A 57,671-nucleotide genomic window follows, 5' to 3' on the forward strand; every position below is an offset into this window, starting at 1 on the left:
GTGGGAAACCGGCGGAGAAATCTCCATATTTCTCAAACCACAATACCAGGCTGTGACTCAAAAGGACCTATCCCTGTCTCCAAAGGGGTTCGATCTCCCCATGCCTATTATTGAAGATCGAAAAATCAATCAATCTCTATTACTGAAACTTGAAAAGGATGAACACTGGCTACATGATCAGCTAAAGACCTCTTACAATGTCACTGTGTATGAGGTATTACTGGCCACGGTCGATAAACAAGGGCATATTAAGATCTATTTGTATAAATAAAGCTCTCTCCGGATGTGGAGAGAGCTTTATTTTTCATTTCATCATCTGCCTGACCAGTTCTTTATTTCTCTTCTTGAATACTTCGTTATGGGAAGAGACCATGGCGACTTTATTTGCTTCAGGTTGAATGAATTGCTTCGCTTTATTGACTGCGTTGGCAGCGTCGTGGAATGCTCCTGCAATCAAGTTCACCTTTCCGTCGTGTTTCAAGATGTCACCCGCTGCGTAAAGACCTTCGATCGATGATTCGCTGGTTGTCGTACCGGCTATGTAATACTGGTCGATCATGTCGATATTCAATGAACTATTTTTAAGCAGAGAAGTATCTATTTCATACCCATGATTAATGATTACTTCATCAATGGGTAAATAGGAAACCTCTCCTGTCTGATGATTGGTCAGTTGCACCTTTTCAATGGATTCGTGATCGACGGCTGCAATCAGCTTGGTAATCGATGTGTTGAGCAGGCAGGAGGCCGAGCTATTCATGAGCTGGGCACATTGAGCTTCGTGACCGTTCAATGCTTCCTTTCGATAGGCAACATACACTTTCTTCGCTACGGGTTCTAATTCATTTGCCCAATCGATGGCTGAGTTACCCCCACCTGATATGATGACCGTCTTATCTTTAAATCTTTTTAATGATTTGACTGTGTAGTTTAAATTAGAAACTTCAAATCGTTCTGCCCCTTCGATATCAAGCTTTTGAGGGTTGATGATTCCGCTTCCCACTGCAGTGATGACGGTTTTCGAGTAGTGTTTTTCCCCTGATGAACCCTCTAATATAAAGATACCTTCTTCATTACGTGTAATGGATTCAACTTTTTCGTTCAACACGACAGTCGGATCGAACGTCAATCCTTGTTGAACAAGCTGCTCAATTAATTTCGCCCCGGGAATCGGAGTGAGTCCCCCTAAATCCCAAATCATTTTCTCAGGATACACATGTATCTTTCCACCTAATGATGGTTGAAACTCGATGATCTTTGTTTTCATTTCTCTAAGTCCACTATAGAAAGCTGAGTAAAGTCCCGCTGGACCTCCCCCAATGACTGTCACATCAAATAGTTCATGATTATCCATTTCCGTCCACTCCTTGAGTAACCAAGATATAATTGATTATCATTCTCAATTACATCCTACATCTTTATTAATGCTTTGACAATATAAATTTCTATTGACATTAGTAAAAAAGGATTATAGTATTTAAATTGCTCAAGATTGAGAATAATTATCATTATCACTTTACTAATCTATAAACGGAGGTCTTAAAATGGTCCGCCTCTATACAAACGAATTAAACATTGGCTACGGTGAACGCCTCATCGTAAAAAACTTAAGTGTGGACATCCCTGATAAAAAAATCACAACGATTATAGGTTCGAATGGTTGTGGAAAATCAACTTTACTGAAAGCGATTACCCGTATCATCCCCCATCACTCCGGTAACGTCCTGTTAGATGGTGAAAACATTTCGAAAGGAAACACAAAGGAATTAGCGAAGAAGATGGCGATTCTTCCTCAAACCCCCGAAAGTGCCAGTGGACTGACGGTTGGGGAATTGGTTTCATATGGTCGTTTCCCTCATCAAAAAGGAATGGGCCGTATGTCAAAGAAAGATTATGACGTCATCAATTGGGCTCTTGAGGTGACGGGGACCCTGGAGTTTAAGCACAGGGAAGTCGATGCCTTATCAGGCGGTCAAAGACAACGCGTCTGGATTGCCATGGCTCTCGCACAGGAAACAGATATCATCTTCCTCGATGAACCGACTACATATTTAGATATGGCTCACCAGCTGGAAGTACTGGAACTTCTACAGAAGCTGAATAGAGAACAGGAACGCACCATTGTGATGGTCCTCCATGATCTAAATCAAGCTGCTCGATTTGCCGACTACATCGTTGCTTTAAAAGAAGGAGAAATCGTGAAAGCCGGAAATTGTGAGGAAGTCATCACACATGAGGTCCTGAAAAAAGTATTTCAAATCGATGCTGAGATCGGTAGAGATCCTCGAACAAACAAGCCAATGTGTTACACATATAATCTACTAAAAGGAGAAGATCAACATGAAGAAATGGCTCATCCCGTTTACTCTGCTGTTAGTGCTGCTCGTTAGTGCCTGCGGTAACAGCTCTACGAAAGAAGAAGGCTCGGATTCAAAAGAAAAGGAAAGCAAATCTTCTGATACCATCACCTATCAATCAGAAAATGGACCGGTTGAAGTACCGGCAGATCCACAGCGTGTAGTCGTACTGTCCTCATTTGCCGGGAACGTCATGGCGTTGGATGTGAATGTTGTAGGTGTCGACTCATGGTCAAAAATGAATCCTCGTTGGGATAAGGAATTAAAAGATGTGGAAGAAGTAACCGACGAAAGCTTGGAGAAAATCATAGAGCTTGACCCTGATCTAATCATCGGCCTATCCAATATTAAAAATGTCGATAAGTTAAATGAGATTGCCCCTACTGTTACATACACTTATGGAAAAGTAGACTATTTAACGCAGCACATCGAAATTGGTAAACTACTAAATAAAGAAAAAGAAGCTACAGAATGGGTGGATGACTTCAAGAAGCGTGCCCAGACTGCAGGAGAAGACATCAAAGCGAAAATTGGGGAAGATACAACCGTTTCCGTTATTGAAAGCTTCAATAAGCAATTATACGTATATGGAAACAACTGGGGCCGCGGTACCGAGATCCTTTATCAGGAAATGGACCTGAAGATGCCTAAAAAAGTAAAAGAACAAGCGTTGGAACCTGGATATTTCGCTCTTTCAACAGAGGTAATGCCTGAGTATGCCGGAGATTATCTGATTATAAGCAAAGATCCGAAAGCAGATAACTCATTTATGGAAACAGAAACATACAAAAACATTCCTGCTGTTAAGAACAACCAAGTATATGAAGTGAACATGATGGAATTCTACTTTAATGATCCATTAACACTGGATTACCAGTTGGATTTCTTCAAAGAGAAATTTCTAGGCAACTAATTTGTAAAGGGGATTCTTATCACAAGAATTCCCTTTCTTTCTACTCCAATAAAGAAAAGATGATTGATTATGAAAACTCAAAATCAGCGAATTCCATTTTTTTATAAATTTTTCGGGGCCACCTTCTTATTTGTTGCTGCTTTTCTTATATCTGTGGTGTATGGGGCTGCAGAGACAACGGTGAAGGACGTATGGCTTGCACTGACTCCTGCCGGTGACGGGAATAAGGTAACCATCCTGCGGGAGATCCGCTTCCCTAGAGAAGTTGCCGCCATTGTTGTTGGAGCTTCTTTAGCCGTATCGGGAGCCATCATGCAGGGCATGACGCGAAATCCCCTTGCAGACCCGGGGTTACTTGGATTGACAGCAGGAGCAAACGCAGCATTAGCCGTTGCTCTTGCCTTTTCTTCTTCCATCAGCTACTACGGCATTATGATTGCTTGCTTCATCGGCTCTGCTGTAGGGGCATTGTTGGTATTCGGCATCAGCTCAATGAAACGGGGCGGCTTCTCTCCCTTTAGAATTGTATTGGCCGGTGCTGCCGTTTCCGCCTTTTTATTTGCCATTTCTGAAGGAATCGGTCTCTATTTTAAACTTTCCAAAGATGTGTCGATGTGGACGGCCGGTGGAATGATCGGGACAACGTGGAATCAGCTTCAAGTGATTGTTCCATTTATTTTAATCGGTATCGTGGTTTCAATCTTTTTATCCAGACAACTAACCATACTAAGTTTAAACGAGGAAGTTGCCGTCGGATTGGGTCAACGTACGGCTTTTGTGAAAACGATCCTGTTTATCGTGATCGTTCTACTTGCAGGCGCTGCCGTTGCCCTTGTCGGGAATATGGTATTCATCGGCTTGATGATCCCTCATATTGTACGGGCTGTGGTGGGGACAGATTACCGCTTGATCATCCCTATCTCCACCCTGTTTGGAGCAACATTCATGCTGCTCGCCGATACGCTCGGCCGAACAATCAACGCCCCTTACGAAACACCTGTGGCAGCGATCGTCGCGATGATGGGCTTACCTTTCTTCCTATTTATCGTGCATAAAGGAGGGAAAGGCTTCTGATGATACATCCGGATTTGATTAAAAAACAACGTTTACTTCTTATTGGACTACTAATCCTTATCGCAGCAACAACATTTATTAGTATTGGACTGGGCTATTCTTCTGTTTCATATGATCGTCTACTCCCTACTGTTTTAGGTGAAGGGTCATTTAAAGAAGAATTCATCCTATTTTCCATTCGTTTACCAAGAATCATCATTACGATTTTGGCGGGGATGGCCCTGGCGCTTTCCGGTTCCATTTTACAAAGTATCACACGTAATGACTTAGCTGATCCGGGTATCATTGGAATCAATTCCGGGGCAGGGGTTTCCATTGCCATCTTCTTTTTATTTTTCCCGATAGACGCCGGTTCATTTGCGTATCTGCTGCCAGTTGTGGCTTTCGCAGGTGCTCTTCTTACAGCCTGCTTCATCTATATGTTTTCGTATAGTAAGCGTAATGGGATTCAGCCTGTCAGATTAGTCTTAGTAGGGGTCGGATTCTCCATGGCACTGTCGGGGCTCATGATCATTCTCATCTCAAGTGCTGAACGGGCAAAAGTGGATTTCATTGCCATGTGGCTTGCAGGGAATATCTGGGGCTCAGACTGGCCGTTTATCTGGGCTATTCTCCCCTGGTTGGTGATTCTGATTCCGTTTGCAATCTATAAATCTCAGATGCTGAATCTTCTGGGATTAAGTGAACCTGTCTCTGTCGGCGTAGGAGTTTCCATCAATCGTGAACGTTTCATCATGCTGATGGTAGCTGTTGCCCTAGCCGCATCAGCTGTTTCCGTCACAGGTGGAATTGCCTTTATCGGATTAATGGCCCCCCATATCGCCAAAGCATTGGTCGGACCACGCAATCAAATGTTCATCCCGATTGCCATACTGCTTGGCGGATGGATACTATTACTCGCTGACACAGTCGGTCGTAATATCCTGGAACCCGATGGCATTCCAGCAGGGATCATGATCGCTTTGATCGGGGCTCCTTACTTTATGTATTTGTTGTTGAAAAAATAAGTGGGGAGAGACTTTGGGGACGGACCTTGGTGTATGATATTTTTTAGAGGAATGTGATAGGAACGGGCTTTTGTGTGTTGGAGGAGATGCGTATAGGTCCGTCCCTCTCTGCCATATAATTGATCATAATTTTCATTAAAAAGGACTGGTCCACACAAAGTGGATCAGTCCTTTTCCCCTACTGCCTCAATCTTATAAAAATGTGAATACCATTGTTCTTTCACTTCAACCATATCAAGTCTTCTCAATTCATAACCTTGCATTCGGACTAGCCGCACGAGGTACAAATTCCTCCTCTTTCTCTTCCTTCACAGGTTTCTTACTCCAGAACGTCGCAAGGATCGGCCCAGAAATATTATGCCACACGGCTGCTATCACACTTGGGAGTGCGGCAAGTGGTCCAAAGTGAGCAGTTGCAAGTGCGACTCCAAGTCCAGAGTTTTGCATCCCGACTTCAATCGAAATGGCTCTTCGCTTACTTTCATCTAATTTCATAAGAACTCCTGTGCCATACCCCAGTCCAAGTCCAAATAAATTATGCAGGATTACTGCCGTAAAAATGATCACTCCCGAGGTTGCGATATTTTCAACATTTGCTGAAACAACAGCCGATACGATGATTATGATTGCCAATACTGAAATCAACGGAATGACATTTAAACTTTTTTCCACTGTGCTCGGGAATAGCTTTCGAATGACTAACCCAAGTGTGATGGGTACGATGATCACTTGAACGATGGAAAGAAACATGGCGATTGGATCGACAGGAAGCCATTGACCTGCTAATGCTAATAAAATCAGTGGAGTCGCAATAGGTGCCAATAATGTTGACAGTGATGTCATGGCCACGGATAATGCCAGATTCCCTTTTGCCAAATACACCATGACATTGGACGCCGTCCCACCGGGAACCGACCCCAGTAATACCAATCCAGCCGCTAATTCATTAGGTAGATTCAGTATGTACGCTATCAATAGGGCACCTAGTGGCATGATGATAAATTGGGCCAGTACTCCTGTGATGACTGGCAACGGCTTCTTAAGAACAAGCTGAAAGTCGACGGGCTTTAATGTAAGTCCCATGCCGAACATCACGACACCTAATAGAATCGTTATGTAGCCGCCCAATGACAGGAATGGAGCAGGAACAAAATAAGCTACCGCCGCTACGAGGATGACCCAAATAGCGAAATACTTACCTGCCAGATTGCTGATCGTTTCGAGTAGTTTCATTTCTGTTCCTCCTTCTTTTTATGTACGAGTTTATGAGGATTAAAGAGTTCATTTGGGTCAAGTGCCAGCTTGATTTTCTCCATGACCTGCAAAGCACCACCGTGTTCCCTCTGTTGATACTTCATCTTTCCGACTCCTACACCATGTTCACCCGTACATGTGCCATTTCGTTCAAGGGCATACTCCACAATTTGTTCGTTATATAATTCCGCTCTCTTCACCTCTTCAGGGTCGTTTAAATCAATCATGAGTGATGTATGGTAATTCCCATCACCGACATGTCCGAGGATCCCCCCTATCAACTCTAATTCTTCCAGCCTTTTTCGAGCATGCTGTACGGCACCGGACAATTCTGAAATCGGCACACACACGTCTGTCACCATGAGCTTCCTTCCTGGATTTCCATGTACATAAGCATAGGCAAGATTATGCCTCGCTTCCCACAATCTATTCCTACCTGCAGTGTCTTCTTCAAACGCAATCTCTTCACATTTATGATCAGACATAATCTCTTTGGTGAATTCTACATCTTGTTGGAGACCTGCTTCATTACCATGAAACTCAAGAAAAAGAGTAGGTTTTTCTTTATAATCCGTCTCACTGAATCGATTTACTTGAACCATCGATGGTTCATCCACCAGCTCCACTCTCGCAATTGGAATGCCTGCTTGTAAAATGGATACGACCGCTTCCACTGCATCATTTATATGATTGAACGATGCTCGTGCCGCCACAATATGCTCAGGTATGCCATATACGCGTAAGGTCAGCTCCGTAATACATCCCAACGTGCCCTCTGAACCTACGAATAAACTGTTTAAGTGATAGCCGGACGATGATTTCTGAGCCATGTTTCCTGTATGAATCACTTCTCCATCCGGAAGAACCACTTCTAAATCCCGGACCTGATCCCGCATGACTCCATATTTTACAGAAGTCGTCCCACTCGCATTCGTGGCAGCCATGCCTCCGAGGGTCGCATCAGCACCGGGATCAACTGAAAAAAAGAGACCATACTTCTTCAATTCTTTATTTAACTGTGAACGTGTGACACCAGGCTGAACCTTTACGAGGAAATCCTTCTCCCTCACCTCGAGTATTTTATTCATCCGGGAAAAATCAATGGTAATTCCTTTATCATATGGAATCACATGACCTTCAAGGCTTGTACCCAGACCAAACGGGATAATTGGTGTGTGATGAGCAGCTGCCACCTTCACAATCCCGCTCACCTCCCCGGCACTCTCAGGGAATACCACTATATCCGGAGAGCTCGGCCTATGATAGGATTCATCCTTCCCGTGCTGCTCTAAAATCGTCTCATTCACCGTCACCCGATGACTGGCTACGACTTCCCCCAGTTCATCCACCAATCGACTATCCTTCACACTCATAAGCCCTCTCCCCTTCTAAAAAATGTATAATGTATCGAATTATACCTAATAATCAGAATATTTCAATAGTAAAAAAGATATTTCTTTCTCCGGAGAGGGACGGACCTCTGTTTATATTAGAAGAATGTGATAGGGACGGGATTCAATACTGAATAAAATGACGGGTGTGAGGTTCGTCCCTCCGAAAATAGCGGCACCGTAAATTGAGGGACGGACCTCCAAAATAGTGATTTATGAGAAGAATGCTGTAATGGCAAGGATTCTGTATTGGTGGAGGTCCGTCCCTCAAAAAAAAGCGGCACCGGAATCATCCGGTACCACTTTATGGTCGTTTATTTCTCTATCAATCTTTTCAATTTCTGATCCAACACCACAAATAGCTTACTCAATTCTTGTTTTGAAACGTTCTTGTATTGATCTCCTACGCTTACTTCATACGCACACTCATTTTCAGTCACTTCTTTTACATAACCAGTTAAACCGATACCTGTCTCGTCATACACATCCATCAAAATCGTTTCTATTTCTTTTTGCGGATAGTGGAAGAAGACATGAAACATATTGGAAACAGGCTTTTCTGGAAGGGTCGATACACCCTGGCAGGCGTTAAAAAGACCGGCAAGTTCTTTTGCTCCTTCGTAATACTGATCCATTTTGTTGATACGTTGATCAAAATAATGGTCTGCACTCAGGATGTAGGGATAGAGGCTGATGAGATCACCGCCATGACGTCTTTTCCATACCTTTGATTCTTTAGTAAACTCCTCGCTTCCTGCCAGGATCGCACCTGCAATTCCTCCGATTCCTTTATAGAATGAAATATAGACACTATCGAAAAGAGTACAGACTTCCTCTGCTGGTTTCCCATAATGGGGCAGAATTTCATAAAGCCTGGCACCGTCTAAATGAAGCTTGATTCCTTTATCCCGGCAGTATTCTGAGATGGCTTCGAGAGTCTCGTAGTTTGGTAGTTGACCACCGATTTCCCTTTGAGGCAGCTCTAACAGTAAGCATGCGATGTCCGTTTCAAGTCCAACTACGTCTTCCAGCCCAATCACACGTTCCTTGTCAGACAAAAGAATCGGTTCAATTCCATGTAATTTCTTCAACCCATCTTCTTCATGAATCTCTAAATGACATAAAGGATGGTACGCCACTCTGTGCAAATCTTTTTGATCGCACCAGATACGCAGGGCGATCTGCTGAGCCATCGTTCCACTTGGGAAGAAAACAGCACTTTCTTTTCCCAGATAGGCTGCCATTTTGTTTTGGAAGTCTTCTATTATTTTTCCTGATCCGTAAATATCGCTTTCAACGTCAGCATCTACATCCACTAAAGCACCTTTAAGAACATCCAGATTTCGTTTGCCATGTCCCTGAAGTTGATAATCAGTCTGTTTATACGCTTCAAATAAAGTCTTTTCTCCCATCGATTTGCTCCCTTTTTATGAGTTCATCACTTTTTCAATGAATCCCTTCACTCGTAATTTATATTCCTATTTTTTCTACCTTACAGCCTTCTGTGTGACCGGCAATCGTGTATAATGTAACAAATACTCAGAAAGAATTAACGATTGTCTCTTTGACACATCATGCATAGAATTCTAAGCCATGATGTCACTACTTTCCTTCCACCTGGTCATATAAGCTTTCTCTATAAAATCCTTCCGATCCCCGTACATCCGGATCACATCGCGTATTTCCTCCGGCAGGTATTGTTCATTCCTGTTATGGGCGAGGGATTCATAGCCGGATCCTCTTTGCAAATAATCAGAGGATGCAACGGAATACCACTTCTCATCTTCGAGAGGAACATTCCCAATGTGGATTTCCGATACTCTTTTACCATCATGAGTAATCTCTGCCCCTGAAACATGGAGCCTTCCAACGAATTTCCCCCGGAATCCTGGACCTCTTCCATCAGCTAAACAAACTCCAGCATCCAGAGAATGCTGAATTGCCGTACGAATATGCTTTCCTTGAATGTCAAAAGACGTTGGGTTCAGTGGCGATGGACAGATTTCGATCAATTTTTTATTGCTGATAAAATCAAATGCACCAGCGTTCACTATTCCACTATTTATCAAGCCAAGATCGCATTTCAACATGTCCTGCAGCCCGTCGGCGATTAAATTCGTGATTGGATTCTCTTCAATCACATCATGCCAAAGTGACTGGTCGAGTTTATATAATGACCTGCTTAATACGTCAATCGCTTTCTTTTTATTTTCTTTTAATATGGCAACGACCTCTTTATCGATAGGAGAAGACCCGGATGCAATCGTTTCCCCCCGGAGTAATTTGACACCATCCTTTGTTACATCCACTTCCACAATACCAACGTATTCCCCATAACAACCGGCACTATTCATCACGGTCCCGTTTATTACTTTTGCTTGTGGATAAAGCTTGTGGTCATGAGCAGATAAGATGATATCTATTCCATCAAGTTCATTCGCCAGCTCATCATCTTCTAGTGTCCCTACATGATTGAGAAGAATGCAAACATCATAGTTTCCACGATTACGCTCTATTTCCTCTACGATTGCATTTTTAAAATCGGTAATATGCACACCCAGACCGTCATTGAAACCTCCTAAGTCCGGAGACGAACCTGTAATCAAGATACGTAAACCGTTTTTTTCCAGTATGACGCTTGGTTTTACCCCATTGGCCACCGTTTTATCTTTCCTATAAAGATTATTACTAATAAACGGTACGGGAGTATTACTTGCCATATGCTCAAGGGTATCGAATCCATTGAACATTTCATTGTTTCCAATTGTTAACGCATCATAGCCGACAAATTCCAACAGTTCGATAGCTGCCATTCCTCTCGTTCCTTGAAGCTCGACGCTTCTGAAATCAGCAAAGTCCCCCCCATCAAGAATAAGTGTGTTCTCGTCTTTATGCGCTTTTATCAAGGACGCTGCCCTCGAGAACGCTTCAAAATGACTGTGCAGATCATTGGTATGAATAATTTTTAATTTCATCTTAACCTCCAAAGTGTTTTTCAGAAAACTCTCTCTATTAATAGTAAAGGAAATCAGGTTGGTGTAAAGGATTTTTATGGAAATAAAAGAGCTTATCTTCCACGTAACGGGAGATAAGCTCTTCAAATTCCTTTATTCTCTTCGACCAGTTCTGTAAAGACAACCAATCGTTCTACGTAATTATCGATTTCCCGGTCAAAATAACCTGTGCATGTTATCAAATTAAGCATGCGTTTTTCACTAGGACCGAAAATGGTTCTAAGAGGTGCGTCATCTTTTTGATAAGCGACTTTTTCCCTTACTACAAATGTCAGGGTTGCTCCATTTTCATCTCGCAAATGGATTTGGTCGCCAGGTTCAAGCTCTTTTAATTCAAAAAAGACAGCAGCCTTTTTCTCGTCATCTACATGTCCAGCCAGAACGGCATTCCCTTTTTCTCCTGGTTGAAAGCCCGGTTCAAACCATGCAACTTCCTTTCCATTGTCAGGAAGCTCCATGTTACCTTCCTTATCGAGTCCAAATTTCTTGATAGGAGCTTCGAGGTCAAGTTTCGGTATGGAAAGAGTAGCTGGTGACATACCATATTCTTCTTTTTGCGGTTCAGGAATAACGGGTTGAACAGGCTGTTCAATGGTGGATGATTGAACTTCTCTTTTCGTAACCGATTGAGGCTCTTCGGCAACACATGCCGCCAGAAGAGCCATCAAAGGGATAGACAATAGTAGTCTTTTCATTATTTTTGCAGTTTTTTGCGTGTAACAAATAGTATAGCTGCTCCACCTAATACCGTTGCAGCCAGCACCATAGGAAGAGTAGATGATTGTTCAGTCGCTGCTCCACCCATCCCTGTTTCAGGCATGCTGCCAGGCATCAATGTATAATCTTTCAGGACAAGTACTTCCAATTGATCTGCTGTATTGATTGCAAACACACTGTATACTGTGTTTTCTTCAAGCATTGTTCCAGACAGGTCCAACACTTGATCTCCTTCTGGTGTTCTGATCTCTAAGTCATATGTTCCTGCATCTAATTCCTGATAATCAGTAATCGCTTTGAATTCAGCTCCACTGAACAACGCATCTCCACCTACAAGACCAACATCAACGGTCGGTGCATCCGGAGAAAGATGTCCAACGCGCACCTTAGTCATTCCTTCTGTTATTTCCATTGAATCCTGCGCTACGACTAATTCCAGGTTTTCCACTGTATTAGCAGCCGCGACGGTGTAAGCCATTCCTGCTTCAACCGTTAAATCTTGAGAAATGACTGGGTCTTCGCTTCCCAATGTGCCTGCAGCATAAATTTCTACTTTATGGTCCCCTGCAGGAAGATTCATATAATCTGTTGCTGCTTTAAACTCTGCGCCTTCAACCACTGCATTTCCATCCACATACACATCGACAGCCGGAGCATCAGGAGAAGCATGGACAATACGCACCATCGCATCATTCTCAGCCGCAAAAGCACCTCCAGCCAGTGATAACATTAACATGACAGTTGCCAAAATCGAGAAAATCTTTTTCATTTCTTCCACTCCTTTTGTGATTTGTACAAGTTTTGTATTTTACTTGTACATTAAATGTATAACTAGCAAAGAAATATATCAACTATTAAACTGTCCGGTTAGCACATTCAACTCTCTGAGACATTTTCACTCACAAAAGGGAAGATTATTTTCTATAAAGTAGGTAAACTGATTACCATTGACACATTCCCTCCGATGCATATAAAATGTGAAATAATCATTTTCAACAAATAATATCATCCACATACTCGTATAATATTGGAAATATGGTCCAAAAGTTTCTACCAAACTACCGTAAATGGTTTGACTACGAGAGGGAGCAGGGGCAGGAGTCCCTTCTCTTCTCTCTCTATGTCAAACCCTGGGTGCATCCCGGGGTTTTTCATTTAGATAAGGAGAGGATTTCATGGATACAAAAAAAGCTATACTGAAAAAAAGAATTGCAGCTGCGAATAAAGACAACCTTGCAGATCTGGTCATAAAGAATGGGAAAATAATAGATGTGTTTAATCTTGAAATCATGGATGGAGATGTCGCGATTACCGATGGAATGTTCGTTGGAATTGGAGAATTTGAAGGGAAGCAGGTCATCGACGCCAAGGGGAGATATATTAGCCCGTCCTTTATCGATGCACATGTTCATATTGAATCCTCCATGGTGACACCATCTGAATTTGCAAAAGTCGTCCTTCCTCATGGGGTCACGACCGTTATTACAGACCCTCATGAAATCGGGAATGTAGCCGGAGAAGAAGGAATTGGATTTATGCTCGATGATGCAGGGAACATTCCATTAGATGTGTTTACCATGCTTCCATCCTGCGTGCCGGCAACTCCATTTGAAAATGCAGGAGCAACGCTGACAGCAAAAGAGCTGAAACCTTTCTATAAGCATGAGCGTGTCCTTGGACTCGCAGAGGTAATGGACTACCCATCCCTCCAAAAAGGCGATGATTCCATTGTTGATAAAATTACTGTCACTTCAGAGTATAGTCACAATATAGACGGACATTTAGCAGGGCTTTATACAAATGCGATCAATGTTTATAAATCCGCAGGTATTCGAACCGATCATGAATGCACCACAGTCCCTGAAGCATTGGAACGAATACGCCGGGGTATGTACCTTCTCATTCGTGAAGGATCCGTGGCCAAAGATTTAAAATCACTTATTGGGGTTGTTAACGAAAGAAATTCCCGTCGCTGTCTATTCTGTACAGATGATAAGCACTTGGATGACTTAATCGAGGAAGGCAGCATCGATCACAATATCCGCTTAGCAATCAAGGAAGGGCTCGACCCTCTATTGGCGATTAGCATCGCCTCTTTGAATGCTGCTGAATGTTATGGATTACACAGGAAAGGCGCAATTGCACCTGGATACGATGCGGATTTTTTATTCCTGGATGACCTTAAAACGGTCTCTATAACAGAGGTGTACAAAGAAGGGAAACAAGTAGCTGCACATGGTCAGTTTGTCGGCGACTCAATCCTAAAACCGGCGCCAAAAACATCGTTGACTTCAACTGTTCATATTCCTGTGCTCACTGAAAAGCATCTCCAAATTGAAATGGGCGGTACAAAAGAAGCTCATATCATCGAAATCATTCCTAACCAGCTTAGAACCAATAAAAAGATTGAAAAGGTTGAAGTAGAAAATGGATTCTTTATCCCTTCTATTCAACAGGATCAACTTAAAATGGCTGTCGTTGAAAGACATAATGGGACGGGAAACATTGGCCTGGGGATTGTAAATGGATTCGGTTTGAAAGAAGGAGCCATCGCTACCACCATTGCTCATGATTCACACAATATTGTCGCAACTGGTACAAATGATCGTGACATCCTGCTAGCCATCAAGGCGCTTAACGATATGAATGGCGGCCTGGTGATGGTGAGAGAAGGAAATGTCATAGCCTCTCTTCCATTACCGATTGCGGGGTTAATGTCTGATCAGGGATTTGAAGAGGTGGTATCAGGGCTCCGCGAGTTGAAAAATGCATTTGTAGCATTAGGATTCTCCGGGGACTTTAATCCATTTCTGACTCTCTCTTTTCTCACTTTGCCTGTGATCCCTGAGTTGAAGCTGACAGATTTAGGATTGTTTGATGTTAAAAGTTCCCGGCATATTGAAGTTGGGGTAACATAAGAAAAGAGATGTCTACATTGCTGAGACATCTCCATTTTCCTTATTTACTTTGAACTTCTTCTTTTGACTCTTTTTCTTCGCTCGTTACAGCAACTTCCTTGTCAGCTGACTCTGAAATGGCTGGCTGGTAAGGTCTTTCCTGGGATCTGTTTGCATATGACTTCAGCAATTCACCTACATCGATGCCTGTCATTTCCCGTAGCGGTTCCTGCATGTCAAGCATCGTTCTGGTGATGCTTTTCCCAAAGGAAGGAACTCCCTGGCCATTACCGGAATCAATGATTTTAACAGAGTCAATATTGTTCAGAGGCTGGGCAATTTTCTCTGCGAAAACTGGCAGCATTTCGATTAGTTTCTCTGTAATGATGACATCGCCATGTTTCTCCATTGCTTCTGCCAGCAGTTTACGGGATTCGGCTTCCGCCTTCCCTCGCTCTCTGATAACATCGGCTTCGGCAGAACCTTCTTCTCTACGGATCTTGGCTTTCGCTTCCCCGTCAATTTCAGCCTTGCGAGCTTCGGCTTCCGCTTTACGAGTGGTTTCGTAGTATTCGGCATCTGCTTTCGTTTTACGAACTTTTGATTCTTCTGCTTCAAGCTTAACGGCACGTTCACGCTCAAGGAATTGAAGGGTTAACTCTTCTTCTTTCACTTCCTTGGTAAGTTTGGCTTTTTCCAACTCATAGGACTGTTCGGACTTTGCTCTCGCCCGCTCTGTTTCTTCTTTGAAGGCTGCGTCTTTGATGTCCTTCTCTTTTTTCGATTGGGCAATGGTAATTTGACGCTTATATTCTTCCTCTTTCGCTTCCTGATCGGTTTGGGCCCGGTGAATACGGGTTTCACGCTCGGTGTTTGCTTCTGCAATTTCAGCTTGCTTGCGAACCTCGGCGATACGTGGACGACCAAGATTTTTTAAGTATCCATTTTCTTCGTCTGCATCCCTTATGTCAGTTAACCCGAGTGACGTAATTTTGAAGCCCATGAGATCCAGCTGTTTCTGGGCGATTTCTGATACGTCAGCGTTAAATTTTTCACGGTTGCTGTTAATGTCTTCAACAGTCATTTTGGAAAGAATCGCACGAAGATTACTTCCCAGTACCTCGATGATTTCATCTTCAATTTCTTTTTGATCCTTACCAAGGAACTGCTCGGCATAGTTCGCAATCCCGTTTAATGTGTCGGCCACCTTCACCATCGCCACTGCATCTGCAACGATTGGTACTCCGCCATTTGTGTACACTCTAGGTGTCGATAGTTTTAATTGGAAGGATGTAAGATTAACAGGTGTGGATGTTTGGAAACGTCTTAATCTGTACCCCCCACCCCTGATGATTTTCATGGAACGTCCTTCCTGGTCGGTGAAAATATTCGTTTCCTTTTCAGGATCCCCCAGTTTCGGTCCGGTAATGATCAGTGCCTGGTTGGATCTCGCTGTACGATAACGGAACCTCATCCAGAAATAATAGGCAATTCCTGCAATAGCTGCAATAACCAGAACAGGAATCAGGAACATAAAAAATCCGATGATACTTAATGATTCTAGCATTCTGACAACCCCTCTCAACATTTTCTATAAATCAGTCGAGCAACTGACTTATTATTTAATAAAATGGCTAGCTACAATACTATCTACGGAAGAGTGTTAGAAAAGTTTCAATAATTTAGGTGAATCTCCTAATTTTATATAAAAAAAGCTCGAACCTTTAAATAGTTCGAGCTTACAATCTATAACAACCAGCCGTGTACAGCCCCTAGCAGGGTAAATATGATGAGATGATCTCCAATCGCGATAAGAAACATCCGTTTTGTCATAAGACCAAATAGAGCATTTTTCAAGTAGACAATGGAAATAAGAATTCCAATGAATACACCTGTCAAAGCTCCTTCGACTAGTCCATTGGAACCGGTGGCTTGAACGAAAATCCCAACAAGAAGTGAGCTGATAAATGCAACAATAACAGCCACTGCATATTTAATCGGTCCAGTACTATCCTGTTCCTTCTTCCCTAGTAAAATAGAATAATAAATTCCGCCGTATACCATATACACCAGAGCCCCCGCTAAAACCGCGAGCAAATTCACATTTAATTCCATCCCTATTCCTCCATTAATTCGGCTCAATGGCTAAAGCGATCGCTTTAATGTTACATCCAATATCGAGTGTTCCTTGTAGATTGATCATTTCCACAAGTTCAATCGGATTCCCAAGGTATCTGTATCCGCTTTTCGGCAGCCAATAGCTGTAAAGTTCAGAATAGCATTCGATTAACTTCCCTCTTTCCCGGTAGTCGACAGGTTCATCGAATTCATAAACCACATGCTTACTGCCTCGAAATGGATAGAGTTCCTCATCCTCCGCGTCATTTTGATTTTCGATTGCCATGCGACACTCATACCTGCTTTTTTCAGGTGGGGTAATATAAGGGTTGCTCTTTGGAACTCCAAATATCAAAGGACTCTTCTCTATGAGGTTTCTGGCATTTCCCCATCTGTATAGATCTTGCCAGGCTTCTGGAATGCCTTCGATATATGACCCGATATGAAATCTATTGACGGTTGAACACTCTGGAAAATGAGCGATCTTCACTTTCGATAAATCCAGCCATTTAAACTCATTATAGGATTCTTCATCCTGGAATGCTTTCGCTTTTGTGCTGAAAAGTTTAGATTTCTTGCTATTAAGATATTCCCGCGGAAAACGCTCTAAATAGGCACCTTCCCGCCAGCTTTTGGGGCTGGTTTTAAAGTAAACATTAAAAGAATAGGTGAAATAGGATAATGATGAAAAACCACATATGAACGCAATTTGTGTGATAGGAAGCTGTGGTTCGTAAATGAGCATATGCGCTGCATTTTCCAGGCGCATTCTTTTCACATAACCTGCCGGTGTTTCACCGATCAGCCCTTTAAACAACCTCTGAAAGTGATAAGGGGAATAGGTTGATACTTTGGCCAACTGTTCTAAAGATAAATCTTCGCTTAGATGTTGATCGATATACTCTACTACTTTATCGATTTGGTTTCTTTGTATTTTGTCTTGGGGCATTTTTCAGACCTCACTACCTTTTTGAAAACCACTTGTTTATAAATTTTACCATAATCCTTCTCCTCACTCACTAAGGGTTATGATAAAATAAAAGCGTTCACAATTTAATCATTGCTCATTGGTGAAGATGATCTTTAGCTCATTTTCTTAAAAGGGAAGTTGGTGAAAGTCCAACGCGGTCCCGCCACTGTAAGGCTGAGAATTCGTATGGATCCACTGTTTCGAATCGAAATGGGAAGGAATGCGAAATCGCTGACGCTGAGCCAGGAGACCTGCCAAATGAGAAGAACACAGAAGTTCCTACGGGAGATAGGAGGGTGTTGCGCTAAATGAGCCACATGAGGAATCACAGGATTCTGGACGTTCGCTTGAAATAGCTGCATCTTCTTTTTCAAAAGGAGATGCTTTTTTGTTTCTTACTACAAACAGGGAGATGAGAAAATGGAGCAAGCCTATTCAGTGGAACGTTCACGAACCATACAAACAAAATTGGTATTGCCGCCTGACACCAATCATATGCAGACCATCTTTGGAGGGAAGGTCCTTTCCTATATTGATGAGATTGCGGCACTATCCGCCATGAAACATTCAAGTTCAGTCGTCGTTACGGCATCGATTGACTCGGTGGACTTCTTATCGTCTGCCACGGTTGGCGACGCTTTAAGCCTGGAAGCATACGTCACTTCCACAGGCAGGACATCAATGGAAGTGTATGTAAAGGTGTACTCTACGAATCTCGTAACGAGTGTCAAAACACTGACGACGGAATCATTCCTGACAATGGTCGCCGTTGATGAAAATGGTAAGCCTAAGCCGGTACCAAGGGTCATACCACAGACGGAAGAAGAATCGAGGCTATTCAAAACGGCTCATTTGCGAAAAGAGCATAGAAAAAATCGGGCGCTTATTTTGTAAACAGTCCCTGATCGCTGAATATCCGGATAACCAAAACACTCAGGGTTTTCTAAGCTCTGGGTGTTTAAAAAGACCATTATCCTATCACTTTTTCAAAAAGGGAATTGGGACACAATTGGCAAAATCAACTGATATCGTGAAACTTCTTCCATCCTTGTCCGTATGAATAGTATTAGTAAATAAAAGGAAGAGGGATAAAGTTGAAAAGGAATTTTGTCTTACTGGACTTATTGATTTATGTAGCACTACCACTTTTCGTATGGAATATCATGAGGGATTACATTGGAGATTACTATGCCATGCTCCTTTCCTCTGTTCCAGGAATCATTTATACGGTTTATCGTTTTATCGAAATGAAGAAAGTAAATACATTTGGCTTGTTCATTTTAGTCACGCTGATTGTCGGTACTCTGATTGACGTACTGGCTGGTTCCTCCATCCAACTCCTATGGAATAATGTATACTATGCCGCTGCTTTAAGTTTATTTTTCTTCATCACCATATTGTTACGAAAACCGATTTCCCTTTTCTTCGGACTTGACTTCGCAGAGCTTCAAGGATACGACCGTACCTTTAGTAAGCGACTCTACTATAAAAAGCCTCTTTATCGAATCTTTCAATTAATCACGCTATGTTTTGCATTAAGAAGTGGGATTCTGGCAATTGTTAAAGCATGGCTTATCCTGGAGTACGGGGTTGAAGCATTCGATAAAGGGATTATACTCCGCCAAGCCTTTAGCTGGATCATGACCGGGATTACCGTGGCTAGTTTCATTTATATAGGGAAGATCATACAGGATTCCCCCCAATTGGTGAAGGAAGTTCAGATCGAACTGGATGAGGAAGAGAGAAAATCAGTTTAGGGACTCAATTTCTATTGATTTGGATGTTATTGCCTTCAGACCTCCGTCTTGTCCCCCATCTATAGAACAAACAAAGATATTTCCCTATAATGATAAATAAACTGTTCACTCGGGGTGTACTATGATTGAAGGTAAATTAATTAAATTTCATCGAGAAGATTCGGGTTTGACTCAGGAGCAGCTTGCACATGGGATCTGCTCCACCACCCATCTAAGTAAAATCGAAAGAGGCATCACAGAGTATTCCAGTGAAATTACTGATTTACTTGCAAAAAAGCTTGGAATCAATATGGATAGTGAACGTTCCCGCTATCATTCCTTACAGGTAAAATTATCAGAATGGAACGATGCGATCATTATGATTCGTACCAACGAAATCCACCAATTAAAAGGGGAAATTGAAAAGGAACCTTTAAGGTTTCTATCTGACTTCTTTGTCCAATATAACCTTTTCTTAACAAGATATTATCTTTTTTTGAATAAACATGGAAAAGCAAAAGAAATCCTGGACCTGTTCGAACATAAAAACTACTCCCTTTCCCCTTTCGAACATAATTTATTGCTCCATGTCAAAGGGATCTATTATCATTCAACAAGGCAGTTTGATTCTTGCATTAAAGCATTGAAACAGATTGACGAAGAATATCCAAACTCCGAATATTATTTTCATTTGGCATTGGCGTATCATTCCATTCATTCAAACACCTTTGCCTATTATTATGGGCAAAGAGCACTGCACTTTTTCCAGAAAACATTGAATATCCTGAGGGTCATCGATTCGGAAACCTTAATCTTAATCCAATTGAATGCCAAGGAACCCTTTGATATGGAAGAAACCAAACAACAGTATGATAAGCTCCTCAGGGTCTGTGAATCCGTAAATTCCAAGGAAAGGGCGCATAAAATCCATAACAATCTGGGATTCGAATATTTTAGGAGAAAACGATATTCTGAATCAAAAGAATCCTATGAAAAAGCATTAAAACTTATTAATGAGTGTACGCCAGCGTCACATTATTTAGTCACACTTAGCGGATATATACTTGCTTGTATGAAAGGGAATCTGCTTTCTTCCGAAGAACTCAATCATTTAGCGACAAAAGGACTAAAGATGGCAACTCAGCACCAGGACCCCACCTACGTATTCTTTGAAATATACTTACTTACCATAAAAGGAAATGAACAAGAACTATATGAGTATATTGAAAATACAGCTCTCCCCCATTTCAACAAAACGGGGAGCAAGTTGATGTATCAGCATTATGAAAGACAACTATTTTTACATTATGTAAAAACCGGGCAAACAGAGAAAGGATTCCAACTTGCATCCAATAAAATGTCCAATGAAATAAGCTATTACGAATTAGAGTAATTACACTTTTAATGATAAAAGGAGGTTTTCTTTTATCATTTTTTTATTTGGCTGATTTCACGTTGATTGTTAAGTGACTATATTTGTTTGGTTTTATTAACAACCCCAACTCACCGTCATTATTTCGCAACTTTCCTCCTACCCCCTCCTCAAAATCAGAAGATAAATAATCGTTCAATTCCAATAAGCGGGTAAATAGTCCCTAAACAAACCCCCATACAAACATGACAGATTTAAATTTACAATATTAATTGTAATAATATTTAGAATTATCTCACTAACAAATACAGAAAAGAGGTAGAAATGATGAATGGATCTTCCATCGCAAAGAAATCAGCTGTGATTGCATTATCCACTGGATTACTCTTATCCCCCGAATCGAGCTACTCCTCTCCAACAGCTACAGCTGCGGATTGGAAAGCAGAAACGATTTTATCTTCTTTGACAGAAGAGCAAAGACAAGCCTTGCATCAACTGGAATTAAATAACGCAGAGGGCCTCCAAGGATTTCAACCGAATGAATTGGCATCCGGTGAAGAGATTTCCGTTATCGTCCAATTTCAATCCAAACCTGGGCATGTAGCGGTACTAGAAGCTGCAGTAAAAGGAAAAACGGTAAAGAAAGAAGACGCCAAAGCTCAAGTGGAGAAAGAACATAAGATTTTTAAAGAAGATGTTGCGAAACATCTATCTCCTATTCTTGTAAAAGGGAAAAAGATAGAGCCGAAAATCACCCAAACCTATAAAGAAGCATATAACGGTGTGGCGATGACCCTTCCAGCCAACCAAATCGAACTGCTGCTTAACTCAGAAGCGGTCAAAGCTGTATTTAAAAACCAGACCTATACAGTCGATCCGGTTCAACAAGACCTTCCTAATGATGTAGACCGTGAAATCACAACATCTGTTGAAAGCATTCCTTATTTAAAAGTGGATGAATTACATAAGGAAGGAATAACAGGAGACGGAATAAAAGTTGGCGTCATTGACACAGGCGTTGATTATAACCATCCTGACTTAAAAGATGCCTACAAAGGCGGATATGATTTTGTTGACGACGATGCGGATCCAATGGAAGCAACGTATGAAGATTGGAAGAGTACGAGTGAAGCAGAGTTCAGTTATACGGGAAGTTCCTATTATACTTCTCATGGTACTCATGTATCCGGAACCATTGTAGGACAAAACGAGAATGATAGTGAAGTATCGGTAGAGGGTGTTGCTCCAGATGCAGACCTATATGTGTATCGTGTCCTTGGTCCTTACGGAAGTGGTTACACGGAAGACGTCCTTGCAGGAATTGAGAAATCGATTCAAGATGGTATGGATGTCATCAACCTATCATTGGGAGCAGGTGTCAATGATCCTTATTATCCTACAAGTACCGCTCTTAACTATGCCGTATTAAACGGTGTGACGGCCGTTGTTTCAGCAGGGAATGCAGGACCAAATGACTTTACCCTTGGCTCTCCTGGTACAGCTGCTCTAGCTTTGACAGTCGGGGCGAGTGATGTCCCTGTTTCCCAAACCACTTTTACCGGTCAAACGACAGATGGCTGGTCAACTGGCATTGTGAGTATGGCTAGAGGATTCGCTCATACATTTGCTAGTCTGGAAGATCAATCACTAGAATTAGTAGATGTTGGCCTTGGATATGAAAAAGACTATGAGAATAAAAATGTAGAAGGAAAGATCGCTTTTGTTCAGCGAGGAAATTTTGCACTGAATGACAAAGTGAAATTCGCGAAAGAACATGGTGCCAAAGCCGTGATCATGTACAACAACGCAGAGGGTCATGTAGGATATAACCTTGGCGAATCTGCCCATTACGTTCTGGCCTTCTCGATGACAAAGGCTGCCGGGGAAAAGTTAAAAGCAGCAATGGCCAATGGCACATCCAGCTTCACGTTTACGAACTTAGAAGAAAGCTTTACAGAGGGTGACCAGTTAGCCGATTTCAGTTCAAGAGGTCCAGTCAACAAAAGCTTGGATATGAAACCTGAAGTGGTAGCTCCCGGGGTCAGCGTTCTATCGACTTTCCCTTCTTTTATGATCGATCCTGAGAACACGGATGACTATCAGTATGCTTACTCAAGACTTTCAGGAACCTCGATGGCTTCTCCTTTCACAGCGGGGGTTGCTGCTTTACTATTAGGTGAGAATCCGGATCTCGAGCCAGCTGATATTAAAACGATACTCATGAACTCATCTGATCCTTTGAAGGGTGATTATAGCGTATTTGAGGTTGGTGCAGGAAGAGTGGATCCGTATCAAGCCCTTCACAGTCAAACAAAGATTCAAATAAAAGATGAGACGTTGCTTCCTAGCGGCGAAGAACTGATTGCAATCGATAACCCAACTGGTTCACTTAGCTTTGGAAATCAGGTGGTGGCCGAAGGGGATCACCTCCGCGTACAAAAGAGCTTTGAAATCACAAATAATAGCGATCAAAAGAAAATCTTTGACATTACCTTTGAAGAAAATGTACAGGAAGGCACCTTAAGTCTCAAGGATAATGGAGTTGAAGTCACTTCAGACAAGTCCATTAAGGTGAACGGCGGCAATAAAAAGTCCTCAAATCTCTTCCTGACGATGCCAAAAACCGCTTCAAAAGGGATTTATGAGGGATACCTTGCTGTCACAAACCGAGATGATCAAACAGAAAGCTACCGGGTGCCATTTAGCGTGAAGAGATCGGAGGAAGGTTTTAACACCCTTGAATTGTTATCCCCTACCTATGCACCTCCACAGTATACTCATGGTTATGATCCATACCGCTATCCTTGGGCACTGGTTGAATTCAACCTGAGTTCACCGATGCTAGGCATGGATGTGATCCTGCAGGACGGGGGTACAGGTGAAGATTTGGGGTTAATCGGTACCATTGATTTACAGGGTGCCCTGCTCGATAACAACTACTTATTAAGGGCATTCCAGGGTGGCTATTACGCATTTACCGGAAATAAGAAAAATCCGGTTTCAGAAGAAATGACCATCGCTAAACCAGGTCACTATAAAATTAAGTATGCGATGACAGATCCAAAAGGCAAAGTAAAAACCAAAACTGAGCATTTCTATATCGATATTGAAGGGCCTGCATTCAAGAGTTCCCTGGATGGTGAGTCCCCGTTCCTTGAATATCAGCCAGGTCAGGAAACGTATCCTTTTGAAATTGAAATAACGGATCCACTTATTGAAGACATGAAAGAAGCGGGGATCGACGCAGATCAATCCAAAAACTTTATGATATACTATTGGAATTCACCTTTCCCTTCATCCCCGCTTTATATGGATGAGAGCGGTAAGTTTGTCGAAGAAATCGCGATGAACGAGAACGTGGAAGCCCTCAACTTTAGAATGAAGGGGTATGATATGGCCGGGAACAATAGCCTGTTGAAGAACTATTTCTTTATTAAAGAAGGTACACCGAACGCGTATCTGAAAACCGATGTCGATACCGTTGTAACAGGTGAAACCGTAAAGGCAGCCTTAGTACTGGATAATGTTCAAGATGCAAAGGAAGCCAGCTGGACATTTAAAGATCACTACGGAAAAAAACCTGAAGTGATCGATGCCAAGCTATCCGGGGAGTTTCTAGATAAAGCGTCCCTGACACTTGAAGGAAATCAAATTAAAGTCACCTTCAATGAACCTGTTCTATTATTCGATCATAGTGCGATCGTTGAGGTGCACGTAAAACTTCAAGATGAAATCTTCACGAAAGAAGATGGAATGGACCCGGCGGTAACCGTTACAAATTCTAACAATGAAACAATGAATATACTACATGCTGGTGCTGGATTCACTGTAAATCCTGACTTTAATTCAATTAAGGGATTCTTAAGCCCTGAAGGGTTTGATAGCGGGAATGGCTACAATGCCAAGAAGGATTGGTCAAAAGCAGATGCAACTGTAGAATTCGAAAATTCAACAGGAGACGTCTTTACACCATCTTCCATCACAGATAATGGTGAGTACTCCATAGAGAAACTTCCATTAAACAAAGACCCTTATGATATAACTGTAACACTTCCAGGCCACTTCTTAACTAAGAAGAATAAGGAGAAAATCGGTTATGAGTACAATGGAGAACTTTATGGAAAATATCATAGAGTCAGCAATATGAAACTTGTCGGAGGAGATGTCAACCAGGATAACGTCATCGACATCCATGATGCCATCGCCATTCAGGATGCCTGGAATACAAATAATCGTGCTGCCGACATCAATTTCGATGAGGTGGTGGATGCGAATGATATGAAGTTTGTTCAAGAGAACTATCTGTTACAGAATGAGCATGTTAAGGAAGCCCCTGCTCCAGTTGAATCAGCAGACGGGAAAACGTTGGATTCGATTTTAGCGGAATTAGGACTGAACTAAGCAGCATTTAAGAATTTAAAGGAATGGGCCCTCATTTCATCAGGGTTCATTCCTTTCTGCTTTGATCAATAATACAAACCTCCCTTCTTACATACAAATGAAGAGATAGCCTAAAAACTTCATCTTGAAGGAGAGTGCTTCATGTATAGCTATTATCACCCTTATAATCGTAACCAGGGCACGAATGTAAATACTTCGTATACCATGTTGATTGATCCATTCGTCGTCAGCAGACTGCAGTCCGTTATGGGAAAAATGCTCATTGTGGAGACAACGAAAGATACGATTCGAGGCGACTTGATCGAGGTTCAACCAGATCATATCAGCTTAAAAGCTGGTGACTCTGTCTTTTTCGTAAGGATCCAACAAATCGTCTCCATAATGCCTGTGTAACTAGTCCATCTGTTAGTAAGCAACACCGATAATCTTGGGTTCAACTTCCCCTTCCCTCCGACATATACTATCATGAGAGGAGGCATGACAGAATGGATCGTTTTATTCTTTTATTAGTAGCAGGTATTTTATCCGGATTTGCATTGTTGAAAGCTCCTTTAGCAGGGACGTTTTTAGCGAGCATTGCCCCGGTAACGAACATCATTGGCATATTGGCAATTCTCATATTCTCTCTTTTCCTTATATATAAAGGCGTTATGGAAATACTCGGCAAGTAAAGATATTGACTCAGATTTTTTCTGAGTCTTTTTTTATGCTCATTATTCAAACCAGATGTTCAGTAGTTTTTGATATCTTTCATGATCGATTTCCTCTTTCTCCATCTCTCCATCCTTCCATTGTGTAAAGGACGTATCGGTTAACGTTACATTTCCGTTATCCGTCCGTTTTGTCAGCAATGGATGCTTGTTAAAAGGGGAACCTGAATGTGTGGCAATAATTGTTTGAATGTCATTCAATTGAGTGACATCCTTTATGGGGTCCCCCGAATCGAAAGCATATCCGGTTCTCCATTCCGAATGCTTATGCTTTAATTTCATTTCAAAAATATTATCCCCATGGGGACTGTCGGCCTCTTTAACTCTAAACTCCCCACTTGAAGAAACGACCGCTTCTCCCGATAATGGTACCGGTTTTAACGGGAGATTTCCTCCAAACCCCGTATCAATCACATACGCTGTATCTTTATGAGTGACTAAAATGACCACATGGGTTCTTCCTAACGTCTGGTACTGCTCTTTATCATGATCGTAAACGACTCCACGAACGAGAGATGCATCAAATTGATTTTCAATCAAAAATAAATAAAACAATGAATTCAATTCATAACATAGGCCCCCTTCGTTCTTCACGAGCATTTTATTCATTAGATTTTCTTTGGTAAGATCGTTGAATGTATTTCCGATCACGCATAGATTTTCGAATGGGATGCTTTTAGCTGTTTCTTCTAAAATGGTATCTAGTTGTTGAAAGGTTATTTTCCCGGTGGTTGGATAATGTATTCTTTTGCAAAATAATGTATTTAGATCGGTGATGGTGAGCCCTCCATTTCATAAGTATCATTCTCCATTAGGGTGTAACTGTTTATTATCTACTTTATTAGAAAAACACCACGTATGCCATTGTCACAACTGAATTCGCAACTTCCCAGACTGTGCACGGGATACACATGACAAAATCGAGCGATGTCCATTCCGTTCTTCCTCATTCAAAAAAGAATCACCATGATCGACTTTTCCCTCTAACACTTTTAATTCACACGTTCCGCACCGGCCGGCCCGGCAGGAATAGGGAGCCTTGATCCCTGACTTGAGCAGTGCGTCTAACAGAGTCTCTTCTTCCGAAACAGAAACGGTTTGACCACTCGTTAACTCCACTTCAAATCTTCGACGTGTCAGTGTCTGTGGAGGGGTGAATCGTTCGTAATGGATACTCGACGACGGATATCCGATATCCAGGGCACTTCTTGTAAATTCTTCGATAAATGAAGGTGGACCACAGAAGTATACGTGGGTCCCCACTCTGTGCTCCCAAAGACTTGCATCTGTTAATCTCTTTTCTTTTGAAAAATAAAATTGAGTCTGCTCAGGATAGGTTTCCGTTAGAAAGGAATAGAAAGGACAAGTCTCTCTCGATTTCACTGCATAATGAAGTTCGAAGGTCCGTCCCTCCTCCTTAAGCTCTGCCATCATGGACATGAAAGGGGTGATACCAATTCCCGCGGCATAGAATACATGATGTTTTGCTTTAAAGCTCAGTGGGAAATGATTTTGTGGAAATCCCACTTGCAAGGTGTCCCCCACCTTCATACGTTCATGCCAATACAGAGAGCCTCCCTGGGACGATTCATTTAGACGGATGGCGATATGATAGGCGGCTGTTTGACCAGGTCGGTTCGTTAAGGAATACGATCTGGCAATGGTTTGTCCATCCAGCTCAAAATATGTAGTAATATGGGATCCCCCGCTAAAATAAGGAAGGGGCTCGTTATGTTTATGAGCCAGCGTAAACCTTTTAACGTGAGGGGTTTCTTGATGAATGGACTTGACTTTGACGGGGATGGTTTTATGTAGATTCACCTTCCATCACTCCCTGTTTCTAAGTTTGCGTATCCGAGGTATGACCCCTGTAATGGAGAGTAATGGTCGGAAACGGATAGCTTTAAGTGACAATGGGAACAGGTCGTCAGGAGATTACCCAATTTTCCGCTATCAATCTTTGTTTTCTGATGGCATTTGCAACAGAACACATCGATCATTCTGACACCGTGACCAATAAATTGCGCTTCCTCTTCAGAAAAACCACATTCCACAGCCACGTTCTTGAAATTTTCCAGCTTACTCCACTCCATTGCTATGTAAAGAAAAGTGCCCATCTTCTGATTTCGCATCCACATTGAGATATCGGTTTCTTCCTTTTCACCCAGGAAAACCACTTCAAAGGAGACATTCTCCTTCATTACTTTTTTAATAATGGGAGTCAGTCGCTCCATCCCCTTTTGATCACCACAAAATAAGTACTTTCGTATACTATGGACGAACAATGGCTTTATCTCGTCCTTCATTTCGTCACCCGCTTCCCGTTCAAATACTCGATGACCACATCTTTAAATAAGGAAATCCCTTTGTAATCAGATATATGTGAAGGAAGCTCCTGAAGGATTTGATAAAACTCCTCGGTCCATTCCGGGTTTCGAGCGAACTTTTCCAGTGAGAGGAGGTGGGTATGAATCGTGAATAGTAATCCGTTCGAGCCCGGTAAACGGAACAGTTTCTGCACCTCTACCCTCAAATGAACGAATCCGCCTACATTTTCTCCCGTAACTGCCCTTCTATCCTTCCCCCACTGATCGAAGGTTTCAAGAGAAGTAGCCAAACGATCCCCCGCCATTAACGACCAGTTCCGCCTGACCCAAGGGTCCCCTGCTTCCATACGCATTAAAAACGTCAGAATTCGCTGATCTAATCCCTCTTCCTTAAATCCCGGGATCGGCTTATGAATTTCCTTAAAATTCATTCCTGCATTAAAAGCAAGGGACCAATTGGCAGGAAAACAAAGCTGCCCCGCATCCAAATATAAATCCCCGTCCCGCTGCAACATCAAAATCAGGTCCTCTTGCACATGCCGACCGATAAAATCGAGTGGTTCCATGGATAAAGTGGATTCATCCCCAAGTATAAAAGTTGTTTGTTCATTTAGAATATGATTGTGGAACGTCCATTTCCCCTCATTTTTCTCAAGGGAAAACTGTTGAGGATAATACGCAGTGAGATGTTGAATGACCAGCTCTGTTACTTCCCATTGAGCTTTCAAGGTATGCCGCCGAGACTGAAAGCACCGCTCGGGATGCTGAGTAAGCAGTTCCCGTTTAAGCCTGATTTCTTTTTGATAAGACGATGTAACCTCCACACTACTCTGCTCCTCCAAAGGAACCGAATTATTCGAATACCGATACACATCCCCCTTAAAAGGATAAGGAAACGAATCCACTTTCACCATACAACCACTCCTTTTGTCCGAAAATTCTTACTTTTATTTTATCCCATGGAGGGACGGACCTCAAGAGGTCCGTCCCTCACCCGTATTTCTCTTGGTACCGGCTGAGTGTGATCAGGGGCCATATCCACCGGTAGCTATGGTAATGTATATAGAAGTTTCCTGGAAGACCGACTCCTGTGGGGTACGTTTTGGATGAGTCATCCTCTTCTTCGTTCATTAATTCGAGAAGCGCCATGATGCCCAGGTCTATAGCAGGGGTTGGTTTGTCTTCGATACAGATGAGAGATTCCAGTGCCCATGCTGTTTGTGAAGGGGTACTGAAAGAAAGAGGCACGTATTTCTTCTCCTGATCACTGTAACAGGATTCTCCCCAGCCACCGTCTTTGTGTTGAATGCTTTCCAGCCATGCTTTAGCTCTTTGGATATGTTTATCAGAAGAAGGTACTCCCGTTGCTTTCATCCCTGTGATGGCCGCCCACGTTCCATAGATATAGCAGACACCCCAGCGACCGTACCAGGATCCATCGTCCCTTTGCATCAGCTTCAGCCATTGAACCCCCCTTTTCACCTGTGGATGATCCTTGGTCATTCCTGCCCGGCTGCCCAGGAATTCCAATGTTCTTCCTGTTAGATCAGGGGTGGAAGGATCGATTGCCGCTGCCTCTGCCCCGTCCATTGGAAAGGAGGTTAGAATGCCTTTTGTTTTGTTTTTTTCAAAAGCCGGCCAGCCCCCATCACGATTCTGCATGCCAAGTGTCCATTCGAGCCCACGATCCCATGATTGTCGGACAAGTGGATTCTCAGCAGCGGAGTAAGTTATCGCCCTGAGCGCAGCTGTCGTATCGTCCACATCAGGGTGAATGCTGTTGCTCTCTGAAAAGCCCCATCCCCCAGGCTTCACAACGCTCTCCATCGCCCAATCTCCATACCGAAAATGTTGTTTCTTTAGAAGGTACTCCAACGCTTTCTCTATGGAGTGGTCTCGTGCATCCACCCCCGCTTCCTGGATCGTATAGCTGATCAGGGCTGTATCCCACACGGTTGAGGGAGAGTTTTGAAAATGAGTGCCTTTCTTTGTTTCACATGCCATCTCTTTTAATCCATTCATTGCCTTGACAATGGTGGGATCATTCTTTTTATAGCCCAAAGCCAGCAGGGCATATATCATATAAAAAGTCGTGCTGAAGTAACTAAGATACGTTCCATCTGATTCGATTCGTTGCAGCATATACTGCTGGGCAAATTGCCTTGCCTGTTGATGAAGATGGGATGGAATACTTATTAAGGACTGTAGGCCTTCGTTGATTTTCGAAAATAACTTCAGCTCCCTTTCACTGTATCTTACTTCATGTGGTGCCCGGGACAGATGCTGTATTTGTGGAATGCTGTTTGATTTTAACGAGAATCGCTGATCTTTCAGCAGCAGCATTGGTGCCAAATGAGCTCGTGCATAGCTGCTGAAATCCCAGAAATTCAGGGGGAATTGCTTCGGAATCATTAAAAACTCGATGCGTATCGGAAGCAAATGCCTCCAATCATATTGTCCATGAATGGCAAGCATACATTTCGTAATCGAATGCGCCTCGTGAAAGCCACCCTTTTTCTCAATAAAACGTTTGGCTTTCTCCAGTCTCTTATCCTCCTTCTCCACCAATCCACTAAACAATAGGGCAAAGTAAGCATCAATCGTTGAAGACAGATTTCCTTCCTTCTCATCCTCAAAAAGCTTCCATGTCCCTTCCCTTGTTTGCACTTTCCAAAGGCGTTTCACCAGCCGTCCCACAAGCTCTTCATCATCCATCTCAAGGGAACGTAGAAGAATAATCATATACGCATCGGTCATCACGCTATTTTCAAAGCAGAAGAACCAGCTTCCGTCTGTATTCTGTTTATGCTGAAGATCACTCACCATTTTATGAATCGTGTTCTCAATCTTCTTTCTCATACATTTATCCTCCCGATATCTGCTTTGATGTAATGTATATGTGAAGAATGCGGGTACTAGTAGTGAGATGCAAAGAAGAGCCTGCTCTCCGGTTGCGGAGGGCAGGCTCTTTCTATTGTTCTTCTATTTTCTTTGAGTAATAGCTTACAAGTTCAGGATACTTCTCAAGCTCTTTTTTTCCTTGCTCCGTTATCTGGTAAACTCCCCTTTTTACCCGCTCAAACCATCGGTAATAATTCTTCTGAAGAATGGATGGAGTTTTTGCACCCGTGCCCAACTTAGCTAAGTTCCTCGGAGACATGGGCCCGTGTCTTTCCAGGTAACAGGCAATCTGAATGCAGTTTTCCTTGTAAGCCGTCATGATTTTCGTTTTATTGCTTCCGCCTACATTATAATCTGCACTGCGCCCTTCGATTTCTTTTACAAGAGCCGCACGCTTCCTCTTACTGTTCTTCATACTCTTACTCCGGTCAAAGGCTTCCGGATGAATGACAAAATCAAGCTTTGGTGTTTTCGTTGTAAACGAAACGGTAATCAGACCGAGCTCTAATCTGCGAACCAAGTGACAGACATCATTCCACCGCTTTGACCGGGGACGCTTTGGTTTCGGGATCGCAATGTACACAAGGTCTGTGAGTCTCTGCCGCTTTGTCGCTTGAATAAGAAGCTCGACATTCAATGACAGCTTCAATTCTACAATCACAAGTTCGTCTTCTTTAAAGGCAGTTACATCACAATCGTTCACTTCACCGTTCACCTGGTAACCCTGTTTATGAAAATGTTTTTGGATCGGTTGATAAAGATCCATTTCTTTAAGTTTCTTCATGGTAAAAACCTTTCTGGGAAAGAATTCTTTAGAGTAAAGTATAGACTATTCAAGAGATTTTTGCAGTTTGGGAGAAAAAGAGACCCCAACTCATGGTGAGGGAGTTGGGGTGGAAGGCTTTTGGTTTCGTTTATCTGCCATTTGAGGAATATATCTACCAAAATCATCTTTTATCTGCCCTATTTACGATATATCTGCCATTCTGCAGAATCCGACACATTTTGCCATCCTTTCACATGATACAATCCCTACCCTCGAATTCTCTCAATTTCATCAGCCACAAACTGCACCGACGTCCCGACGATCACTTGAATGCTATTTTCCCCAACCACATGAAGACCCGGAACCCCTGTCGCTTTGATTCGCGCCTGATCCACTGCATCCATGTCCTTCACTTCCACTCTCAATCTTGTAATACAGTTATCAACGGATGTTACATTTTCATCTCCGCCGAGTCCTGCATAGATCTCCGATGCCATCACAGCAAACTTATCGCTTTGAGTATGCACAGATGCACTCTCCACAACTGCATCTTCATTATCCTCTTCACGCCCCGGAGTCATAAGATTGAACTTCGCGATCATGAAACGGAACAAGAAATAGTAGAGAAGGGCAAATACAACACCTTGTATGAGTAGCATGTAAGGAAGATTCGCTAGCGGGAGCCTTGAACTCAGGACAAAATCGACGAACCCTGCGCTGAAACCGAACCCGGCCGTCCATTGAAAGAAGGAAGCAATGGCCAGGGATAATCCTGTCAACACAGCATGTGCTACATAAAGGGCAGGTGCCACAAACATGAAGGCAAACTCCAGAGGCTCTGTCACTCCTGTGAAAAAGGAAGCAAAACCGGCTGCCAGCATAAGTGACGCTACCTGCTTCTTCTTACTTGGCTTTGCAGCATGATAGATGGCAAGTCCCGCTGCAGGAAGACCAAACATCATAACCGGGAAGAACCCAGCCTGATACATACCCGTCACACCTTTTTCACCCTTACCCGACCAGAAGTTCCCGATATCATTAATACCGGCAACGTCGAACCAGAACACGGAATTCAAGGCATGATGTAATCCAGTAGGAATTAATAATCGATTAAAGAATCCATATAAACCAGCACCCGTGAAGCTTAATCCACTGATTTCTTTCCCGAATGATACCAGAGCAGTATAGATGACCGGCCAAATGAACAGCATCACGCCTGATACTACCAGCATGGCAACCGCCGACATGATCGGAACCAATCGTTTCCCGCTAAAAAAGGCAAGTGCATCCGGAAGCTTCACGTGACTGAATCGATTGTACATACTCGCGGCCACTATCCCTGACAGTATCCCGACAAACTGATTCCCGATTTTCTCAAATGCCGGATTGACCGCCGCGGCATCGACTCCTTGAAGCAGAGCCACTGAATCCGTTGAAAGGAGTGTCGTAATCACGAGATAAGCGACCAACCCGCTCAGTGCTGCAGAACCATCCTTCGTTTTGGCCATACCCAGTGCTACACCGACTGCAAACAGAATCGACATATTATCAATGATCGAAGCGCCCGCCTTAATTAAGAAAGCGGCAATCGGACTATCCGCGCCCCAGCCAGTAGGATCGATCCAATACCCAATCCCCATCAGAATCGCAGCAGCCGGCAAAACGGCAACCGGAAGCATCAACGAACGACCAATGCGCTGAAGATATTTCATCATTTTGTTTTCCCCCTATCAGTCTATTTTTCACTTCAAGATGCTTTGTCCAGAAAATAGGACAAAACCTCTCCCATAAAAAATATTCCGGTTCCTACCTGTTTAGAAGTGAATATGGAGGAATATTCAGCTCCAAACAACCATCCCCACCGTAATTCACTACATACAATCAAAAAAACAAAGAAAAACCCCCGTCAGGCATCCAAAGCCCGACGGAGGTCCGTCCCTCTATTAAGGTAATTCAGTTCCACCCATGAGGTAGCGGTCGCATTCGCGTGCTGCTTCACGGCCTTCGTTGATGGCCCAGACGATGAGGCTTTGGCCTCGGCGCATGTCTCCTGCTGCGAAGACTCCATCGACGTTGGTCAGGTATTTGCCGTACTCTGCTTTAACGGTGGAATTGCTGTTTGTTTCGACTTCAAGTTCCTTGATCAGGTCTTGTTCCGGCCCACTGAATCCGATTGCCAGAAGAACAAGATCTGCCGGCCATACTTTTTCCGTTCCAGGAATTTCATCGCGGATTTTGTTTCCATCTTCGTCATAACGAAGCTTTACATTAATCGTATGAACTTCTTTGATATGACCATGTTCGTCACCGACAAACTTCTTGGTCATGACAGCGTACGCACGTGGATCTTCTCCAAGCACTTCAGCTGCTTCTTTTTGACCGTACTCCACCCGGTGAATGACCGGGTATTGAGGCCATGGATTGCCGACTTCATCCCGCATGGCACCCTTTTTATCGTAGATATCAAACTGAGTGAGGCTTTTACAGTTATGTCTTACAGAAGTGGCTAAACAGTCTGTACCTGTATCTCCACCACCGATGACGATGACCTTTTTCCCTTCAGCAGAAATATAATTTCCGTCTTCCAGGTTGGAATCCAATAGACTTTTTGTATTGGAATGAAGGAAATCCATTGCGTAGTGAACGCCTTTCAGATTTCGTCCATCTACTTGGATGTCACGATGAACGGCCGCTCCTCCGCACAAGATGACTGCATCAAAGTTTTCACGCAGGTTTTCGACTGTGTAGTCTTTTCCGACCTCGGTATTCGTAACGAATTCAATGCCCTCTCCCGCTAAAATATCAACGCGGCGCTTAACGACTGAATAAGGCAGTTTCATTTCTGGAATGCCATATGTTAATAGTCCGCCTACACGATCATTTTTTTCAAAAACAGTCACAAGGTGCCCAGCTTTATTCAATTGAGCAGCAGAGGCTAATCCTGCAGGACCTGAACCTACGACCGCCACTCGTTTACCGGTACGGTGTTCGGGTGGTTCCGGAATGACCCAGCCTTCTTCAAACCCTTTTTCAATAATCGAGCGTTCCACGGTTCTGATCGCTACAGGCGGCTCATTGATTCCGAGTACACATGCTCCTTCACATGGTGCCGGACAAGCAAAACCGGTAAATTCCGGGAAGTTGTTCATCTGATGCTCGCGCTTAAGGGCTTCTTTCCATTGACCCTGATACACCAGGTCGTTCCATTCCGGTATTAAGTGATACACGGGGCAACCCGTTGTTGCTCCGTTGATTTCCATCCCGGACTGACAAGTGGGAACGCCGCAGTCCATACAGCGTGCCCCTTGTTTTTTGACTTCTTCTTCCGAAAGAGGAGAGGTGTAATCGTTCCAATCCTTCGTTCTTTCAGCCGGATGGCGTTCATCTAAAGTATGTCTTTTATATTCCATGAACCCAGTTGGTTTTCCCATAATATCCCCCTCCCTCTTTATTTCGCTGGTTCTAACACTTTTTTCTCTTCTTTTGTACCTTCTTCAAATGCTGCCATTTCAGCATCGAATTTCTCTAATCCACTATTCTCAAGCTCACTGATCCGTTCTCTCATCTTGAGGTACGATTTCGGAATCACGCGTACAAATTTTGACACGTAGGAATCCCAGTTCGCTAATATTTTCTTCCCATTGTTGCTGGATGTATAATGAACGTATTTCTCGATCATGTCGTATACATCTTTCATTTCTTCCGGGTCAAATAATGGTTGAACGAGGACAAGCTCCTGGTTACATCTCGATCTGAAGTTTTCATCCTCATCCAGTACATAAGCGACTCCACCTGACATACCTGCGGCAAAGTTTCGGCCTGTAAGTCCGAGTACAACCACTTTTCCACCTGTCATATATTCACATCCGTGATCCCCGACGCTTTCAACAACTACCTGCGCTCCACTGTTACGGACACAGAAGCGCTCGCCGGCCACTCCATAAATATATGCTTCTCCACCAGACGCCCCGTAGAAGGAAACGTTACCGATGATCGTATTTCGTTCTGGGATGAACGTAGCGGTTGGATCAGGATGAACGATGATTCTCCCGCCTGATAAACCTTTTCCTACGAAGTCATTGGAATCTCCCACAAGTCTCAGTGTCAGACCTTTTGGAATAAAGGCACCGAAGCTTTGTCCTGCTGATCCTTTAAACGTCAAGCGAATTGTATCTTCCGGTAGGCCCTCTGCCCCGTAACGTTTTGTAATTTCGCTTCCAAGCATCGTGCCGGTTACACGGTGAATGTTTCGAATCGCTGTCGTCCATTCAACCGGTTCTCCCGTTTCAATCGCTTGGCGGCAGCGAGGAATCAGCTCTTGATAATCGAGTGTCTTCTCAAGTTCGTGATCCTGTTTTCTTGTCGCATAGCGGCCCACCTTTTCAGGCACATCCGGCTGATGCAGAAGAGCAGAGAGGTCGATCCCTTTCCCTTTCCAATGATCAATGGCTTCGTTTGCTTCAAGGATATCCGTTCTGCCAATCATTTCATTGATCGTTCTGAAACCAAGTTGAGCCATAAGCTCTCTTGTTTCCTGGGCAACAAATCGCATGAAGTTCGCTACATGTTCAGGGTCACCTGTATATTTTTTACGTAATTCAGGGTCTTGTGTCGCAATACCGACTGGACATGTATTCAAATGACAAACACGCATCATCACACATCCAAGTACAACGAGCGGTGCAGTCGAGAACCCATACTCTTCTGCTCCTAGAAGCGATGCAACCACCACATCCCGGCCCGTCATCATTTTCCCATCAGTCTCGACGACAATCCGGTCACGAAGACGATTCAGTAACAGGGTCTGATGAGCTTCGGCAAGACCGATCTCCCACGGCAATCCTGTATGTTTCAGACTCGTTCTCGGTGCTGCACCCGTTCCTCCGTCATATCCACTGATTAACACAACATCCGCCCGGCCTTTTGCCACACCTGCAGCGATCGTCCCAACACCGACAGCTGATACCAGCTTCACGCTGATGCGGGCCTGCGGGTTTGCATTCTTCAGGTTATAAATCAGCTCGGCAAGGTCTTCAATCGAATAGATATCATGATGAGGCGGTGGTGAAATCAATTCCACTCCAGGAGTAGATCCCCGCACTTCAGCAACCCAGGGATAAACTTTTTTGCCAGGGAGATGTCCACCTTCACCAGGTTTCGCTCCTTGTGCAACTTTGATTTGAATTTCGTCCGCATTTACCAGGTAATGGCTTGTTACACCGAAGCGTCCTGACGCTACTTGTTTGATCGAGCTGCGTCTTGAATCCCCATTTTCATCCGGGGTGAAGCGGCTTGGATGTTCCCCACCTTCACCTGAGTTGCTCCGTCCGCCAATTTTATTCATGGCAATCGCTAATGCTTCATGGGCTTCCTGACTGATGGATCCGAATGACATGGCACCGGTCTTGAATCGGCGACAGATTTCTTCCACTGATTCAACCTCTTCAATCGGGATAGGCTTCGTTTCTTTAAACGAAAGAAGTCCACGAAGAGATTGCAGATTCTGCTTTTCGTCTGTAAGCATGTTGGAATATTTTTTGAATAACTCATAATTATCCGTACGGCATGCATGTTGAAGAGTGTGAATCGTACTTGGATTGTACGCATGATCTTCTCCATTTTTCCGGTATTGGAATTCATCTCCGGAATCCAATGTTTGTTGATTGTCTTTTCGCTCATTGAACGCTTTTCGGTGCCTTAAAAGCACTTCTTTTTCGATGATATCCATCCCTATCCCGCCGAGTCTCGACGCTGTACGGGTGAAATACTTGTCAATCACATCTTTATGAATGCCTACCGCTTCAAAAATCTGTGCTCCACGGTAGCTTTGAATCGTAGAGATCCCCATTTTAGATAAAACTTTGATGACACCGTCTGTCCCTGATTTCACAAAGCTTTGCACCGCTTGTTCGTAAGTGGTATCTTGCAGCTCGCCCTTATCGATCAGATTACGCAGTGTTTCATAGGCTAAATACGGATTGATTGCTTCTGCACCATAGCCAAGCAGGGTTGCGAAATGATGAACCTCTCTTGGTTCCCCTGATTCTAAAAGGATGCTGACAGTCGTACGCGTTCCTTGGCGAATTAAGTGATGATGCAGCCCTGAAACGGCAAGGAGTGCTGGAATGGCTGCCTTATCCTTCACAACTCCACGGTCAGATAAAATAAGGAGTGTCGCACCGTCTTCAACGGCCTGGTCAGCTTTTTCATACAGAGCATCCAGCGTGCTTTCAAGCTGATCTTCTTCATCGGTTACATCAAATAAAATGGATAAAGTAACGGCTTTAAAGCCCTTTTCGTTTTGATGACGAAGCTTTTCAAGCTCTTCTCCGGTTATAATCGGTGAATTTAAATGGATATGCCTGCAGCTTTCAGGACCCGGGTCAACCAGGTTTCCTTCTGCTCCAATCGTTGTACCTACAGATGTAATGATCTGTTCTCGGATCGCATCGATCGGTGGGTTTGTTACTTGGGCAAAAAGCTGTTTGAAGTAGTTATAAAGAAGCTGTGGCTTTTTCGATAATACTGCAAGAGGCGAATCATATCCCATGGAACCAACCGGATCTTTGCCGTCCGTCACCATCGGCTTAATGATTTTGTTCAACTCCTCATTTGTGTAGCCAAAAGCCTGTTGCTGTAAACGCACTTCTTCTGAATCCAGTTGAACTGGTTCATGCGTCGTTTCAGGCAGATCTTCAAGTTCAAATTTATTATTATCCAGCCAATGTCTGTACGGATGCTCGGAAGCAACTCGCAGCTTGATCTCTTCATCAGGAATGATTCTCCCTTTTTCAAGATCAACAAGCAGCATTTTCCCTGGCTGTAATCGATCTTTGTAAACAATATCATCAGCAAAAATATCCAGGGCCCCTACTTCAGAACCAAGAACAATCATGCCGCCCTTTGTCACATAGTAACGTGCCGGGCGTAGTCCATTTCGGTCCAGACAGGCTCCAATCTGCTTTCCATCCGTAAACACAAGGGCTGCCGGTCCATCCCACGGCTCCATCAAACAGCTATGATATTCGTAGAAGTCCTTTTTCTTCGGATGGATCGTGTCATCGTTTTCCCAAGGCTCAGGTACCATCATCATGGCCGTGTGGGCAAGGGATCTTCCAGATAAATGAAGGAATTCAAAGCAGTTATCAAACATAGAGGAATCACTGCCTGTCTCATCAATAACAGGAAGGATTTTTTCCAGATCTTCTTCTTTAAATGCACTTGATTGGCACAGCTTCTCACGTGCGCGCATCCAGTTCACATTACCTCTTAATGTATTGAATTCTCCATTATGAATCGTATATCGGTTTGGATGAGATCGCTGCCAGCTTGGGAAAGTGTTTGTACTAAATCGGGAATGTACAAGGGCTAAAGCTGATCGGAACTCAGGGTGGTTGAGGTCAATATAAAAAGAATCGAGCTGTTCCGGGATGAGCATCCCCTTGTAAACGATGGTCGTGGACGACAAGCTACAAAGATAGACATCTTCTTGTCCCTCAACAGTTGCCACTTCTTTTTCAATTCGTTTACGGATCACATATAACTTGCGTTCGAAATCCATCCGGGACTGTATATCCTCGGATACGCCGATGAATACCTGGCGGATGAACGGCTTCGACTTGGAAGCCACTTTTCCGACAAAGGAATCATTGAGGGGAACAGGTCTCCAGCCAAGTGTCTTCTGACCTTCTTCTTCAATGATGCGTTCGAAGATTTCTTTGCTCTTCATGCGCTTCTCATAATTTTCAGGAAGGAACACCATTCCGATTCCATATTCACCTTTTCTCGGAAGGATGATGTCTTCTTTCTCACATTGCTTTTTGAAGAAATGATGAGGGATTTGGGTGAGGATACCTGCACCGTCACCAGTACTTGTATCTGCTGATTGTCCTCCGCGGTGCTCTAAGTTACATAGAATATTAATGGCATTTTGAACGATGTTATGACTCTTCGTCCCATCAATATTTGCGATCATTCCAATTCCACATGCTTCATGTTCTTGCGCAGGATCATACATGCCTTGCGCTACAGGAAGATTCGTTTTCATCCAATGTCCTCCTCTACTAAACTTGTATATTGTTTGAATAATTAACCGGTTAATTAAATTTTCTTAATTTTCGTTAGTATATCATGAAATTTAGAAAAAACGAAAAATTAAGTTAATGGAAAAATTGTGGTTTTTCCAAATATATATGTAATATACTGATTGAACGTTGATATATAAATGTTTATTTTCACTCAATATTCAGAATCTTTTAAAGCTTGATGCAATCGTAAAGAAATCGCTTACAAAAAACCACTCACTGGAACATTTTTCAACAAATTCCAACATGAATTTTCATGCAAAATTTTAATTAAAAAATTTTTTTCATACCCTGAAATTCAGGTGCTGAAACCCTTCTTCTTTTCCCTCCGATATTAAAATTCAAACCAAGTGAAGAGGGACGGACCTCCGAAATCTCGGAGGTCCGTCCCTCTCAAATCAGTTCATTTATCTGTTTCATATGGTGTTCATCATGTTTGGCTAAGTTATTAAAATAGTCATGGATTGTTATTTTGCTTTTGCCGATGGTTATCTCCCTGTGCCATTCCTGGTCGTCCACTGTCAGGATTGCTTTATGCAGTTTTTGTCTTGTAAGAATGAATGCTTCAATTGTTTCGTGTTTGGAACGCTTTCTGCTTTCCTTTGCAGCCTGATGATTCAATTCATCCGGGTCAGGCCCAGGAGGCATTTCTTTCCCTATTTTAAAATAAGGAATGCGGCTTTCCAGGACAAATCGGTCCCACGGTATGAAGTGTCCGATGATCTCTGCTACACTCCACTTCCCTTCATCAATCGGCCTTCTCCATTGTTCCTCAGATATGGACTCAAGTGAAGTCACCCATTCCAATACATTTTTATGATGCATCAAGATTTTTTCTTTTTGATTATCCATTCGCTACATCCCCTTCTAAATAACACTAACGATTCTACATTCGATTAGAGAAGAGATAGTTCCTGCTTGTGAACGTTGAGAGGGACGGACCTCCACGATTCGTGGAGGTCCGTCCCTCTTCTGTGCTATTTATTCGCTTCTTTCAATGCTTCGCTTTCAACAAGGTCCATGAAATCGGTGACGACTTTGTTGTTGTTTTTTTCTCCCCCCAGTTTTAATAAGACTTTCCCCAGGAAGTTCACTCCTCTGTTTTCGCCTTTATAGATGAATCTGGTTTCTCCGTCGTCTATTTTGTGAAGGGTGAATTCCGCTTCGATTTCAAAGGCTTTGGCAAGTGTAAAACCAATTTTATTGTGTTTTTTCTCGGGTGTGTTCTCGTACTCGAGGTCTTCTACAATATACGTCTCGATTCTTTTCCCCTCTTTGTATTTCTGTTGGTAGGTGGAGCCTACCACGCCTTCCTTTTGCTCCAGTACCTTGTTTTCAACGACGTTAGGCATAATTCGTTGAATGTTCTCAATCTCAAACAAATGCCAAATCGTTTCAATATTGACTGGAATCTTCCGTTCTTCACACCATTTAATCATTCGTATCCTCTCCTATTCCCATCTCAAAGAAATCATCCATTTCCTCGATCACTGTTTGTATGCGCTCTATCTCAGCTTCCAAATCCCGTTTCTTGGCCCGGATCAATTGTTCCAGATTCTCAAAGGATTCGTCATTTACGACGGTTAACATTTCTTGAATGGAAAAGTTAAACCTCCTTAAGTAGACCAATAATCGTCCCACTAGATATGATCCATTATCATAATAGCGATAGTTGTTTGCAGGATCGATATACACAGGTTCCAGCAACTTTATCTCTGCGTAGTAACGCAGGGTTTCCTTACTTAGTCCTGTCATCTTGGAAAACTCGCTCACCTTGTACATTCTTTCCACCTCACACCTAAATCATAAACCATGTGGTGCACCACACGGTCAATCCCATTCTTTAAAATGATTTCTCGACCCTATCTTAGTAAAGTGAGGTTTTCATGAATCGATGCACTGCCTTTTACAATCTCCTCTTCACTTCTAACTCCTATTTTACCACCACTTCACCCCGATTGTTCGCAACATTCTGTATTCAATCTTTCCCTTTCTTTTCTTTTTAGAACTATTTATCTAGTCAAATCATCCCGATTACCGATAGAATATTCAGTTTTTTCACCTCATTGGTACTATATACCATAGGAACGCAACACCTTATAATGAAAATAGAAATAATATTTCATGTTTTTATCTTATTTCGTGAAGTATTATTTCAATAAAATGAAAACGGTTTCTTTTATAGGGAATCAGTTAATGAAAGCGGGGGATTTGTTGATGAAAGCAGTAAAGTACATGATCATGGCCGCCTTGTTGTTCTCGCTTGCCCTTCCTTTTTCTACAGGAAAAGCAAAAGCTTCGGAAACTCATGCGCCTAAACATGAAATGCGTGCAGCATGGATTGCCACGGTTCAAAACATTGATGTGAAAGCTGGAATGGACAAGCAGGAGTATACGGATTGGGTGGCAGAAACCCTTGACGAGCTAAAAGAGTTGAAGTTTAATACCGTCATCTATCAGGTGAAACCTACTGTAGATGCCTTCTATCCTTCTGAACTGGCTCCTTGGTCCCAGTACATTACAGGTGACAAACAAGGAACCGATCCGGGATATGATCCACTTCAGGTCATGATCGATGAATCTCATAAGCGCGGAATCGAGGTTCATGCATGGGTGAATCCGTACCGAATCACGATGGCAAACCAAACGATCGAGTCACTTGCAGATGACAATGTAGCTAAGCTGCATCCAGAATGGGTAGTGAAATATGGCAAGCAATATTATTTGGACCCGGGTATACCTGAAGTCCAAGAATACCTGATTGATACGGTTGAAGAATTAGTGAGCAATTACGACATTGAAGCCGTTCACATGGACGACTATTTCTATCCTTACCGAATTGCAGGAGAAAGCTTCCCAGATCAAGATACATACGAGAAATATGGAAGTTCGTATGACGATATTGAAGACTGGAGACGAAATAACGTAGATGTTCTTGTAGCTGACATCAATTCAGCCATCAAAGACATTAAAGAATGGGTCCAGTTCGGTATTTCCCCATTTGGTGTATGGAGAAATATTGCTGATGATCCTACAGGAAGCGACACACAGGCAGGACAAACGAATTATGACGACTTATATGCAGACACCCGTCAATGGATCAAGGATGGAAGCATCGATTATATTACCCCTCAAATCTATTGGTCTAGAAATCTGGCTGTTGCTAACTACTCCGTTCTATTAGATTGGTGGAGTCAGGAAGTGAATGAGTATGCGTACAATCATCCTGTTAATCTTTATATCGGGATGGCTGACTATAAAGTAGGAGACAATTTTGACCAGGAATGGTTCAATCCTTACGAGCTGCCTGAGCAAATCATGGACAACCGTGATAACGGAACGGCCCTTGGACAAATGCATTTTTCCCTTAGACAAATATTTGAAAACCCACTTGGTTACGCAGATATTTTACGTAACGAGGTTTACACAGAACCTGCTTTAACCCCTGCCACTCCTTGGAACAATGCTAAGCTTCCAAAGAAACCGAACACGGTGAAAGCAGACAAACATGAAGATCATGTAACTTTAACCATCGATGATAATCATCACTCCGATGCCAGAAAATATGTCATCTATCGCTTTGATGGCGTGAAAGAAGGAGATTACGAGAATCCAGCTAACATTGTGGATGTCGTGTATTCTCAAGAAGGGCTTACAACGTATGAAGATACTTCAACCGAAGAAGGTGGGATGTACACATATGGTGTTACGTCTGTTTCTCCGACAGGGGTAGAAAGTAAGGATGCAAAAACAGTACGAGTACGTTAATATGAAAGAGCGTTTCCCCGTTATGGAGAAACGCTCTTTCTACTTCAACCGCATTTCTTTTACTTTTTGCCTGATATGATCCGGCCACCATGCCCCGCATTCTTCCGATACCACACAGGCCGCACATTTTTCCAAGTCGTACACCATCATACCCTGAATGGGAGGAGAATAGAGATGGAGGGTCACCAGGTTTTCCCCACTCCCCTTCTTCATTTTGTGAACACCCTTTTTCGGTGCAAAAAAGAAAGAACCTTCCCTATATTCGCGATCAAATATCTCCTGTGGAAGCTGGTTCTCTTTTACTTCAAAGATTGTATTGACTGAAGTCCCGCTCAGAACTTGGATCCATCCCTTTGAGTCCCCATGATCATGGGGAGCACATTCCATGTCGGACCAATTCATTACAAGGAGCTCTGCTACTTCATTTTGATAAAGGAGCTTTCGATAATATGGCTTACCATCCGGAGACTGTAAGTATGGCTGTATATCATCGAGACTCATTTGAAGAGATTGCAAGACTTCTTTAAGTTCTTTGGTGGAAGGGGTAGTCAATTCATCCAATCTATCCTTAATCCGTTCCCTTAAGATCACCGCGATACCTCCCTGTGTTATCGTTTCCTCCATAGAAACCGATGGAAAACAGAAATCAACTGGCCATTTACAATCACAACCCCTATTATAATTATGACTCCACCCAGTATCGTTATGAAGAAAATATTCTCGTGCAGAAGAAAGATTGCCGCAATGAGTGTGGTTACTGGCTCTAAATAGAGAAACATCGACACCTTTGATGCATCCAATACCTCAAGTGCTTTTCCCCAGTACCAGTACGCAATACCTGATACAAATACACCGAGGAACATCAAGTGGGCCCATTCCACATTTGATAAAAGAGAAATGCCTTCCCAGCCCCGGTTTCGGATGAGAAACGGGATGGTTAAGCTGAAACCCAGTAGACTCATATAAAAGGTGATGACGAGGGATGGCAGCTCAATACGGAGTTTTTTCAGCAACACAGAGTAGATGGCCCAGTTTAATGTACTGAGGATCATCAGGATATAACCGATGTTAACGGCAAATCCGATAGATTGCCCGCTCCTCGCTGTCGTCACCATCAACACACCAGTAATTGCTATAATCATGCCTAGCGCTTTTGGAACCGTCATTTTTTCATGTAAGAAAATCATGGAGAGGATTACGGTGAAAACGGGAGAAAATGAAATCATCCAGCCTGCGGATGATGCATCAATTGTAAGGAGGGCCGTCGCCTGGATCACTTGATGAACGAAGACGCCAAGTAACCCCAACACTATCAGGTGCGGGATATATCTGATCGGAATGGTGAGTCGATAACTTTTTAAAAGTAAGAGCATGAGCAGAAACAGAGCTCCGATCGCAAACCGAAGAACGAGCAGCGTATACGGATCAAGGGTGTCCAACACTGCCTTTGTTGATACAAATGATATGCCCCAGAAGCTGATTGATATCGTGGCATATAAAGAGGCGGCAACCTTTGTTTTAACTGGAATCATAGGCGGGATATCCTTTCAGAAAAAGGTCTTTGTATCAAAGTATGCTCGTCCGAGGGAAAGATGTGGGGATTGTGGTGGAATTTAGTGTGGGGATGGGATGAGTTTAGGCGGATTTGAAAATAAGTTTGGGAAATTGAAAATAAACTGGAATCCGGCCCCGCTCAGGCATCGCTTATCTATCGAATGTCGATAATATAATGGGCAAAGTCGATAATATATCCAGCAAATCGATAATAAACATGCCAAACTCGATAATATATCCGAAAAGTCGATAATAAACAGCTCAAAGTCGATAATATCTCAACCAAAACCACTTCCAACCTCCATTCTCCTCGCCAATCCACGCAAAAAGTGCCCCAAATCAATATTTGAGACACTTCCCAACCTTAACTATGTGTAAATCGCTCACGAAACTGCGGTAAATACTCTTTATGTACCTCAAGCATTTCATCCAGCAGTAGCTTCGCCTTCACATCACTCGTCACCAACGGATTGATCGTCATAGCAAGCATCGCTTTCTCATAGGACCCTGTAACCGATGCTTCCGCAGCAACCCGTTCAAAGGATTTAATTTGATGAACAAGTCCACTCACAGCCACCGGCAGCTCACCGACGGCAATCGGCTTAGGACCAGACTTTGTAACGACGCAGTTCACTTCCACAGCAGATCCACGTGGTAGATCACTGATCGCTCCCTCATTGCGGACATTCAGGGTTTGAATATCACAGCGATCATTATAAATGGATGAGATGAGATTACAAGCCGCATCGCTGTAATAAGCCCCTCCCCTTTGTTCAAGCTGTGGAGGCTTGATATCAAGGTTTTCATCCTTGTAAAGTTCAAAAAGCTCATTTTCTAATTGCTGAACCACTTCTGCCCTGGTGGTCCCCGTCTTGAATTCTTCTAGCTGCTTTTCTAAAATATCACTTGTTTTATAAAAATAACGGTGATAAGGACATGGGATGATCCCGAGACTCTTAATGAACTCCGGATCCCATGGAAGCGGCGCAATATTCCTCATGCTGACCTGCTTGTCAGGGTTACTCATGATTTCCAGAACGTCCTCTAAAACTGACTCACCATCCACCAAAACGTCCAATCCGTACACCATATGATTCAATCCTGCGAAATCGATATGGAGTCGTTCTACCTCCACATCTAGAAGCTTGGCCAATGTCATTCTCGTATTAATGGGAAGATTACATACACCTATGACCTTAGGATGTGACCCGTAACGCAATAAAGCCTCTGTCACCATACCGGCAGGATTCGTAAAATTGATCAACCAGGCGTCCGGGCAAAGCTCCTGCATTTCATCAGCGATTTCAAGCAGAACAGGAATCGTCCTCATTCCCTTGAACAATCCCCCGGCTCCATTCGTTTCCTGACCGATCATCCCATACTTGATTGGAAGCCTCTCATCTTGAATTCTTGCCTTTAGTTGTCCGACTCTCATTTGAGTCGTGACAAAATCAGCATCTACTAACGCCTCTTTCCGGTCCAGTGTAAGGTGAATTCCCATGGGAACCCCCGCTTTTTCTACCATTCTTTTCGCCAAATTCCCGACGATGTCGAGCTTATCTTTTCCTGCCTCAATATCCACCAGCCACAGCTCACTCACTGGAAGCTCATCATAACGCTTGATCAATCCTTCAACAAACTCGGGAGTATAGCTTGAGCCTCCGCCGATAGTAACGATCTTGATTCCGTTTTTCATTGTGAATGCCTCCCCGAGATTACTTGGCAACAAAGGCCAGAATAAAGCTTATTAAGAAACTGACAACCACTGCCAATAAAACTCGCTTCTTTTTAACTGAAGCATCTTCAACGGGCCCTTCCAATTTTAAAAGAACAAATGAGAGTCCGACCGAAGCAGATATCCCCGTTGCAAAAAATACGCTCCAATCCTTTGTGAGACCTGCACTCATCAAAGGTTTGGAAAGAAGTAAAAGTCCAATGGATACGGAGATTAGAAGAACAAACACACTTCTAAAACCGATTCGCTTCGGGACAACCTTTTCTGTCATTTGAATCACTCCTAATGCTAATGAAGAAGTGGGAATCCTAGGACCCCCACTTCTGCTTATTGATATGATCGTATTCTGCTAGAGGCAAAGAACGCCTTTCCGGTGGACTTGCCTTATGCTTGTCGCCTCTGAGGAAAGCCCCTCCGCTTTTCTATGCCGCTTGTTGATCGCTTTCTTCCATCTTCATCATCTTCTTGTCATACATCTTGAAGAATGGGAAATAGATAGCGAACGAGATTGCGATATTGATAAGAACCATGACGATGGCTCTCCAGTCACCACCGGTTGCCAGGTAAGCTCCGATTGGTGCCGGCAGTGTCCAAGGTGGCATGATATAGGTTGGTGACACCAGTCCTACAGTTGTTGCAATGTATGAAAGAGTTCCCGTAATCAGCGGGATCGTTACGAATGGGATGATCAGAATCGGATTCAATACAATAGGAGCACCAAAGATGATTGGCTCATTGATATTGAAGATACCCGGTACAATACTTGTTCTTCCTAACGCTTTCAGGTATTTTGAGCGGGAGAAGAAGACCATCGCCAGAACCAACCCAAGAGTTGCTCCTGATCCACCGATCCAGATGAACCATTGGTAGAATGTTTCTGGTGCGATGTGTGGAATCGCTTCTCCGTTTGCAACGGCATCTGCGTTGTTTACAAGGAACACTTCCCATAGTGGACGGGCAACCGTTCCTACTACAGACACCCCATGGATACCGAATGACCAGAAGAATGTAATTAAGAATACTGGGATCAATACGCCGAATATACTGTCACCAGCTGTGACTAGTGGGGCAACCGCTACACCGATTAGATGATGTAAGTCTACTCCGGCTACTACGGTAACCGCAGATACCAATAGAATAACAATCGCTACAGGAATAAGTGCTTCAAAGCTTCGTGATACAGATGCCGGAACTTGCTCAGGCATTTTGATCGTAATATTTTTCGTCTTACAGAAACGTAAAATTTCAACTGCCAGAATCGAGACGACCATGGCAACGAATAATCCATGACCACCGAGGTTGGTCATTGGCAGGACCCAGCCTTCTCCGTCCATTACTTTAGGTGTAATCGTTAGTAGAAGTGCTGCTACTGAAATTTGTGCACCGGATAATGGATCCAGGTTATAGCTTTTCGAGAGGTTGTATCCTATCCCGAAGGCTATATAGAGTGACATGATAAACATGGTCAGTCGATACGGAATCAGGATTTCGACGATGTTGTCAGCGGCCCACTGTTTGATGTCTCCGAATATTCCGCCATCAGGAAGCGGTGGAAAAGCCAAGATCAGGAAAAATGAACCGACGATAATAAATGGCAGTGCTGAAATAACCCCATCCCGGATTGCTTGCAAATGCCTTTGTTCAGAGAGCCGGGCCATTGGACCTGACAAGTTGTTCTCTAGAAAATTCACAAACTTTTGCATGTTTGTACCCCCTTGTTTCCTATTAAATTAGTTGGTTAATTCTTTTACTGTTTTCAGTAAAGTTGGACCGCCAAGTGGCGTGTACGCTTGTGGAGGAATCGGACCACAAGGCACATTCGCTTCATCAGCGGCTTTCTTCACTTGGTCAAAACGGTGACGGATCTGAGGTGCTACCATACAAACATCCCATCCCTTGGATATTTCCTCAGATACTTCACCGGTCCCGATTGCATGGACTTCCATCTCGATCCCTGCTTTGTCCCCTTCTTTTTTCAGTGCATTCACGACAATTGCGCTGGACATTCCACCTGAACATACGAATAATACTCTCATTTCTACTCTTCCTCCTCTTTCATCCTTTGAACTACTTCATGTGTATGAATAATTTGCTCGTAAACGCCATGTCCTTTTTTCATGCATAAAGCGACGAATAAAGCATCAATCACAACGAGTTGAGCAATTCTTGCCGTCATGGTCCCGATTCTGATATTGTGTTCTTCCTCGGAAATCGTCAGGACGATATCAGCGAGCTTTCTTGCCGGGGATTTCCCATGCTGTGTCAATAGAACGATAATGGCCCCTTTTTCCTGAGCGACGTTCATGAGCTTCAGTATTTCCTTTGTCTGACCCGAGGTTGAGACGACGAAGAGAACGTCTCTCTCGGTTAAGTTTGCGGCCATCATCATTTGCACGTGGATATCACTCGCTTGAAAGGCCAGATAGTTGAGCCGTAACAGCTTTTGCGTAAAGTCCTCCGCTACTACAGCTGAACCGCCTACTCCATACAGGTATACCCGTTCAGCTTTATGGAACGCGTTCACAGCCCGATCCAGTTCATCTATGGAAAAAAGCTTTTCCGTGTTCTTGATCGCTTGATAGGTGTTCACCAGAACTTTATTGAATACGGTCTCAAGATTGTCTTCAAAGTGCAGGAGTGTATTGATGTCATGACTCTTTGTTTCTTCACTATTCGTGCTTTTGGCCAGTTCGATTTTTAAACCGCTGAAACTATTGATCCCGATTCGTTTGCAGAACCGGATGATGGCTGCTTCACTGCTGCCGCATGATTGTGAAAGTTGCTTTGTCGTCATTTCCATCACTTTCTCAGGAAACTCCAACACATATTGAGCAACCGCAATTTCAGACGGGGTGTAGTTCTCCATCTGACTTTTGATGTGTTTTAATACTTGAAATTCCGTCATAGTCACCTCCAAAAAATGATTGTCTTGAAAAGGCTTTCAGTTTAATATGATTATATGCGATAATGAAATTAAATTTCAATATTATTTTAAAATATTTAAACTTTTATTTTACTATTCTAGTAGAAACCAGTTCTTAACAGGAATGAGGAGGAATACGCAATGGCAGAGGTACGCAACGTAGAAATGGAAATTTTTGAAATTATATCAAACGGCGGGAATGCAAAAAGCACCGCATATGAGGCACTGGCAAAGGCACACGAAGGTAAGTTTGATGAAGCTGTAGAGATGCTGAAAACAGCCCATGCTGAACTGAACAAAGCTCACAAAACGCAAACCAGTCTCATTCAGGCTGAAATCAATGGAGAAAATTTTGAAAAATCACTTCTGATGATTCATGCCCAGGACCACTTGATGACCTCTATCAGTGAAATCTCGTTGATCGAACAAATGATACCCTTGTTAAAAAGATTAGATAAACTTGAAAACAACTAATATTAAGGAGGCTTACCAATGAGTAAAAGACTGGGAGTTTCAATTTACCCCAACCATTCCACGACTGAAAAGGATAAAGAATATCTGGCTTTGGCTGCGTCTTACGGTTTTAAGCGTGTGTTTACCTGCTTATTATCAGTTGAAGGAGACAAAGATGGGATCATCTCGAACTTTAAAGAAACGATTAAGTTTGCCCGTGAAAAAAATATGGAAGTCATCGCAGACATCAGTCCCCGTATTTTCAAAGAACTGAACATCTCGTATGATGATTTATCCTTTTTTGCCGACCTGGGGGCTCACGGTATCCGCCTTGATCTCGGGTATACAGGGCATGAAGAATCGATGATGTCATACAACCCTTATGACCTGAAAATTGAACTTAATATGAGTAATGCTACGAAGTACATCGATAACATTATGACATATCAGCCTAATAAGGACCAATTACTCGGATGTCATAACTTCTATCCGCACCGCTACTCCGGATTATCCTATCCATTCTTTATTGAATGCAGTAAAAAGTTTAAAGACTTCGGGATGAGAACGGCTGCGTTTGTCTCTTCTTCCGATGCAACATTCGGTCCCTGGCCGGTCACGGAAGGATTGCCCACGTTAGAAATGCACAGGAACCTTCCGATCGATGTTCAGGCGAAGCATCTTTTTGCCACAGGGTTAATTGATGATGTCATTATCAGTAACGCTTATGCATCAGAACATGAAATGCAACTGCTTAGCGAACTGAACAGATCGAAGCTTACCTTTACAGTCGAAACCCATGAAACGACAACAGACTTAGAAAAGACGATTATTTTTGAAGAACCGCACTTCTATCGTGGTGACGTATCTGATTATATGATCCGCTCGACTCAAAGCCGCGTGAAATATCGTGGAAGAGAATTTGCCCCCCATAATACGGTAGACATTAAACGCGGCGATATTGTGATTGAAAACGACCTATATGCCCAGTATGCAGGAGAACTTCAGGTAGCGCTTCAAGATATGGACAATTCAGGCAAAACCAATGTGGTGGGACGGATCCGCGAAGAAGAAATCTTCTTATTGGATTACCTGAAGCCTTGGGGTAAATTTGCCTTTCAAACCAAGTAAAGTGGAGGTTTCTTTAGATGACTAGAGTAATAGGAATCGATGCAGGCGGGACGAAAATACAAGGACTCGTTCTTGATTTAGAGAAGAACATCCTGTTTCAAAGCTTATCCGGACACGGTAATCCCACTGTTTCCTTTGAAGAGGCATTAACCAATCTCTCATCCGTTATTCAACAATGCTTGGATCACACTTCTTCTGAAGAGGTGTCTCATATTGTGATCGGGATGGCAGGTGCCGAGTCCGGTAATCTGGCTCATCGAATCAAGACGGAGTTACAAAGGATGACTTCCCTGCCTATTATCCTTTTGAATGATGCCACCCTCGCCTATTTCAGTTTAATCGGGAATCAGAACGGTGTGATGACCATTGCGGGAACGGGCTCGATTTGTTATGGACGAAATGGGAAACAGGAAGGAACAACCGGCGGCTGGGGACATCTTCTTGGTGACGAAGGCAGTGCTTATCATATTGCAATTGAAGCCTGTAAACAGATTTCCATGGAGATGGATTCCGGTAAACCACTTTCCCCTCTCTCACGTGACATATTAAACGAAATCGGTGCTAGTGATGGGAAGGGTTTAAAAGGGTTTATCTATTCTTCTGCCAAAGGTGAAATTGCAAAGCTTGCGAAAGTCGTTCACAAGCAAGCTGAGGATGGTAATGACTCTGCCATTCTTTTACTTAAATTAGCCGGTGAACAGCTTGCCCGACAGACGATTTCCTTATTGGAGAAACTACAGATCGGTACGAAACCGGTTATCGCCTTAAAAGGAAGTGTCCTTGAACATAATGTGGTGGTGCAATCCGTTTTTAAAGAAAGAATTTCAGAGCGTTTTCCAAACGCATCCTATATCGTCGACTCAACCTCCCCTGCCACCGGGGCAGTCGATGTGACAAAAGCCATCAGGGAAGGAAGGTTGTCAAATGAGTAAACGTTTAGCTGTCGGGTTAATGTCCGGTACGTCTGTGGATGGGGTGGATGCTGCCCTTGTTTCAATTGAAGGCAGCGGCACGGATACAAAAGTGGAGCTCGCCCATTATTCAACGGCTCCCTTTCCTCCAAAGGTAAAGAAGAAAATCTTTGAAGTGATGAGTGTAACAGAATCGTCCACTCCCCTCCTTTCCAGCTTGCATTTTGAGCTTGGAGACGTTTATGCCGATGCAGTTTTGAAGGTATGTAGGGAGGCTGGCGTTTCAATAGAGGAGTTAGACTTTATCGGATCTCACGGGCAAACGGTTTATCACCAGCCCTTTCGTACGGAAGATTCGGTTCCTTCCACTTTGCAAATCGGTGAGCCGAGCGTGATTGCGTACCGTACAAACACTAGAGTCGTCTCCAATTTCCGATCCATGGATATGGCTGCCGGCGGTGAAGGGGCACCACTTGTACCTTATACTGAATTCCTTCTCTATCGGAAAAAAGACCAGGGAAGACTTCTTCAGAATATCGGCGGTATCGGGAATGTGACCGTACTTCCTAAAGATTGCGCTCTTCACGAAGTATTCGCGTTTGATACCGGTCCCGGAAATATGGTCATAGATGGATTATGCGAGCGACTATTCGGTCTATCTTTTGATGAGAATGGAGCGATTGCTGAGAAAGGAACGGTCCACACAGACATCGCACAGAAATGGATGGAATGGGAGAAGGATTTCTTCCTTAATGATCCTCCAAAGTCAACGGGTCGTGAGCTGTTTGGTGAAGTATTCGTGAATCGGATCCTTAAAGAGTTTGGTGATCTTCCGAAAGAAGACCTGATTGCGACTTCAACCTACTTTACAGCTCTGACGATTGAGGATGCCTATGAGAATTTCGTTCTTCCTGAACATTCGATAAATGAAGTGATCATCAGCGGCGGAGGAAGCTATAATGGGACGCTTCTCCGTATGATGAGAGAGCTTCTTCCAGAGTTGAAAATTCTTATTCAGGAAGATATCGGTTATTCTTCCGATGCGAAAGAAGCGATTGCCTTTGCCCTATTAGCAAACGAAACGCTGCATGGCAATCCAAGCAACGTACCAGGAGCAACAGGGGCAAGTAAGTCTGTCATATTAGGCACGATCACACCATGTCCCATAAAATGAAAGGCAGGTAACAGTACAAATGGACCTTCATAAGATCCTGACCGAAACAAGAAATCCTAATACATTGAACATAGATACAATTAGCACGGAGAAGATTTTAGAAAAAATAAACGGAGAAGATCAAACCGTTGCATACGCCGTGGAAAAAACCATCCCAGTTGTTTCACGTGTGGTCGATTCCATCGTTGCAGGTTTAGAAAATGGCGGTCGTCTTCTTTATGTAGGTGCAGGAACAAGCGGACGTCTGGGCATCCTTGACGCATCAGAGTGCCCGCCTACCTTTAGTACAGACCCCGGCCAGGTGATCGGGATCATCGCAGGTGGTGAAAGAGCCATCCAGTTTCCCTTAGAAGGCGCAGAGGATGATGAAGAAGGCGGCCGCAACGAAATCGCCAGCCATGATGTCGGTTCAAATGATGTCGTCGTTGGTATTGCCGCAAGCGGACGTACGCCTTATACAATCGGAGCCTTAAAGGAAGCAAAATCAAGAGGTGCTGTAACGGCGTCTGTTGTATGCTCACCTCAATCCCCGATGTGCGAAGTGGCCGATCACTCGATCGTCGCAGAAGTCGGTCCGGAAGTCGTCACAGGCTCGACGCGCATGAAAGCCGGAACAGCCCAAAAACTGATCCTGAATATGCTCACAACCGCATCCATGATTAAACTTGGTAAAGTATACAGCAATCTCATGGTCGACGTGATGCCTTCAAACGCAAAACTGAAAGTCAGAGCGCGCAACATCATCATGGAAGCAGCGGACGTCACCAAACAAGAAGCAACCGAAGCCCTTGAAACATACGGCAGCGTCAAACCTGCCATCCTATCGCTTCTGACGGGCCTTGAAGAAAAAGAAGTCTACAACCTTCTCACCCTTCACAAAGGCCACCTGCGCTCAGCCATCAAAGCCGCAATTAAATAACCTTTTAGGAGGGACGGACCTTGACCGATCGTCAGGTATCGTCTCTTTACTCTTTTTATACCAGATTTGAAAAACATGTTAAAAAAGGTGGAATTTAGAATGATCACTCCTGATATCAAAAAACGGTTCATCGAAATCGTTGGCGAAGAAAATTACAGGGATTCTCCCGCAGAAAAGCTTGTCTATTCCTATGACGCAACTCCTAATTACCAGTCCATGCCTGACGGGGTCATCGTTCCCCGCTCGACAGAGGAAGTATCAGAAGTCGTGAAAATCTGCAATGAGCATCACATTCCCATCGTCCCAAGGGGATCCGGAACGAACCTCTGCGCAGGCACCTGCCCTACTGAAGGCGGCCTTGTTCTCTTATTCACCCATATGAACAAGATTCTGAAGGTGGATGAAGAGAATCTAACAGTTACCGCCCAACCTGGTGTTGTGACCCTGGATCTCATTCATACTGTTGAAGCAAAGGGGCTTTTCTATCCTCCTGATCCGAGTTCCATGAAAATATCAACGATCGGTGGGAACATCAATGAGAACTCCGGTGGTTTGAGAGGGCTGAAATATGGCGTAACCCGAGATTATGTTCTGGCATTGGAAGCCGTCCTCCCCAATGGAGACATCATCCGTACCGGGGGGAAACTCGCGAAAGACGTAGCTGGCTATGATTTGACCCGTCTTTTTGTAGGATCTGAAGGAACACTATGCGTCATCACCGAAGCGACGTTAAAATTGGTTCCCATGCCTGAAACAAAGCAGACGATGCTCGCCCTATATCAGGATATTGAAGCAGCGGCCCAAAGTGTTTCCAGTATCATAGCCAATCGCATCATTCCGACTACTCTTGAATTTTTAGATCAGCCTACACTTGAGGTGGTCGAGGATTTCGCCAAAATCGGGTTGCCAACCGATGTAAAAGCGGTGCTCTTGATCGAACAGGATGGTCCTCCTGAAGTGGTTGCCCGTGATATGAAACGAATGGAAGAAGTGTGTTCACAGAACCACGCTCTATCAGTTCAATTAGCCAAAACAGAAATAGAAGCAGATGCCCTTCGTACCGCCCGCCGTTCTGCCCTATCGGCACTCGCCCGTCTCAAACCGACGACGATATTAGAGGACGCGACAGTTCCCCGATCGGAAATCGCCAAGATGGTGAAAGCAATCAATGATATCGCTGAACGCTATGAGTTGAAGATTTGTACCTTTGGACATGCCGGGGACGGAAATCTTCACCCGACGGTTGCGACTGACGCCAGGGACCATGATGAAATGGAGCGCGTCGAAGCGGCATTCGAAGAAATCTTTGCTCATGCCATCGAATTGGGCGGCACCATCACCGGAGAACATGGTGTCGGTATGATGAAAGCCCCTTATCTCGAATGGAAACTGGGACCTGAAGGCATTGGGGCCATGAAAATGATCAAACAATCATTCGATCCGAACAACATAATGAATCCGAATAAAGTATTCGCGAAAGAATCAAGAAAACGTGTGGTGATTTCAAGATGACAACCCTTCTAGAAAAACAAAAGATACAGCAGGAATTCAAAGACCGCATGGATGAAGATGAACTATTGAATTGTATGAGATGCGGCTTCTGTCTCCCTTCCTGCCCTACGTATATTGAGTCAGGATTTAAGGAATCCCACTCTCCCCGAGGTCGGATCGCATTAATGAAGGCGGTGGTGGATGGTGTCATCGAACCCGACGAAGAAGTCGAACGAACATTGGATTTATGTTTAGGGTGTAGAGCCTGTGAACCCGTTTGTCCATCCGGTGTGAATTACGGTCACCTTTTAGAAGAGGCACGCGATATCATCAATCAAAATAAAAAACACTCCCTTCCTGTACGGGTGCTTAGAAAAACCGTTTTTGAAGGATTATTCCCGCACCCTGACAGAATGAGAATGGTCACGAACCTTCTTGGAATCTACCAACGCTCAGGGTTGCAGAAAGCGGTCCATACGACGGGGGTTATGAAACTATTTCCGGAAAGCATGGCGACAATGGAACGCGTACTTCCTCAAGTTCCAAAGCTGAAAGACATGAAGGGGCGCCCAACGTCTCTTTCCTCGATTGGTGACGTTCGTAAAAAAGTCGCTTTCTTCTCTGGCTGTTTAATGGATACGATGTTTCTGGAAACAAATAATGCCACTACGAAACTATTGCAGCTGGCAGGCTGTGACATCGTGATTCCAAAGACGCAAACCTGTTGCGGAGCCTTGCATGGTCATAGCGGTGAAAAGGACTTGGCAAAGGATTTGGCAAAGCGAAACATTGAGGCATTTGAAGCGGATGGGGTCGATTACATCATCACCAATGCCGGGGGATGCGGAGCCTTTCTCGTCGATTATGATCACTTACTGAAAGATGATCCCGATTGGAAAGATCGTGCGGTTCAATTTAAAAATAAAATCAAAGACATTTCGTCCATTCTTGTAGAATTAGAGTTTCATAAAAAGAAATTGAACGTTCCCTCTCAACGAATCACGTATCAGGATTCGTGTCACTTGCGAAACGTGCAGCGTACATTTGTGGAACCAAGGCTCCTCCTTCAATCAGTGGAAGGTGCTGATTACGTTGAGATGAAGCAAGCCGATCACTGCTGTGGGTCAGCCGGAATCTACAATATCATTGAATCCGAAATGTCCATGAAGATCCTCGATCACAAAATGGACAACGTCGAACAAACCCAGGCAACCACCATCATCACATCAAACCCGGGCTGCCTCCTCCAAATGAAACTCGGCATCGAACGAGAAGGCCTATCCAACAAAATGCGTGCAATCCACATCATAGACTTTTTATTGGAAGCAATTCAGTGAGAGGGACGGACCTCTTCATTTACTCAAGTCCCGTTAAATCAACGTTTGGGTTTCGGGTGGGGTGATTGGAGGTCCGTCCCTCCTTTTTTTTTCACTTTTTCATTTTGAAAAATGAAAAGTAGACGAGGAAGGATAGGATGATACCATAGGCAGCTAATAGAGTGAGGGCATTAGTGGCGTTTGATGTAAGCCAGATAGATATGGCAGCGATGAGGACTAATGGTGCGCTCATCCAGATTGTTTTGTTCATTTTTGGACCTCCTTTTGAT

The 57,671-nt window shown here is 43.5% G+C and carries 50 protein-coding genes and 2 riboswitches (1 of these 52 only partly in view); of the genes, 20 read left to right on the forward strand and 30 right to left on the reverse strand.

Annotated features, from left to right (window positions below):
• Window positions 1–271 carry the end of a DUF421 domain-containing protein gene (locus tag ACIFOD_RS15370; RefSeq protein ID WP_430315341.1) on the forward strand. Its footprint begins 434 nt before the window's first position, so only the last 271 of its 705 coding nucleotides appear in the window; its start codon lies beyond the left edge, outside the window; its stop codon occupies window positions 269–271.
• A 33-nt stretch (window positions 272–304) separates the two neighbouring features.
• Here ACIFOD_RS15370 and ACIFOD_RS15375 read toward each other — a convergent pair whose 3' ends face one another.
• A complete protein-coding gene (locus tag ACIFOD_RS15375; RefSeq protein WP_430315342.1) occupies window positions 305–1,354 on the reverse strand; it encodes an NAD(P)/FAD-dependent oxidoreductase in 1,050 nt (349 codons plus the stop codon).
• A gap of 190 nt (window positions 1,355–1,544) precedes the next feature.
• Between ACIFOD_RS15375 and ACIFOD_RS15380 the strand changes: the two genes are divergently transcribed.
• The 4 genes from ACIFOD_RS15380 to ACIFOD_RS15395 all read left to right on the forward strand — a co-directional run bounded on the left by ACIFOD_RS15380 (window position 1,545) and on the right by ACIFOD_RS15395 (window position 5,351).
• Window positions 1,545–2,390: an ABC transporter ATP-binding protein gene (locus ACIFOD_RS15380; RefSeq protein ID WP_430315343.1), complete on the forward strand. Its 846-nt coding sequence runs from the start codon at window positions 1,545–1,547 to the stop codon at window positions 2,388–2,390.
• Window positions 2,341–3,270: an ABC transporter substrate-binding protein gene (locus ACIFOD_RS15385; protein WP_430315344.1), complete on the forward strand. Its 930-nt coding sequence runs from the start codon at window positions 2,341–2,343 to the stop codon at window positions 3,268–3,270. Before ACIFOD_RS15380 ends, ACIFOD_RS15385 begins: the two co-directional genes overlap by 50 nt.
• Before the next feature lie 69 nt (window positions 3,271–3,339).
• Window positions 3,340–4,344, forward strand: a complete 1,005-nt coding sequence (locus ACIFOD_RS15390; RefSeq protein WP_430315345.1) for a FecCD family ABC transporter permease — start codon at window positions 3,340–3,342, stop codon at window positions 4,342–4,344.
• Window positions 4,344–5,351, forward strand: coding sequence for a FecCD family ABC transporter permease (locus tag ACIFOD_RS15395; protein ID WP_430315346.1), 1,008 nt, complete (start codon window positions 4,344–4,346; stop codon window positions 5,349–5,351). The genes ACIFOD_RS15390 and ACIFOD_RS15395 overlap by 1 nt, the downstream gene beginning before the upstream one ends.
• Before the next feature lie 249 nt (window positions 5,352–5,600).
• Here ACIFOD_RS15395 and ACIFOD_RS15400 read toward each other — a convergent pair whose 3' ends face one another.
• From ACIFOD_RS15400 to ACIFOD_RS15425, 6 genes are all read right to left on the reverse strand, one after another.
• Complete coding sequence (locus ACIFOD_RS15400; RefSeq protein WP_430315347.1) at window positions 5,601–6,584, reverse strand: bile acid:sodium symporter family protein; 984 nt, start codon at window positions 6,582–6,584, stop codon at window positions 5,601–5,603.
• Window positions 6,581–7,978 (reverse strand): FAD-binding oxidoreductase, encoded by a 1,398-nt coding sequence (locus ACIFOD_RS15405; protein WP_430315348.1) that lies wholly within the window; start codon window positions 7,976–7,978, stop codon window positions 6,581–6,583. Before ACIFOD_RS15405 ends, ACIFOD_RS15400 begins: the two co-directional genes overlap by 4 nt.
• A 332-nt stretch (window positions 7,979–8,310) precedes the next feature.
• Window positions 8,311–9,408 carry a threonine aldolase family protein gene (locus tag ACIFOD_RS15410; RefSeq protein WP_430315349.1) on the reverse strand — a complete coding sequence of 366 codons (1,098 nt, stop codon included), beginning with the start codon at window positions 9,406–9,408 and terminating at the stop codon, window positions 8,311–8,313.
• Between the two features lie 174 nt (window positions 9,409–9,582).
• Entirely contained in the window at window positions 9,583–10,971 is a 1,389-nt protein-coding gene (locus ACIFOD_RS15415) for a bifunctional metallophosphatase/5'-nucleotidase (protein WP_430315350.1), read from the reverse strand.
• Between the two features lie 122 nt (window positions 10,972–11,093).
• Window positions 11,094–11,705 carry a class F sortase gene (locus ACIFOD_RS15420; RefSeq protein WP_430315351.1) on the reverse strand — a complete coding sequence of 204 codons (612 nt, stop codon included), beginning with the start codon at window positions 11,703–11,705 and terminating at the stop codon, window positions 11,094–11,096.
• Entirely contained in the window at window positions 11,705–12,496 is a 792-nt protein-coding gene (locus ACIFOD_RS15425) for a DUF4397 domain-containing protein (RefSeq protein ID WP_430315352.1), read from the reverse strand. Before ACIFOD_RS15425 ends, ACIFOD_RS15420 begins: the two co-directional genes overlap by 1 nt.
• Window positions 12,497–12,724: 228 nt before the next feature.
• Window positions 12,725–12,826: riboswitch (purine riboswitch) on the forward strand.
• A gap of 76 nt (window positions 12,827–12,902) precedes the next feature.
• Here ACIFOD_RS15425 and ade point away from each other — a divergent pair.
• Window positions 12,903–14,645, forward strand: coding sequence for an adenine deaminase (gene ade, locus ACIFOD_RS15430; RefSeq protein ID WP_430315353.1), 1,743 nt, complete (start codon window positions 12,903–12,905; stop codon window positions 14,643–14,645).
• Window positions 14,646–14,685: 40 nt separating this feature from the next.
• Here ade and ACIFOD_RS15435 read toward each other — a convergent pair whose 3' ends face one another.
• The 3 genes from ACIFOD_RS15435 to ACIFOD_RS15445 form a co-directional block, all read right to left on the reverse strand.
• Entirely contained in the window at window positions 14,686–16,191 is a 1,506-nt protein-coding gene (locus ACIFOD_RS15435) for a flotillin family protein (protein ID WP_430315354.1), read from the reverse strand.
• A gap of 179 nt (window positions 16,192–16,370) precedes the next feature.
• Entirely contained in the window at window positions 16,371–16,739 is a 369-nt protein-coding gene (locus ACIFOD_RS15440; protein WP_430315355.1) for a DUF1761 domain-containing protein, read from the reverse strand.
• A gap of 13 nt (window positions 16,740–16,752) precedes the next feature.
• Entirely contained in the window at window positions 16,753–17,691 is a 939-nt protein-coding gene (locus ACIFOD_RS15445) for an AraC family transcriptional regulator (RefSeq protein WP_430315356.1), read from the reverse strand.
• Between the two features lie 103 nt (window positions 17,692–17,794).
• A riboswitch (cobalamin riboswitch) is annotated at window positions 17,795–17,985 on the forward strand.
• 147 nt (window positions 17,986–18,132) lie between these two features.
• Between ACIFOD_RS15445 and ACIFOD_RS15450 the strand changes: the two genes are divergently transcribed.
• The 6 genes from ACIFOD_RS15450 (at window position 18,133) to ACIFOD_RS15475 (ending at window position 25,892) form a co-directional block, all read left to right on the forward strand.
• Window positions 18,133–18,606, forward strand: a complete 474-nt coding sequence (locus tag ACIFOD_RS15450; protein WP_430315357.1) for an acyl-CoA thioesterase — start codon at window positions 18,133–18,135, stop codon at window positions 18,604–18,606.
• 200 nt (window positions 18,607–18,806) lie between these two features.
• Entirely contained in the window at window positions 18,807–19,469 is a 663-nt protein-coding gene (locus ACIFOD_RS15455; protein ID WP_430315358.1) for a VC0807 family protein, read from the forward strand.
• 121 nt (window positions 19,470–19,590) lie between these two features.
• Window positions 19,591–20,841 (forward strand): helix-turn-helix domain-containing protein, encoded by a 1,251-nt coding sequence (locus tag ACIFOD_RS15460; protein ID WP_430315359.1) that lies wholly within the window; start codon window positions 19,591–19,593, stop codon window positions 20,839–20,841.
• 303 nt (window positions 20,842–21,144) lie between these two features.
• A complete protein-coding gene (locus ACIFOD_RS15465) occupies window positions 21,145–25,221 on the forward strand; it encodes a S8 family serine peptidase (RefSeq protein WP_430315360.1) in 4,077 nt (1,358 codons plus the stop codon).
• 141 nt (window positions 25,222–25,362) lie between these two features.
• Window positions 25,363–25,614: a YuzF family protein gene (locus tag ACIFOD_RS15470; RefSeq protein ID WP_430315361.1), complete on the forward strand. Its 252-nt coding sequence runs from the start codon at window positions 25,363–25,365 to the stop codon at window positions 25,612–25,614.
• 92 nt (window positions 25,615–25,706) lie between these two features.
• Window positions 25,707–25,892: a hypothetical protein gene (locus ACIFOD_RS15475; protein ID WP_113970100.1), complete on the forward strand. Its 186-nt coding sequence runs from the start codon at window positions 25,707–25,709 to the stop codon at window positions 25,890–25,892.
• Between the two features lie 42 nt (window positions 25,893–25,934).
• Here the strand turns inward: ACIFOD_RS15475 and ACIFOD_RS15480 are convergent, their stop codons facing one another.
• The 12 genes from ACIFOD_RS15480 to ACIFOD_RS15535 form a co-directional block, all read right to left on the reverse strand.
• Window positions 25,935–26,708, reverse strand: coding sequence for an arylamine N-acetyltransferase family protein (locus ACIFOD_RS15480; RefSeq protein ID WP_430315478.1), 774 nt, complete (start codon window positions 26,706–26,708; stop codon window positions 25,935–25,937).
• Between the two features lie 90 nt (window positions 26,709–26,798).
• Entirely contained in the window at window positions 26,799–27,752 is a 954-nt protein-coding gene (locus ACIFOD_RS15485) for a PDR/VanB family oxidoreductase (protein WP_430315362.1), read from the reverse strand.
• On the reverse strand, window positions 27,749–28,237 hold the full coding sequence (locus ACIFOD_RS15490) for a dimethylamine monooxygenase subunit DmmA family protein (protein ID WP_430315363.1): 489 nt from the start codon (window positions 28,235–28,237) through the stop codon (window positions 27,749–27,751). Before ACIFOD_RS15490 ends, ACIFOD_RS15485 begins: the two co-directional genes overlap by 4 nt.
• The gene (locus ACIFOD_RS15495; RefSeq protein ID WP_430315364.1) at window positions 28,234–29,172 is read right to left on the reverse strand and encodes a heme-dependent oxidative N-demethylase family protein; all 939 of its coding nucleotides are present in this window, start codon (window positions 29,170–29,172) and stop codon (window positions 28,234–28,236) included. Before ACIFOD_RS15495 ends, ACIFOD_RS15490 begins: the two co-directional genes overlap by 4 nt.
• Window positions 29,173–29,248: 76 nt before the next feature.
• Entirely contained in the window at window positions 29,249–31,117 is a 1,869-nt protein-coding gene (gene shc / locus ACIFOD_RS15500; RefSeq protein WP_430315365.1) for a squalene--hopene cyclase, read from the reverse strand.
• Between the two features lie 112 nt (window positions 31,118–31,229).
• Window positions 31,230–31,943 carry a DUF2161 domain-containing phosphodiesterase gene (locus ACIFOD_RS15505; protein ID WP_430315366.1) on the reverse strand — a complete coding sequence of 238 codons (714 nt, stop codon included), beginning with the start codon at window positions 31,941–31,943 and terminating at the stop codon, window positions 31,230–31,232.
• A 248-nt stretch (window positions 31,944–32,191) separates the two neighbouring features.
• The gene (nagE, locus tag ACIFOD_RS15510) at window positions 32,192–33,640 is read right to left on the reverse strand and encodes an N-acetylglucosamine-specific PTS transporter subunit IIBC (RefSeq protein ID WP_430315367.1); all 1,449 of its coding nucleotides are present in this window, start codon (window positions 33,638–33,640) and stop codon (window positions 32,192–32,194) included.
• Between the two features lie 228 nt (window positions 33,641–33,868).
• Entirely contained in the window at window positions 33,869–35,356 is a 1,488-nt protein-coding gene (locus ACIFOD_RS15515; protein WP_430315368.1) for a glutamate synthase subunit beta, read from the reverse strand.
• Window positions 35,357–35,373: 17 nt separating this feature from the next.
• The gene (gltB, locus tag ACIFOD_RS15520; RefSeq protein WP_430315369.1) at window positions 35,374–39,972 is read right to left on the reverse strand and encodes a glutamate synthase large subunit; all 4,599 of its coding nucleotides are present in this window, start codon (window positions 39,970–39,972) and stop codon (window positions 35,374–35,376) included.
• Window positions 39,973–40,402: 430 nt separating this feature from the next.
• On the reverse strand, window positions 40,403–40,861 hold the full coding sequence (locus ACIFOD_RS15525; RefSeq protein ID WP_430315370.1) for a DinB family protein: 459 nt from the start codon (window positions 40,859–40,861) through the stop codon (window positions 40,403–40,405).
• A gap of 125 nt (window positions 40,862–40,986) precedes the next feature.
• The gene (locus ACIFOD_RS15530) at window positions 40,987–41,448 is read right to left on the reverse strand and encodes an SRPBCC family protein (protein ID WP_430315371.1); all 462 of its coding nucleotides are present in this window, start codon (window positions 41,446–41,448) and stop codon (window positions 40,987–40,989) included.
• Window positions 41,441–41,791, reverse strand: coding sequence for a MerR family DNA-binding transcriptional regulator (locus tag ACIFOD_RS15535; protein WP_397552518.1), 351 nt, complete (start codon window positions 41,789–41,791; stop codon window positions 41,441–41,443). Before ACIFOD_RS15535 ends, ACIFOD_RS15530 begins: the two co-directional genes overlap by 8 nt.
• Window positions 41,792–42,205: 414 nt before the next feature.
• On the opposite strand from ACIFOD_RS15535, the gene ACIFOD_RS15540 reads away from it, so the two are divergent.
• On the forward strand, window positions 42,206–43,777 hold the full coding sequence (locus tag ACIFOD_RS15540; protein WP_430315479.1) for a family 10 glycosylhydrolase: 1,572 nt from the start codon (window positions 42,206–42,208) through the stop codon (window positions 43,775–43,777).
• A 39-nt stretch (window positions 43,778–43,816) separates the two neighbouring features.
• Here ACIFOD_RS15540 and ACIFOD_RS15545 read toward each other — a convergent pair whose 3' ends face one another.
• From ACIFOD_RS15545 to ACIFOD_RS15575, 7 genes are all read right to left on the reverse strand, one after another.
• Window positions 43,817–44,368 carry a cysteine dioxygenase gene (locus ACIFOD_RS15545; RefSeq protein ID WP_430315372.1) on the reverse strand — a complete coding sequence of 184 codons (552 nt, stop codon included), beginning with the start codon at window positions 44,366–44,368 and terminating at the stop codon, window positions 43,817–43,819.
• A gap of 17 nt (window positions 44,369–44,385) precedes the next feature.
• Window positions 44,386–45,309 (reverse strand): DMT family transporter, encoded by a 924-nt coding sequence (locus ACIFOD_RS15550; RefSeq protein ID WP_430315373.1) that lies wholly within the window; start codon window positions 45,307–45,309, stop codon window positions 44,386–44,388.
• Between the two features lie 386 nt (window positions 45,310–45,695).
• Window positions 45,696–47,027 carry a 6-phospho-beta-glucosidase gene (locus ACIFOD_RS15555; RefSeq protein WP_430315374.1) on the reverse strand — a complete coding sequence of 444 codons (1,332 nt, stop codon included), beginning with the start codon at window positions 47,025–47,027 and terminating at the stop codon, window positions 45,696–45,698.
• Window positions 47,028–47,046: 19 nt separating this feature from the next.
• Window positions 47,047–47,337 carry a hypothetical protein gene (locus ACIFOD_RS15560; protein ID WP_430315375.1) on the reverse strand — a complete coding sequence of 97 codons (291 nt, stop codon included), beginning with the start codon at window positions 47,335–47,337 and terminating at the stop codon, window positions 47,047–47,049.
• Window positions 47,338–47,488: 151 nt separating this feature from the next.
• On the reverse strand, window positions 47,489–48,769 hold the full coding sequence (locus ACIFOD_RS15565; protein ID WP_430315376.1) for a PTS sugar transporter subunit IIC: 1,281 nt from the start codon (window positions 48,767–48,769) through the stop codon (window positions 47,489–47,491).
• A gap of 27 nt (window positions 48,770–48,796) precedes the next feature.
• A complete protein-coding gene (locus ACIFOD_RS15570; protein ID WP_044339788.1) occupies window positions 48,797–49,102 on the reverse strand; it encodes a PTS sugar transporter subunit IIB in 306 nt (101 codons plus the stop codon).
• Window positions 49,103–49,104: 2 nt separating this feature from the next.
• Window positions 49,105–49,971, reverse strand: coding sequence for a MurR/RpiR family transcriptional regulator (locus ACIFOD_RS15575; RefSeq protein WP_430315377.1), 867 nt, complete (start codon window positions 49,969–49,971; stop codon window positions 49,105–49,107).
• Between the two features lie 159 nt (window positions 49,972–50,130).
• On the opposite strand from ACIFOD_RS15575, the gene ACIFOD_RS15580 reads away from it, so the two are divergent.
• The 7 genes from ACIFOD_RS15580 to ACIFOD_RS15610 all read left to right on the forward strand — a co-directional run bounded on the left by ACIFOD_RS15580 (window position 50,131) and on the right by ACIFOD_RS15610 (window position 57,402).
• On the forward strand, window positions 50,131–50,463 hold the full coding sequence (locus ACIFOD_RS15580) for a PTS lactose/cellobiose transporter subunit IIA (protein ID WP_430315378.1): 333 nt from the start codon (window positions 50,131–50,133) through the stop codon (window positions 50,461–50,463).
• 18 nt (window positions 50,464–50,481) lie between these two features.
• Window positions 50,482–51,570 carry a DUF871 domain-containing protein gene (locus ACIFOD_RS15585; protein WP_430315379.1) on the forward strand — a complete coding sequence of 363 codons (1,089 nt, stop codon included), beginning with the start codon at window positions 50,482–50,484 and terminating at the stop codon, window positions 51,568–51,570.
• Between the two features lie 17 nt (window positions 51,571–51,587).
• On the forward strand, window positions 51,588–52,502 hold the full coding sequence (locus tag ACIFOD_RS15590) for a BadF/BadG/BcrA/BcrD ATPase family protein (protein WP_430315380.1): 915 nt from the start codon (window positions 51,588–51,590) through the stop codon (window positions 52,500–52,502).
• Window positions 52,495–53,655: an anhydro-N-acetylmuramic acid kinase AnmK gene (gene anmK / locus ACIFOD_RS15595; protein WP_430315381.1), complete on the forward strand. Its 1,161-nt coding sequence runs from the start codon at window positions 52,495–52,497 to the stop codon at window positions 53,653–53,655. The genes ACIFOD_RS15590 and anmK overlap by 8 nt, the downstream gene beginning before the upstream one ends.
• Before the next feature lie 19 nt (window positions 53,656–53,674).
• The gene (gene murQ / locus ACIFOD_RS15600; protein WP_430315382.1) at window positions 53,675–54,574 is read left to right on the forward strand and encodes an N-acetylmuramic acid 6-phosphate etherase; all 900 of its coding nucleotides are present in this window, start codon (window positions 53,675–53,677) and stop codon (window positions 54,572–54,574) included.
• A gap of 99 nt (window positions 54,575–54,673) precedes the next feature.
• The gene (gene glcD / locus ACIFOD_RS15605) at window positions 54,674–56,086 is read left to right on the forward strand and encodes a glycolate oxidase subunit GlcD (protein WP_430315383.1); all 1,413 of its coding nucleotides are present in this window, start codon (window positions 54,674–54,676) and stop codon (window positions 56,084–56,086) included.
• A complete protein-coding gene (locus ACIFOD_RS15610) occupies window positions 56,083–57,402 on the forward strand; it encodes a (Fe-S)-binding protein (RefSeq protein ID WP_430315384.1) in 1,320 nt (439 codons plus the stop codon). Before glcD ends, ACIFOD_RS15610 begins: the two co-directional genes overlap by 4 nt.
• 91 nt (window positions 57,403–57,493) lie before the next feature.
• Here the strand turns inward: ACIFOD_RS15610 and ACIFOD_RS15615 are convergent, their stop codons facing one another.
• Window positions 57,494–57,652: a hypothetical protein gene (locus ACIFOD_RS15615; protein ID WP_430315385.1), complete on the reverse strand. Its 159-nt coding sequence runs from the start codon at window positions 57,650–57,652 to the stop codon at window positions 57,494–57,496.
• Between the last annotated feature and the right edge of the window lie 19 nt (window positions 57,653–57,671).

Origin of the sequence: Rossellomorea sp. NRS-1567 (assembly GCF_050467885.1) — a bacterium.
In the GTDB taxonomy this organism is placed as follows: domain Bacteria; phylum Bacillota; class Bacilli; order Bacillales; family Bacillaceae_B; genus Rossellomorea; species Rossellomorea aquimaris_C.

Excerpts from the sequence above, each read along its gene's own strand:
- ACIFOD_RS15465 (WP_430315360.1), top strand. The coding sequence starts at position 21,145 with ATGATGAATGGATCTTCCATCGCAAAGAAATCAGCTGTGATTGCATTA.
- ACIFOD_RS15490 (WP_430315363.1), bottom strand. The coding sequence starts at position 28,237 with ATGAAGGACGAGATAAAGCCATTGTTCGTCCATAGTATACGAAAGTAC.
- ACIFOD_RS15475 (WP_113970100.1), top strand. The coding sequence starts at position 25,707 with ATGGATCGTTTTATTCTTTTATTAGTAGCAGGTATTTTATCCGGATTT.
- ACIFOD_RS15580 (WP_430315378.1), top strand. The coding sequence starts at position 50,131 with ATGGCAGAGGTACGCAACGTAGAAATGGAAATTTTTGAAATTATATCA.
- shc (WP_430315365.1), bottom strand. The coding sequence starts at position 31,117 with ATGAGAAAGAAGATTGAGAACACGATTCATAAAATGGTGAGTGATCTT.
- ACIFOD_RS15515 (WP_430315368.1), bottom strand. The coding sequence starts at position 35,356 with ATGGGAAAACCAACTGGGTTCATGGAATATAAAAGACATACTTTAGAT.
- anmK (WP_430315381.1), top strand. The coding sequence starts at position 52,495 with ATGAGTAAACGTTTAGCTGTCGGGTTAATGTCCGGTACGTCTGTGGAT.
- ACIFOD_RS15555 (WP_430315374.1), bottom strand. The coding sequence starts at position 47,027 with ATGAAAAACGGAATCAAGATCGTTACTATCGGCGGAGGCTCAAGCTAT.
- ACIFOD_RS15565 (WP_430315376.1), bottom strand. The coding sequence starts at position 48,769 with ATGCAAAAGTTTGTGAATTTTCTAGAGAACAACTTGTCAGGTCCAATG.
- ACIFOD_RS15535 (WP_397552518.1), bottom strand. The coding sequence starts at position 41,791 with ATGTACAAGGTGAGCGAGTTTTCCAAGATGACAGGACTAAGTAAGGAA.
- nagE (WP_430315367.1), bottom strand. The coding sequence starts at position 33,640 with ATGATGAAATATCTTCAGCGCATTGGTCGTTCGTTGATGCTTCCGGTT.
- glcD (WP_430315383.1), top strand. The coding sequence starts at position 54,674 with ATGATCACTCCTGATATCAAAAAACGGTTCATCGAAATCGTTGGCGAA.
- ACIFOD_RS15495 (WP_430315364.1), bottom strand. The coding sequence starts at position 29,172 with ATGGTGAAAGTGGATTCGTTTCCTTATCCTTTTAAGGGGGATGTGTAT.
- ACIFOD_RS15440 (WP_430315355.1), bottom strand. The coding sequence starts at position 16,739 with ATGGAATTAAATGTGAATTTGCTCGCGGTTTTAGCGGGGGCTCTGGTG.
- ACIFOD_RS15505 (WP_430315366.1), bottom strand. The coding sequence starts at position 31,943 with ATGAAGAAACTTAAAGAAATGGATCTTTATCAACCGATCCAAAAACAT.
- ACIFOD_RS15590 (WP_430315380.1), top strand. The coding sequence starts at position 51,588 with ATGACTAGAGTAATAGGAATCGATGCAGGCGGGACGAAAATACAAGGA.
- ACIFOD_RS15385 (WP_430315344.1), top strand. The coding sequence starts at position 2,341 with ATGAAGAAATGGCTCATCCCGTTTACTCTGCTGTTAGTGCTGCTCGTT.
- ACIFOD_RS15415 (WP_430315350.1), bottom strand. The coding sequence starts at position 10,971 with ATGAAATTAAAAATTATTCATACCAATGATCTGCACAGTCATTTTGAA.
- ACIFOD_RS15585 (WP_430315379.1), top strand. The coding sequence starts at position 50,482 with ATGAGTAAAAGACTGGGAGTTTCAATTTACCCCAACCATTCCACGACT.
- ACIFOD_RS15435 (WP_430315354.1), bottom strand. The coding sequence starts at position 16,191 with ATGCTAGAATCATTAAGTATCATCGGATTTTTTATGTTCCTGATTCCT.
- ACIFOD_RS15560 (WP_430315375.1), bottom strand. The coding sequence starts at position 47,337 with ATGACAGAAAAGGTTGTCCCGAAGCGAATCGGTTTTAGAAGTGTGTTT.
- ACIFOD_RS15550 (WP_430315373.1), bottom strand. The coding sequence starts at position 45,309 with ATGATTCCAGTTAAAACAAAGGTTGCCGCCTCTTTATATGCCACGATA.
- ACIFOD_RS15615 (WP_430315385.1), bottom strand. The coding sequence starts at position 57,652 with ATGAACAAAACAATCTGGATGAGCGCACCATTAGTCCTCATCGCTGCC.
- ACIFOD_RS15425 (WP_430315352.1), bottom strand. The coding sequence starts at position 12,496 with ATGAAAAAGATTTTCTCGATTTTGGCAACTGTCATGTTAATGTTATCA.
- ACIFOD_RS15420 (WP_430315351.1), bottom strand. The coding sequence starts at position 11,705 with ATGAAAAGACTACTATTGTCTATCCCTTTGATGGCTCTTCTGGCGGCA.
- ACIFOD_RS15405 (WP_430315348.1), bottom strand. The coding sequence starts at position 7,978 with ATGAGTGTGAAGGATAGTCGATTGGTGGATGAACTGGGGGAAGTCGTA.
- ACIFOD_RS15610 (WP_430315384.1), top strand. The coding sequence starts at position 56,083 with ATGACAACCCTTCTAGAAAAACAAAAGATACAGCAGGAATTCAAAGAC.
- ACIFOD_RS15410 (WP_430315349.1), bottom strand. The coding sequence starts at position 9,408 with ATGGGAGAAAAGACTTTATTTGAAGCGTATAAACAGACTGATTATCAA.
- ACIFOD_RS15540 (WP_430315479.1), top strand. The coding sequence starts at position 42,206 with ATGAAAGCGGGGGATTTGTTGATGAAAGCAGTAAAGTACATGATCATG.
- ACIFOD_RS15380 (WP_430315343.1), top strand. The coding sequence starts at position 1,545 with ATGGTCCGCCTCTATACAAACGAATTAAACATTGGCTACGGTGAACGC.
- ACIFOD_RS15570 (WP_044339788.1), bottom strand. The coding sequence starts at position 49,102 with ATGAGAGTATTATTCGTATGTTCAGGTGGAATGTCCAGCGCAATTGTC.
- ACIFOD_RS15375 (WP_430315342.1), bottom strand. The coding sequence starts at position 1,354 with ATGGATAATCATGAACTATTTGATGTGACAGTCATTGGGGGAGGTCCA.
- ACIFOD_RS15445 (WP_430315356.1), bottom strand. The coding sequence starts at position 17,691 with ATGCCCCAAGACAAAATACAAAGAAACCAAATCGATAAAGTAGTAGAG.
- ACIFOD_RS15470 (WP_430315361.1), top strand. The coding sequence starts at position 25,363 with ATGTATAGCTATTATCACCCTTATAATCGTAACCAGGGCACGAATGTA.
- gltB (WP_430315369.1), bottom strand. The coding sequence starts at position 39,972 with ATGAAAACGAATCTTCCTGTAGCGCAAGGCATGTATGATCCTGCGCAA.
- ACIFOD_RS15525 (WP_430315370.1), bottom strand. The coding sequence starts at position 40,861 with ATGGATAATCAAAAAGAAAAAATCTTGATGCATCATAAAAATGTATTG.
- ACIFOD_RS15390 (WP_430315345.1), top strand. The coding sequence starts at position 3,340 with ATGAAAACTCAAAATCAGCGAATTCCATTTTTTTATAAATTTTTCGGG.
- ACIFOD_RS15400 (WP_430315347.1), bottom strand. The coding sequence starts at position 6,584 with ATGAAACTACTCGAAACGATCAGCAATCTGGCAGGTAAGTATTTCGCT.
- ACIFOD_RS15395 (WP_430315346.1), top strand. The coding sequence starts at position 4,344 with ATGATACATCCGGATTTGATTAAAAAACAACGTTTACTTCTTATTGGA.
- ACIFOD_RS15530 (WP_430315371.1), bottom strand. The coding sequence starts at position 41,448 with ATGATTAAATGGTGTGAAGAACGGAAGATTCCAGTCAATATTGAAACG.
- ACIFOD_RS15575 (WP_430315377.1), bottom strand. The coding sequence starts at position 49,971 with ATGACGGAATTTCAAGTATTAAAACACATCAAAAGTCAGATGGAGAAC.
- ACIFOD_RS15460 (WP_430315359.1), top strand. The coding sequence starts at position 19,591 with ATGATTGAAGGTAAATTAATTAAATTTCATCGAGAAGATTCGGGTTTG.
- ACIFOD_RS15450 (WP_430315357.1), top strand. The coding sequence starts at position 18,133 with ATGGAGCAAGCCTATTCAGTGGAACGTTCACGAACCATACAAACAAAA.
- ade (WP_430315353.1), top strand. The coding sequence starts at position 12,903 with ATGGATACAAAAAAAGCTATACTGAAAAAAAGAATTGCAGCTGCGAAT.
- murQ (WP_430315382.1), top strand. The coding sequence starts at position 53,675 with ATGGACCTTCATAAGATCCTGACCGAAACAAGAAATCCTAATACATTG.